At 56.5% G+C, this 57,671-nt stretch carries 53 protein-coding genes, 1 tRNA gene and 2 pseudogenes (1 of these 56 only partly in view); 11 read left to right on the top strand and 45 right to left on the bottom strand.

The annotated features are described in order from the left end of the window. Positions 1-32 precede the first annotated feature (32 nt). From LKE90_RS06095 to LKE90_RS06000, 20 genes are all read right to left on the bottom strand, one after another. The gene (locus tag LKE90_RS06095; protein WP_291492468.1) at positions 33-935 is read right to left on the bottom strand and encodes a dihydrodipicolinate synthase family protein; all 903 of its coding nucleotides are present in this window, start codon (positions 933-935) and stop codon (positions 33-35) included. 359 nt (positions 936-1,294) lie between these two features. Continuing rightward, on the bottom strand, positions 1,295-2,686 hold the full coding sequence (locus tag LKE90_RS06090; protein ID WP_291492466.1) for an NAD-dependent succinate-semialdehyde dehydrogenase: 1,392 nt from the start codon (positions 2,684-2,686) through the stop codon (positions 1,295-1,297). Between the two features lie 66 nt (positions 2,687-2,752). Further along, a complete protein-coding gene (adhP, locus tag LKE90_RS06085) occupies positions 2,753-3,781 on the bottom strand; it encodes an alcohol dehydrogenase AdhP (RefSeq protein WP_291492464.1) in 1,029 nt (342 codons plus the stop codon). Positions 3,782-3,824: 43 nt separating this feature from the next. After that, positions 3,825-5,252, bottom strand: a complete 1,428-nt coding sequence (locus tag LKE90_RS06080; RefSeq protein WP_291492462.1) for an NAD(P)(+) transhydrogenase (Re/Si-specific) subunit beta — start codon at positions 5,250-5,252, stop codon at positions 3,825-3,827. Positions 5,253-5,255: 3 nt separating this feature from the next. Beyond that, positions 5,256-5,585, bottom strand: coding sequence for an NAD(P) transhydrogenase subunit alpha (locus LKE90_RS06075; protein ID WP_291492460.1), 330 nt, complete (start codon positions 5,583-5,585; stop codon positions 5,256-5,258). A 4-nt stretch (positions 5,586-5,589) separates the two neighbouring features. Further along, complete coding sequence (locus tag LKE90_RS06070) at positions 5,590-6,771, bottom strand: NAD(P) transhydrogenase subunit alpha (RefSeq protein WP_291492459.1); 1,182 nt, start codon at positions 6,769-6,771, stop codon at positions 5,590-5,592. A 345-nt stretch (positions 6,772-7,116) separates the two neighbouring features. Next, positions 7,117-8,460, bottom strand: a complete 1,344-nt coding sequence (locus LKE90_RS06065) for a GntT/GntP/DsdX family permease (RefSeq protein WP_291492456.1) — start codon at positions 8,458-8,460, stop codon at positions 7,117-7,119. Positions 8,461-9,038: 578 nt separating this feature from the next. Then, the gene (locus LKE90_RS06060) at positions 9,039-9,533 is read right to left on the bottom strand and encodes a DUF934 domain-containing protein (protein WP_291492455.1); all 495 of its coding nucleotides are present in this window, start codon (positions 9,531-9,533) and stop codon (positions 9,039-9,041) included. Beyond that, positions 9,520-11,232 carry a nitrite/sulfite reductase gene (locus LKE90_RS06055; protein WP_291492453.1) on the bottom strand — a complete coding sequence of 571 codons (1,713 nt, stop codon included), beginning with the start codon at positions 11,230-11,232 and terminating at the stop codon, positions 9,520-9,522. The genes LKE90_RS06060 and LKE90_RS06055 overlap by 14 nt, the downstream gene beginning before the upstream one ends. Positions 11,233-11,242: 10 nt before the next feature. Next, the gene (locus LKE90_RS06050) at positions 11,243-11,560 is read right to left on the bottom strand and encodes a DUF2849 domain-containing protein (protein WP_291492736.1); all 318 of its coding nucleotides are present in this window, start codon (positions 11,558-11,560) and stop codon (positions 11,243-11,245) included. A 118-nt stretch (positions 11,561-11,678) separates the two neighbouring features. Next, complete coding sequence (locus tag LKE90_RS06045) at positions 11,679-12,755, bottom strand: sulfate/molybdate ABC transporter ATP-binding protein (RefSeq protein ID WP_291492452.1); 1,077 nt, start codon at positions 12,753-12,755, stop codon at positions 11,679-11,681. Further along, the gene (locus tag LKE90_RS06040; protein ID WP_291492450.1) at positions 12,752-13,576 is read right to left on the bottom strand and encodes a sulfate ABC transporter permease; all 825 of its coding nucleotides are present in this window, start codon (positions 13,574-13,576) and stop codon (positions 12,752-12,754) included. Before LKE90_RS06040 ends, LKE90_RS06045 begins: the two co-directional genes overlap by 4 nt. Next, positions 13,576-14,433: a sulfate ABC transporter permease subunit CysT gene (gene cysT, locus LKE90_RS06035; RefSeq protein ID WP_291492448.1), complete on the bottom strand. Its 858-nt coding sequence runs from the start codon at positions 14,431-14,433 to the stop codon at positions 13,576-13,578. Before cysT ends, LKE90_RS06040 begins: the two co-directional genes overlap by 1 nt. Beyond that, entirely contained in the window at positions 14,426-15,463 is a 1,038-nt protein-coding gene (locus LKE90_RS06030; protein WP_291492446.1) for a sulfate ABC transporter substrate-binding protein, read from the bottom strand. Before LKE90_RS06030 ends, cysT begins: the two co-directional genes overlap by 8 nt. A 468-nt stretch (positions 15,464-15,931) precedes the next feature. Beyond that, the gene (locus LKE90_RS06025; protein WP_291492445.1) at positions 15,932-16,225 is read right to left on the bottom strand and encodes a hypothetical protein; all 294 of its coding nucleotides are present in this window, start codon (positions 16,223-16,225) and stop codon (positions 15,932-15,934) included. 157 nt (positions 16,226-16,382) lie between these two features. Continuing rightward, positions 16,383-16,535, bottom strand: a complete 153-nt coding sequence (locus LKE90_RS06020; RefSeq protein ID WP_291492443.1) for a hypothetical protein — start codon at positions 16,533-16,535, stop codon at positions 16,383-16,385. Between the two features lie 400 nt (positions 16,536-16,935). Further along, positions 16,936-18,441 carry an alpha/beta hydrolase family protein gene (locus LKE90_RS06015; RefSeq protein ID WP_291492441.1) on the bottom strand — a complete coding sequence of 502 codons (1,506 nt, stop codon included), beginning with the start codon at positions 18,439-18,441 and terminating at the stop codon, positions 16,936-16,938. Positions 18,442-18,554: 113 nt separating this feature from the next. Continuing rightward, a complete protein-coding gene (locus LKE90_RS06010; RefSeq protein WP_291492439.1) occupies positions 18,555-20,138 on the bottom strand; it encodes an efflux transporter outer membrane subunit in 1,584 nt (527 codons plus the stop codon). Continuing rightward, a complete protein-coding gene (locus LKE90_RS06005; RefSeq protein WP_291492437.1) occupies positions 20,135-21,403 on the bottom strand; it encodes an efflux RND transporter periplasmic adaptor subunit in 1,269 nt (422 codons plus the stop codon). The genes LKE90_RS06010 and LKE90_RS06005 overlap by 4 nt, the downstream gene beginning before the upstream one ends. Next, positions 21,400-24,579 (bottom strand): efflux RND transporter permease subunit, encoded by a 3,180-nt coding sequence (locus LKE90_RS06000; RefSeq protein ID WP_291492435.1) that lies wholly within the window; start codon positions 24,577-24,579, stop codon positions 21,400-21,402. The genes LKE90_RS06005 and LKE90_RS06000 overlap by 4 nt, the downstream gene beginning before the upstream one ends. A 798-nt stretch (positions 24,580-25,377) precedes the next feature. Here LKE90_RS06000 and LKE90_RS05995 point away from each other — a divergent pair. The 5 genes from LKE90_RS05995 (at position 25,378) to LKE90_RS05975 (ending at position 32,694) form a co-directional block, all read left to right on the top strand. Beyond that, positions 25,378-25,596, top strand: coding sequence for a hypothetical protein (locus tag LKE90_RS05995; RefSeq protein WP_291492433.1), 219 nt, complete (start codon positions 25,378-25,380; stop codon positions 25,594-25,596). Positions 25,597-25,618: 22 nt separating this feature from the next. After that, entirely contained in the window at positions 25,619-26,476 is an 858-nt protein-coding gene (gene cysE / locus LKE90_RS05990) for a serine O-acetyltransferase (RefSeq protein ID WP_407066077.1), read from the top strand. 71 nt (positions 26,477-26,547) lie between these two features. After that, on the top strand, positions 26,548-28,206 hold the full coding sequence (locus LKE90_RS05985; protein ID WP_291492432.1) for an OprO/OprP family phosphate-selective porin: 1,659 nt from the start codon (positions 26,548-26,550) through the stop codon (positions 28,204-28,206). Positions 28,207-28,229: 23 nt separating this feature from the next. After that, complete coding sequence (locus tag LKE90_RS05980) at positions 28,230-29,261, top strand: sulfate ABC transporter substrate-binding protein (protein ID WP_291492430.1); 1,032 nt, start codon at positions 28,230-28,232, stop codon at positions 29,259-29,261. Between the two features lie 1,033 nt (positions 29,262-30,294). Next, the gene (locus LKE90_RS05975; RefSeq protein ID WP_291492428.1) at positions 30,295-32,694 is read left to right on the top strand and encodes a TonB-dependent receptor; all 2,400 of its coding nucleotides are present in this window, start codon (positions 30,295-30,297) and stop codon (positions 32,692-32,694) included. Positions 32,695-33,083: 389 nt separating this feature from the next. Here LKE90_RS05975 and LKE90_RS05970 read toward each other — a convergent pair whose 3' ends face one another. The 8 genes from LKE90_RS05970 to LKE90_RS05935 all read right to left on the bottom strand — a co-directional run bounded on the left by LKE90_RS05970 (position 33,084) and on the right by LKE90_RS05935 (position 42,531). Then, the gene (locus LKE90_RS05970) at positions 33,084-34,085 is read right to left on the bottom strand and encodes an ABC transporter ATP-binding protein (RefSeq protein ID WP_291492426.1); all 1,002 of its coding nucleotides are present in this window, start codon (positions 34,083-34,085) and stop codon (positions 33,084-33,086) included. Continuing rightward, positions 34,082-35,095 (bottom strand): ABC transporter ATP-binding protein, encoded by a 1,014-nt coding sequence (locus LKE90_RS05965; protein ID WP_291492424.1) that lies wholly within the window; start codon positions 35,093-35,095, stop codon positions 34,082-34,084. The genes LKE90_RS05970 and LKE90_RS05965 overlap by 4 nt, the downstream gene beginning before the upstream one ends. Further along, the gene (locus tag LKE90_RS05960) at positions 35,085-36,059 is read right to left on the bottom strand and encodes an ABC transporter permease (protein WP_291492422.1); all 975 of its coding nucleotides are present in this window, start codon (positions 36,057-36,059) and stop codon (positions 35,085-35,087) included. The genes LKE90_RS05965 and LKE90_RS05960 overlap by 11 nt, the downstream gene beginning before the upstream one ends. Beyond that, a complete protein-coding gene (locus LKE90_RS05955) occupies positions 36,059-37,066 on the bottom strand; it encodes an ABC transporter permease (protein WP_291492420.1) in 1,008 nt (335 codons plus the stop codon). Before LKE90_RS05955 ends, LKE90_RS05960 begins: the two co-directional genes overlap by 1 nt. Further along, the gene (locus tag LKE90_RS05950; RefSeq protein ID WP_291492418.1) at positions 37,063-38,745 is read right to left on the bottom strand and encodes an ABC transporter substrate-binding protein; all 1,683 of its coding nucleotides are present in this window, start codon (positions 38,743-38,745) and stop codon (positions 37,063-37,065) included. The genes LKE90_RS05955 and LKE90_RS05950 overlap by 4 nt, the downstream gene beginning before the upstream one ends. Positions 38,746-38,877: 132 nt before the next feature. Continuing rightward, on the bottom strand, positions 38,878-39,510 hold the full coding sequence (locus tag LKE90_RS05945) for an SCO family protein (RefSeq protein ID WP_291492416.1): 633 nt from the start codon (positions 39,508-39,510) through the stop codon (positions 38,878-38,880). After that, a complete protein-coding gene (gene polA, locus LKE90_RS05940) occupies positions 39,510-42,302 on the bottom strand; it encodes a DNA polymerase I (RefSeq protein WP_291492414.1) in 2,793 nt (930 codons plus the stop codon). The genes LKE90_RS05945 and polA overlap by 1 nt, the downstream gene beginning before the upstream one ends. 13 nt (positions 42,303-42,315) lie before the next feature. Continuing rightward, positions 42,316-42,531 (bottom strand): zinc-finger domain-containing protein, encoded by a 216-nt coding sequence (locus LKE90_RS05935; RefSeq protein ID WP_291492412.1) that lies wholly within the window; start codon positions 42,529-42,531, stop codon positions 42,316-42,318. Positions 42,532-42,686: 155 nt separating this feature from the next. Between LKE90_RS05935 and LKE90_RS05930 the strand changes: the two genes are divergently transcribed. Next, positions 42,687-43,730, top strand: coding sequence for an alpha/beta fold hydrolase (locus tag LKE90_RS05930; RefSeq protein ID WP_291492411.1), 1,044 nt, complete (start codon positions 42,687-42,689; stop codon positions 43,728-43,730). 72 nt (positions 43,731-43,802) lie between these two features. Next, a tRNA-Arg gene (locus tag LKE90_RS05925) sits at positions 43,803-43,879 on the top strand. A gap of 72 nt (positions 43,880-43,951) precedes the next feature. On the opposite strand, the gene LKE90_RS05920 is transcribed toward LKE90_RS05925, so the two are convergent. From LKE90_RS05920 to LKE90_RS05870, 12 genes and pseudogenes are all read right to left on the bottom strand, one after another. After that, a complete protein-coding gene (locus tag LKE90_RS05920; protein WP_291492409.1) occupies positions 43,952-44,542 on the bottom strand; it encodes a tyrosine-type recombinase/integrase in 591 nt (196 codons plus the stop codon). Between the two features lie 130 nt (positions 44,543-44,672). Beyond that, a complete protein-coding gene (locus LKE90_RS05915; RefSeq protein ID WP_291492408.1) occupies positions 44,673-45,092 on the bottom strand; it encodes a Rha family transcriptional regulator in 420 nt (139 codons plus the stop codon). Then, entirely contained in the window at positions 45,092-45,241 is a 150-nt protein-coding gene (locus LKE90_RS05910; RefSeq protein ID WP_291492406.1) for a hypothetical protein, read from the bottom strand. The genes LKE90_RS05915 and LKE90_RS05910 overlap by 1 nt, the downstream gene beginning before the upstream one ends. A gap of 13 nt (positions 45,242-45,254) precedes the next feature. Next, a complete protein-coding gene (locus LKE90_RS16455; protein ID WP_366509553.1) occupies positions 45,255-45,434 on the bottom strand; it encodes an Arc family DNA-binding protein in 180 nt (59 codons plus the stop codon). Beyond that, positions 45,435-46,007: pseudogene (locus tag LKE90_RS05905) on the bottom strand (IS5-like element ISGdi2 family transposase); the annotation flags it as partial. Further along, a complete protein-coding gene (locus tag LKE90_RS05900) occupies positions 45,967-46,380 on the bottom strand; it encodes a hypothetical protein (protein ID WP_291492404.1) in 414 nt (137 codons plus the stop codon). The gene LKE90_RS05900 and the pseudogene LKE90_RS05905, both read right to left, overlap by 41 nt. A gap of 88 nt (positions 46,381-46,468) precedes the next feature. Then, positions 46,469-46,846 carry a helix-turn-helix domain-containing protein gene (locus LKE90_RS05895; protein WP_291492402.1) on the bottom strand — a complete coding sequence of 126 codons (378 nt, stop codon included), beginning with the start codon at positions 46,844-46,846 and terminating at the stop codon, positions 46,469-46,471. Further along, entirely contained in the window at positions 46,846-47,139 is a 294-nt protein-coding gene (locus LKE90_RS05890) for a type II toxin-antitoxin system HigB family toxin (protein ID WP_291501013.1), read from the bottom strand. The genes LKE90_RS05895 and LKE90_RS05890 overlap by 1 nt, the downstream gene beginning before the upstream one ends. Positions 47,140-47,223: 84 nt before the next feature. Further along, on the bottom strand, positions 47,224-47,604 hold the full coding sequence (locus tag LKE90_RS05885; protein WP_291492398.1) for a hypothetical protein: 381 nt from the start codon (positions 47,602-47,604) through the stop codon (positions 47,224-47,226). Positions 47,605-48,257: 653 nt separating this feature from the next. Then, positions 48,258-49,337: an IS5 family transposase gene (locus LKE90_RS05880; RefSeq protein ID WP_011252003.1), complete on the bottom strand. Its 1,080-nt coding sequence runs from the start codon at positions 49,335-49,337 to the stop codon at positions 48,258-48,260. 112 nt (positions 49,338-49,449) lie between these two features. After that, positions 49,450-49,731: a hypothetical protein gene (locus LKE90_RS05875; protein ID WP_291501394.1), complete on the bottom strand. Its 282-nt coding sequence runs from the start codon at positions 49,729-49,731 to the stop codon at positions 49,450-49,452. 52 nt (positions 49,732-49,783) lie between these two features. Continuing rightward, positions 49,784-50,431 (bottom strand): annotated as a pseudogene (locus LKE90_RS05870) (DNA/RNA non-specific endonuclease). Positions 50,432-50,621: 190 nt separating this feature from the next. On the opposite strand from LKE90_RS05870, the gene LKE90_RS05865 reads away from it, so the two are divergent. Together LKE90_RS05865 and LKE90_RS05860 are read left to right on the top strand one after the other, a co-directional pair. Further along, positions 50,622-50,915: a phage baseplate plug family protein gene (locus tag LKE90_RS05865; protein ID WP_291493019.1), complete on the top strand. Its 294-nt coding sequence runs from the start codon at positions 50,622-50,624 to the stop codon at positions 50,913-50,915. Between the two features lie 26 nt (positions 50,916-50,941). Next, positions 50,942-51,466: a hypothetical protein gene (locus LKE90_RS05860; RefSeq protein WP_291493018.1), complete on the top strand. Its 525-nt coding sequence runs from the start codon at positions 50,942-50,944 to the stop codon at positions 51,464-51,466. A gap of 193 nt (positions 51,467-51,659) precedes the next feature. On the opposite strand, the gene LKE90_RS05855 is transcribed toward LKE90_RS05860, so the two are convergent. The 5 genes from LKE90_RS05855 to LKE90_RS05835 all read right to left on the bottom strand — a co-directional run bounded on the left by LKE90_RS05855 (position 51,660) and on the right by LKE90_RS05835 (position 56,386). After that, positions 51,660-52,055, bottom strand: a complete 396-nt coding sequence (locus LKE90_RS05855) for a flagellar biosynthesis regulator FlaF (protein WP_291493017.1) — start codon at positions 52,053-52,055, stop codon at positions 51,660-51,662. A gap of 11 nt (positions 52,056-52,066) precedes the next feature. Further along, complete coding sequence (locus LKE90_RS05850; protein ID WP_291493016.1) at positions 52,067-53,758, bottom strand: glycosyltransferase family 9 protein; 1,692 nt, start codon at positions 53,756-53,758, stop codon at positions 52,067-52,069. Positions 53,759-53,807: 49 nt separating this feature from the next. Further along, positions 53,808-54,827 (bottom strand): flagellin, encoded by a 1,020-nt coding sequence (locus LKE90_RS05845; RefSeq protein WP_291493014.1) that lies wholly within the window; start codon positions 54,825-54,827, stop codon positions 53,808-53,810. A gap of 73 nt (positions 54,828-54,900) precedes the next feature. Next, positions 54,901-55,335 carry a flagellar biosynthesis repressor FlbT gene (locus LKE90_RS05840; protein ID WP_291493012.1) on the bottom strand — a complete coding sequence of 145 codons (435 nt, stop codon included), beginning with the start codon at positions 55,333-55,335 and terminating at the stop codon, positions 54,901-54,903. Positions 55,336-55,468: 133 nt separating this feature from the next. Beyond that, entirely contained in the window at positions 55,469-56,386 is a 918-nt protein-coding gene (locus LKE90_RS05835) for a LysR family transcriptional regulator (RefSeq protein WP_291493010.1), read from the bottom strand. A gap of 309 nt (positions 56,387-56,695) precedes the next feature. On the opposite strand from LKE90_RS05835, the gene rpsD reads away from it, so the two are divergent. Both rpsD and prfC read left to right on the top strand, forming a co-directional pair. Continuing rightward, on the top strand, positions 56,696-57,313 hold the full coding sequence (gene rpsD, locus LKE90_RS05830) for a 30S ribosomal protein S4 (protein ID WP_291493008.1): 618 nt from the start codon (positions 56,696-56,698) through the stop codon (positions 57,311-57,313). Between the two features lie 111 nt (positions 57,314-57,424). After that, positions 57,425-57,671, top strand: partial view of a peptide chain release factor 3 gene (gene prfC, locus LKE90_RS05825; protein WP_291493005.1) — the 5' portion only. Its footprint extends 1,316 nt past the window's final position; 247 of the gene's 1,563 nt are visible here — the first part of the coding sequence; the start codon lies at positions 57,425-57,427; the stop codon falls past the right edge of the window.

The raw sequence follows: 57,671 nt of genomic DNA, 5'->3' as shown, positions 1-57,671 counted from the left end.
AGGGGCTGAAAATCCGCTGAACCCAAGGGGCGCTATTCAGCCATTATTTCACGACATGCCCGGAGCGCCTCGGAAACCCTGTTCTGATCACTCGCGGCCAACGGTAGAAGAGGACGCGGAGGCTGGGCAGCCGACAGCCCTAAAAGGTTCGTTGCCGCATAGGCCACACGGAGACTTCCGAACTCACGGAAAAGAGCCCACATCGGCTCCAGAACCTGTTGATATTGCCTTGCGGTGGAAACGTCGCCTTCCTGTGCCGCCGTCACCATCGCCTTGGCCAGCCTTGGCAGGAAGCCGCCCAGAACGCTGAACCATCCGTCGCATCCGGCCAGAAGCGCTTCGGTTGCAATCCAGTCTCCGCTGTACCCAATGACGAATTTTCCAATCGGACTGTCACGCAACTCCGCCAGTTCCTGCGTGACCATGCCTTCCGCCGGAGCAGGCATTTTCACGGCGACGATGTTGGGAATCTCCGCCAGCCTTTCCAGCAGATTGCGTCCAAAGCTGAAGTGGGTTGTGGTCGGGTTGTTATAGATACAGAGCGGCAGGGAGGTTGCTTCGGCGACAGCGACATAATGCTGAAAGGCTTCTTCCTGTGTCAGGGGCGTGTAGGACACAGGAGCCATCAACAGTCCGTCTGCGCCCTCGGCAGCGGCATCACATGCAAGGTACCGGGCCTCGTCGGTGCGTAGCGTGCCGATCCCCACGATCAGAGGTGTTTTACCGCCGACTGCCTTGATGGCGGCGCTGGTGGCACGGCGTCGTTCGGCGCGGCTCAGATAGGCATAGGTGCCGGTGCTGCCCAGCAGACCGATGGAATCCACGCCGTTGGCCGACAGATGGGCCGTCAGACGCATGACGCCATCCGTATCGACCTCGCCATGTTCGTCGGCAGGGGTAATGGGGAAGGCCGAAAGACCGTGAAAGATCGACATGTCAGACCTCGTTTTCCGATGGAGTCTTCTTCAGATTACGAAGATGTAGCAGGCCCTGAAACCTTCTGCGATCAGGCTGTTTCATCCCGGGATGAGGGGTGTCCACCTGATCACGCGCGGCTCTAAAGGCATCTGCCGCACGATGGCGCGGATGGTTTTGAAGTCGCACGTTCCATGCGGATCGAGCGGTGTTTCCGGCTGGGTGTTCCGCCAGACTGATGGAGTTCCCGGTCGCGCGTCAAGTTCACGCGATGTGGCAGCCAATCAGGAGATACAAAAAATCCGGTTCTCCCGCGAAGGAAAACCGGATCGGATTGTGCGGAGGCGGGGGATGACTCTCCTGCCTCCGGACGCACTGTTCAGAACGGTGCGTCGATATCGACAACGTCAACCAGCTTGTGGTTGACGAATTCCTTGATGCCGAGACCGATCAGTTCACGACCGAAGCCGGAGCGCAGAACGCCGCCGAACGGCAGGTCGGCCTTCACCATCGTCGGATGGTTGATGTAGACCATGCCGGTTTCGATCTGCTCTGCAACACGGACGCCACGGGCTTCGTCTTTCGTAAAGACCGAACCGCCAAGGCCATACGGGCTGTCATTGGCCATGAGGATGGCTTCGGCTTCGTCCTTCACGCGGAAGATCATGGAAACCGGGCCGAAGAACTCCTCACGCATCGCGGGATTGCCGTCCTTCACTTCGCTCAGGATGACCGGACGGAAGAACGCACCGGCATTGGGCATTTCCAGCGGAATCTCTTCCGCTTTCGCGCCGGCGGCGACAGCGCCCTCAACCTGCTTCTTCAGATCGTCGGCAGCTTTCTGGGAAGACAGCGGCGCCAGCGTGGTGGCCGGGTCCATCGGATCGCCCATCTTCAGCTTCGCAACGCCTTCGCGATACTGCTTCATGAATTCGTCATAAACAGCGTCAACGATGATCATGCGCTTGGAAGACACGCAGACCTGACCGGCGTTCCAGTGACGACCGAATACGGCCCATTTCACGGTCTTCTCAAGATCGGCGTCTTCAAGAACGATGAACGCGTCAGCGCCGCCAAGCTCCATCGTACACTTCTTCAGCGCCTTGCCAGCTTCGGCTGCCAGACGGGAGCCTGCACCTTCCGAACCCGTCAGGGCGAGACCGCAGACGCGGTGGTCGGCGAGGATACGGGACACCTGATCATGCGTCGGATACAGGTTCTGGAACGCGCCTTTCGGAAGACCAGCCTCGATCATCAGCTTGTCCATGGCGGCGGCACACTGCGGCACATTGGATGCGTGCTTCAGAACGACCGTGTTACCGGCGGAAAGCTGCGGCGCGATGATGCGGGCGACCTGATAGAACGGGAAGTTCCACGGCTCGACGGCGAGCAGAACGCCCAGCGGCTGGTGGATGATCTTCGCGCGGCCTTCGTCCTTGCTGGCGACCGGCAGTTCCTCGGCAACCAGAAGCTTTTCGGCGTTCTTTGCGTAATATTCGAAGATCGCGGCGGACAGCTCCGTCTCGGCCTTGGCTTCCCCAAAGACCTTACCCATTTCGAGGGTCAGCAGCTTGGAGTATTCGTCGATGTTGGCGCGCAGCAGGTCAGCGGCCTTCTGCATCACTTTCGCGCGTTCCGCAAAAGAAGTCGTGCGCCATGACAGGAACGCAGCGTGAGCGGAATCGAGCGCTGTGTCGATCTCGGCATCCGTCGCGGTCGGGAACACCTTGATTTCTTCGTTGGTGAATGGGTTTACCGTTGCGTAGGCCATTGCCCAGTTCCTTTCTTCTCGCCGTGCAGTGAAGACGCCGCGTCCCTGAAAGAGACGCGGTCGGGCTCAGTTCCGGAAGTCCAGAACGGCGCGTCCATCGATACGGCCGTTCTCCAGATCGTCAAAGATACGGTTGATGTTCTCCAGTTTCTCCGGCTTCACAACCGTATGTACCTTCCCGTCTGCAAAGAAGGACAGCGCCTCGATCATGTCGAGCCGCGTGCCCACAATTGAACCTCGGATTGTCGTTCCGTTCATGACCATATCGAAGATCGATACCGGGAAATCGCCCGGAGGGAGGCCATTGAGAACGATTGTTCCACCTCGACGTGCATAACCCATCGCCTGCGAAAAGGCGATACGGGAAACAGCCGTGACCAGAGCGCCATGGGCTCCGCCCACTTCCTTCTGCACGAAGGCGGCGGGATCAGTGTCCTTTGCGTTAACGGCCAGAGCCGCTCCCAGTTCCTTCGCTGTGGCCAGCTTGTTGTCGTCAATATCAACGGCGATCATGTTCAGACCCATGGCGACGCCGTACTGGATGGCCATCTGACCAAGCCCGCCGACACCCGAAATGGCGACCCAGTCACCGGGCTTCGTGTCGGTCATTTTCAGGCCCTTGTAGACCGTCAGCCCGGCGCACAGAACCGGCGCGATCTGGAGCGGGTCAGCTCCTTTTGGGATATGGGCGACATAGTTCGGATCGGCCACCACATACTCGGCAAAACAGCCGTTCACTGAATAACCGGTATCCTGCTGCTTCTCGCACAGCGTCTCCCACGCTCCAAGACAGTGTTCGCAGTGACCGCATGCGGAGTAGAGCCAGGGGACACCGACATAGTCGCCTTCCCTGATCCAGCTTACATTGCTGCCGACCTGAACGACATGGCCGACGCCCTCGTGACCCGGAATGAAGGACAGGGTCGGTTTGCTCGGCCAGTCGCCCCGCACGGCATGGAGGTCCGTATGACAGACGCCGCATGCGTCCATCTTCACCAGAATCTGGTTGGAGTTGATCTCCGGAATATCCAGTTCCTCAATGGTGAGCGGTTGGCCAAAAGCATGGGCTACAGCCGCTTTCATCTTGCCTGCCATCACACTGTTTCTTTCCTGTAGCGACTGCCGTGGCAGCCCGTTGTCAGTTGGTGCCGAGCGCCTTGAGCGCTTCGACCATCTTGCCCAGAACCGCCTGCGCGTCGCCGAAGACCATCGTCGTGTTGTCGAGGAAGAACAGCGGATTCTGAACGCCCGAATAGCCGGTGCCCTGACCGCGTTTGATGACAAACACCTGCTTCGCCTGATCCGCATTGAGAATGGGCATGCCGTAAATCGGCGAGGACTTGTCGGTGCGAGCGGAGGGATTGACCACGTCGTTCGCGCCGATGATCAGCGCGACATCGGTCGTCCTGAAGCTGTCGTTGATGTCGTCCATGTCGTAGATCATGTCGTAGGGCACACCGGCTTCGGCGAGCAGCACGTTCATGTGTCCCGGCATACGACCGGCGACCGGATGGATCGCGAACTTCACGTCCACGCCAGCGGCCTGAAGCATCTTCACCATCTCGTACAGCTTCTGCTGCGCCTGAGCCACGGCCAGACCGTAGCCCGGAATGATGATCACGCTGGACGCGTAGCGCATCGTGGCGGCGGCGTCGGATGGCTCCGTGGACTTCATCTTGCCTTGCGGACCACCGGCGGCCTCGCCGGAAGACGAGCCGAAATTGCTGAACAGCACGTTGGCGATCGAACGGTTCATCGCCTTGGCCATGAGCAGTGTCAGCAGCGTGCCGGCGGAACCGACCACCATACCGGCGATCATCAGGGCCGGATCGGCCATGACATAGCCTTCAAGACCGACGGCCAGACCCGTGAAAGCATTGTAGAGCGAGATCACCACCGGCATGTCCGCGCCCCCGATCGGCACGGTCATGCAGATGCCGAAGAACAGTGCGGCAACAAAGAAGAGAAGCGAGAAGAAGCGGGGGTCAGGCGCGTCCTGTCCCTGAGTGGTCACTGTCAGCAGAGCCAGACCGAGGATCGTGACGAATACCAGAAGATTGAAAATCTGCTGTCCGGGGAAGCGGATAGGGTTCTTCATGCGCCCGTCCAGCTTGGCCCACGCGACCAGTGAGCCGGTCAGCGAGATACAGCCGATCAGTCCGCCGAGAGCCGTCACGCCGAGATGCAGGCAATCCGTCTCGTCATGACGCATGAGCGCGAGCGCCGAAATGGCGGCAGCGGAACCACCGCCCATTCCGTTGAACAGGGCCACCATCTGCGGCATGGCCGTCATGGCGACGGTTTTGCCTTTCCAGCCTGCCCATGCTCCGCCAAGCAGCAGCGCGAGCACCGCAAGTCCGAGATTGACGGGCAGGTGCGGCAGCACTTCGTCAGGGACGTTGAACGCCTGAAGAAAGGCGATGGCGACGACAAAAGCCATGCCCCAGCCTGCGATGACGATGCCGCGCACCGCCGTCACAGGAGAGGACATGCCCTTGAGGCCATAGATAAACAGTCCGGAAGCGACAAGACCGCTCAGGCCGATGATATAATCAATAGCGCTCATGGCTCAGGCCTTTCCGTCCTGTGCTTTCTGCTCAGGCTTCTGTGTGCTTGGCTTGAACATGGCCAGCATCCGGTCCGTGACGACATAACCACCCATCACGTTGCCTGCCCCGAACATCACGCCGATGAAACCGATGGCCTGTTCGGGGATATTCGTGGCGGACAGCAGCACGCTGAGAGCGCCGACGACGACAATGCCGTGGATGAAGTTGGAGCCTGACATCAGCGGCGTGTGCAGGATCGAAGGCACGCGGCTGATGACGACATATCCGGTGAAGGCCGCCAGCATGAAAATATAAAGCGCTATGATGAAAGTCATGGATGTCACTGGCATTGGATTACCCTTTCGATCCCGTGGTCGGCGTCGTGCCGGGAGCCGGTGTCGAAGCGGGGACAGGCCCCTCGACCGCTTCACGCACACCGTCGTTGGTGATCTGTCCGTCGTGTGTGACGAGTGTCTTGGCGATCACCTCGTCCGTCATGTCGAGAGACAGTTTTCCGTCCTTGATGATCTGCTGAAGCAGATTCAGAATGTTTTTTGAATAGAGCTCGCTGGCCTGCTCGGAGAGGCAGGAGGGCAGATTCACCGGACCGACAAGAAGAGCGGGACCGACCTGAACCGTCTGACCGGCGATAGTCCCTTCACAGTTGCCGCCGCCTTCCGCACCCATGTCGATGATGACGGAGCCGGGTTTCATTTTCGAAATCTGCTCGGCGTCGATCAGGCGTGGCGCTTTCCGGCCCGGCACGGCGGCCGTGGTGACGATCAGATCGGCGTGCGCGATATGATCGGACAGGACGCTTCTGACCTTCGCCTTCTCGTCTTCCGTCAACTCGCGGGCGTAACCCCCCTGACCGGTGGCATCCACCCCCGTCTCGACGAACTTCGCACCAAGCGAGTGCGCTTCTTCTTTCGTCTCGGGCCGGACGTCATAGCCTTCGGTCACAGCACCCAGACGGCCTGCTGTGGCCAGAGCCTGCAAGCCCGCGACGCCGAGCCCCATCACCAGCACCTGAGCGGCTCGCAGGGAGCCGACGGCGGTGGTCATCATGGGAAGAATCTTCGGCATGTGAACGGTGCCGAGCAGGACGGCGTAATACCCGGCCAGCGTGGCCTGACTGGAGAGCGCGTCCATGGCCTGCGCCCGGCTGATACGGGGAATCTGCTCCATGGCGAAGCAGGTGATCTTCTGCGCCAGCAACGCCTTGACCACATCCGGATGATTGCGCCCGTAGATGAAGGATATCAGGATCGAGCCGGGTCGCATCTGGGCGATCATGTCCGGGGCGGGTGGATTGACGGCAAGGACGATGTCGGCGTTGGCGAGCAGGGCGCCGACATCGCTCTGTATCGTCGTGTCCGTGTAGGTTGCATCAGGATAGAAGGAAGAAGCACCGGCCCCGGCTTCGAGTGCTGTAGTGCAGCCCAGATGCTGAAGACGCTGGGCCACCAGAGGAATGAGCGCAACACGTCGCTCACCCTGCTCTCTCTCCCTGATCGCAGCGATGTTAAGGCTCATTGATCAATATCCATTTTCTGGAATTGGCGTTCCGGATTCACAGACCTCCCTCAGGAGGGAGGGGCTCGCGTAGCGCCCACTCGGTATTGATGATTATTTCATGATGAAAAAAACGATGTCCTTGACGTGCATCAATTGTATTGAAATGGTCATTTCCGGTTGGAGAATTTTCTGAAAAAGACCCGGATATGTGAAAATTTCCTGATCCTGCTTGTGGAGCATTGCAGGATTGCGCTTCTGGACCGGGAACCGGAGGCGGGAGGCGTCGTGTTGTCGCCCAGTGGAGACCGAAGTCTTTTTACGGCGTCAGCTCCGGCGTGAGGGGGAAGTCAGCCCGGCAACTTTTCAGGGCAGAAACAGCGAGACGATCAGACAGAAAACCAGTCCGCACACAGCAATCAGCGTCTCCAGAACCGACCATGTCTTGAGCGTCTGCGGCACCGTCAGACCCAGATATTCCTTGATCTGCCAGAAACCGGCGTCATTCATCGGGCCAAGCGCCACGGAACCGGCGCCCGTCACCAGAACCATCAGTTCGGGAGACATGGATGGCGCGTGGCTGAGAATAGGCGCGACCACGCCAGAAGCCGTGGCCATGGCGACGGTCGCGGAGCCGCAGGCCACACGGACGATCACCGCCAATAGCCACGCCAGAACCAGCAGCGGCATGTGAGCCCCCAGAGCCGCGTGAGTGATCGCGTCCGATATGCCGCTATCGATGAGAACCTTTCCAAAACCGCCACCTGCTCCGACAAGAATCATGATCAGGGCTGTCGGTCCAAGACATTCCGTTGAGAAACGAAGAATGGTCTCTCGTGAAAAACCGCGAGCCAGACCAAGAACGTAAAAGGAGAGGATGGTCGCCAGAGTCAGGGCGATGACCGTATTGCCGAGAAAATGCAGGCTGACATTCAGGGGGGTACGCGGAGCCGCGATGAAATCCGCACAGGAGCCCAGAAGCATCAGAATGACCGGTGAAAGAATGGTCAGCAGCGTTACGCCGAAGCCCGGCATGTTGTCAGGAGGCTCGGTGCTGACAAACTGCGCGGCCAGCGGATTTTCTTCGAGCAGAGGCACACGGCTGGCTGCGAAGCGTCCGAAAAGCGGCCCGGCAATGATGGCGGTGGGAATACCGACAAGCAGCCCGTAGAAAATGGTTTTGCCGATATTGGCGTGATAGGCGCTGACGGCGAGCAGGGCCGCCGGATGAGGCGGAATCAGGGCGTGTGTTACGGAAAGGGCAGCCCCCATCGGCAGCGCGATCCGCAGAAGCGGGGTGTTGGTCCGTGCCGCCAGCACAAAGGCGATCGGGATCAGCAGCACGAAGCCGATTTCAAAGAAGACAGGCAGCCCGACCAGCAGGCCGATGACCATCATCGCCCAGTCCGCATGCCTGCGACCCGCTCGTCGGGAGATCGTCAGGGCAATCTGATCCGCACCGCCTGACTCGGTCAGCATTTTCCCCAGCATGGTGCCAAGGGCGATGACGGTTCCCACATGCCCGAGCACGTGACCTGCTCCATTTTCGAATGATCCGACCACCTTGTCGGCCGGCATCCCCGCGATCAGCGCAATGACAATCGAAGTGACGAACAGCACGATGAAGGGGTTTAGGCGGAAGCGGGCAATCAGCAGGACAATACTGAAAATCGCTCCGGTGGTCAGGGAAACAGCGAAGAGTGGACTCATTGTTCTTGTTATTTCCGATTATGAGACTTTTGGTCTTCACGGGTTCATCTTTTGGATACCATTCCTGTTCTGTGTTGCAAAACGGCGGGAGAAAGAGACGGCAAAAAGGTTTTCCAGAAAGACGGTGTTTCCCGGCTGTCTGCGTCAGGCCTTCAGCACCTTCGCCACGTGCTGCGGAGAGGCGTTTGCGCGATCATTCAGTGAATCGCTGATTTTCCACAAAAGCCGTGTTCGTCTCGGTTTTAAGGCTCTCTACAGTCGCTTTGGTGGCTGCACGGGGCGCACAGTCCGGTGGTATGATGGTGGTTCATTTTCTGCTGATGCAGACCCAGTCGTTTACAAGGGTGATTGATCTGCCAGAATAACGACGGTCTGTTCGCAAGGTTTAACAGTGTCAGCAGACGCTGATGATATGCTCGCAATCCTGAGTGTGTTTTTCGGATGGCTTTTGGAAAAATGCAGCATTCCAGAGCGTATATCATCCTGACACAAAAAAGCTCCAGTCCGATCGAATGATCAGTCTGGAGCCTTGATGGTGTTCAGAAGACCGCTTCCCCAGAAGGAAAACAGTCAGCCTCTCAGGGCGTCGCCAGAAAGCGGCGCAGGCCAAAGCCTGTCGGCTTTTCGTCGAGAACCGGCGAGGGTTGGGTGGCAATCGTGAAATGGTGCAGCGCCCGCTCCCACGCAGCCATATCGGTGTTTCCCGACACTTCCACGGTATTCACGCCGCAGCGGATCAGGAATTCATACTGATCCGGAAGAATGTGCCCCGATGCACGGACTTCACCCGTAAAATGCAGATGTTCCCGAAGAGCGCGGGCCTGACTGAACGCCCGGCCATCCCGGAAAATCGGGAAGGTGACGACAATGACAGCCAGTTTCGGCAGCGCTTCTTTAAGGACAGAAACGGACTCGCTGTTTGGCAGTATCACACCAAGCCGCCCTTCTGCGCGGCCAAGCCCCTCGCTCAGCCTGTCGAAAGGCACGATGACGTCCCCTGCGCCAAGCGCCTCGCCTTCGACAGCGTAGCGCCATGTGTCCTCGACCGGATGGCCATTCTCAAGCAGGGGCATAAACAACATCCTTGAAGGCAGCGGTGCCGACGCGGCGATAGGTATCAAGAAACCGCTCGCCGTTTTCGCGGCGCACGAGATAGAGATCAATCAGCCTTGCAACGGCATCTACCGTTTCATCCTCAGCCATGGCCGGGCCGAGAATCTGGCCGATGGACGCATCTTCCTCGCCCGATCCACCGAGCGTGATCTGGAACGCTTCCTGTCCGCGCTTGTCCACGCCAAGGATACCCAGATGCGCGGCATGGTGATGACCGCAGGCGTTGATGCAGCCCGAGATATTGATCCGCAGATCGCCAATCTCGCGCTGAAGTTCCAGATCGGCGAAGCGGGAGCTGAGCTTCTGCGCGATGGGGATCGAGCGTGCATTGGCCAGAGCGCAATAATCGAGACCGGGGCAGGCGACGATATCGGTGATGAAATTCACGTTCGCCGTGCCAAGACCCGCCTGCGACAGACGCTGCCAGACCGTGTGCAGCTGGTCCTGCCGGACATGGCCCAGAACCACGTTCTGGAGATGGGTTACACGCAGTTCGCCAAAGCTGAATTCGTCAGCAAGGTCGGCCAGCAGGTCAAGCTGCTCCGCCGTCGCATCGCCCGGAATGCCGCCCGCCGGTTTCAGTGAGACGACAAGCGAGATATAGCCCGGAGCCTTGTGCTCGTGCGTGTTCGTGCGGACCCATGCGTCGAACCTCACATCCCGACGACGGTCCTCTGCCAGCACGGCGGCGGCGTTGCCTTCCGGAGCGAAGTCCGGGGCGCCGAAACGGGCCTTGATCGCTTCCACAAGCGCAGGCTCGATCCGGTAACGCGCCCGGTCCATGGCTGCGAATTCTTCCTCGACCTGCCGACGGAATTCATCTGTGCCAAGGGCCTGCACGAGGATCTTGATCCGCGCCTTGTAGATATTGTCCCGACGTCCGTGGGCGTTATAGACGCGCAGGATTGCTTCCATATAGGCGAGCAGATCTTCTTCCGGCAGGTCGTCACGCAGGCTGACACCGACCAGCGGCGTGCGGCCCAGTCCACCACCGACGAACACCTCGAAAACAGGACGTCCATGCGGGCCGGGACGGGCGATCAGACCGATATCGTGGAAGCGTGCGACAACGCGGTCATGCGGACTGCCGGAAATGGCGAATTTGAACTTGCGCGGCAGGAAGGTGAATTCCGGGTGCAGTGTGGACCACTGACGCAGGATTTCCGCATGGACGCGAGGGTCGAGCAGTTCGTCCTTCGCAGCGCCAGCAAACTCGTCCGATGTGATGTTGCGGATGCAGTTGCCACTGGTCTGGATGGCGTGCATGTCGGCTTCCGCCAGCACTTCCAGCGCAGCCACAGTGTCTTCCAGCTTGATCCAGTTGAACTGGATATTCTGGCGCGTGGTGAAATGGCCGTAGCCCTTGTCGAACTCGCGGGCGATGCGGGCGAGGGCGCGGACCTGCTTGCTGCCCAGCGTGCCATAGGGCACGGCCACGCGCAGCATGTAGGCGTGAAGCTGCAGATACAGCCCGTTCATCAGACGCAGCGGCTTGAATTCTTCTTCGGTCAGATCACCGGCGATGCGGCGATTGACCTGATCGCGGAACTGCTCGATCCGCTCACGCAGGAAGGTGCGATCGACCTGATCGTAACCGTAACGGCCGACCGGCAGCACGGCGGGAGCAGCTTCAGCGCGTGTCATGGTTTCTGTTGACATGGCGCACCTCTCAGAGTGGGGAGAATTCGGGGTGAACGGAAGGGCCGAAAGCGCGGATACGCTCACGGGACGTCACGGGAACGATCCTGCCGTCAGGAGAGTCCTGAACCTGAACACCGTAGATGCCGACCAGACCCAGCTCCTGAGCCTTGCCCTGCAATGAAGAGAGAAGGCCTTCTACTTCCGTGTTGGAAACCGGTGTGGATTCAGTGATGCGTTCTTTCCACGAGCCATCCGCAGCCCGCCAGACAGTAATGCCGTCCAGCAACCGGTTGGCGGTGATGACGCTCTGCCCGTCTGCATCGCGTCTGTTGCTTCTGATATCCACCACGTCGAAATAATTCCCCTGAACAGGCGTTCCGGCTGGTGCCGGGGCCAATCAACTACGCTTTTGCGTCCCTCGTGACAACAGAAAAGCTGTAATCACGCTTTTAATCTGTTGAATTTCACGCGGCGGCGGCGTGTCGATCACTTTTCACACTCAGCAGCGCCCCGTCCCGGAACAGACGGGCCGCTTCAATATGCAGTTTGACGCCGGAAGGGACAACCGGTTCGCTACCTGAGCCGAGAACCTCCACAATCCGTCCGTTCAGATCAACGGCCAAACGGGATAATCCATAGCGCGAGCCGATACGACGGACCGGTGCGCCGCTGGCGTCTGCGGTCAGTCGGACTTCATGCGGTCTGATCAGCGCGACAGCGGGGCCGTCTTCCTCGATCGTGACCGGGAAAGGCACGACGTGCGTCGTCTCGGGCAGGAACAGGCCACCGGAGACGGTTCCGCGGAAGGTGAGCGTCTCTCCCAGAAACTCCATGACGAACGGGGTGGCAGGGTGGGCCTCAAGCTCTCCCGCATCCGCATCCTGCACGATCCTGCCATCCTGCATCACGACCAGCCTGTCAGCGACATCCAGCGCTTCCTCCTGATCGTGGGTGACAAGAATGGTTGTGAGACCCAGCCGGTCATGCAGCGAGCGAAGCCACTCACGCACCGCCCGACGAACAACCGGATCAAGCGCGCCGAAGGGTTCATCCAGCAACAGATGCTTAGGGTTTGTCGCCAGAGCGCGGGCGAGGGCCACGCGCTGCCGCTGCCCGCCGGACAGGCGTTGCGGATAGGCGTTGCCGAGGTTGGGAAGCTGGATCAGTTCCAGCAATTCTTTCACCCGGCCTTCGATCTCGGCTTTGCTCGGACGGTCCCGTCCCGGCAGAACGTCGAGGCCGAAGGAGATGTTCTTCGCCACGGTCATGTGCTGGAACAGGGCGTAGTTCTGGAACACAAACCCGACATTGCGCTCACGGGGCGTCAGTTCGGCGGAGTCCCGTCCGTCGATCGTCAGCAGTCCCGATGAATGCGGGTCCAGCCCGGCGATGGAGCGCAGCAGGGTGGTTTTGCCCGCGCCGGATGGTCCGACCAGCGCCACGAACGAACCATCCGGAATATCGACGGAGACGCGGTCAAGCAGGATACGGTCCGGGTTGCCCGGTGCGCGGCGGATGAGTTTTTCGATGTGTACGCTCATGATCCGGCATCTCCAGCCAGCGCGGCACGTCGTGCCCGGTTTTCAAAAAAAGCCCTGAAACCCACCGTCGTCATGGCCATGATGGCCAGAAGCGCCGCCATGGAGAACGCTGCGACCGACTGGTAGCCATTATAGAGCGTTTCGATGTGCAGCGGCATTGTTTCCGTCATGCCCGGAATATGACCGGACACGACGGACACCGCACCGAATTCGCCCATGGCGCGGGCTGTGGTGAGGAGCACCCCAGACAGCAATGCCCACCGCGCATCGGGTAGGGTGACGCGCCAGAGGATCTGCCAGAAGGATGCGCCCAGCAGCGTGGCCGCGTCTTCCGCGTCCCGACCCTGCTGTTCCATCAGAGGCAGGATCGTGCGCGTGACGTAAGGGAAGGTCACGAACAGCGTGGCGAGCAGGATGCCCGCCGGAGCAAACGCGATGTGGATGTTGTAACGCTCCAGTGCGGCGCCCCACCAGCCTTGCGAGCCGAACAGCAGCAGCCACACCAGACCGGCAACCACAGGAGACACGCTGATCGGGATTTCGATCAGGGCCACCAGTGCTCCCCGCAATGGAAAACGGTATTTCGAGATCAGCCACGCCGCCAGAACGCCGAACACGGAGTTGATGACGACGGACAGGACCGTCATCTCGACCGTCAGTCTGATGGCGGAAATGGCGTCCGGGTCGGCCAGAGATTGCAGGGCTGTGGGAAGTCCATCGCGCAGGGCTTCGGAGAGAACCAGAAGCGGCGGCAGGATGAGAACGACGGCGACAATGAGCCATGTGGCGACAACCAGCGACCAGCGGGTGAGAGCGCTCATCAGTTCACTCCCGAGATCAGGCCGCGCGCCACGCGCCGACGCAGCATGGCGACACTGGCAAGGCAGAGCATGGAGGCGACAAGCAGGATGAAGGCGATGGAGGTCGCGCCCGCGTAGTCGAACTCCTGAAGGCGGACGACCACCAGCAGGGGAGCGATTTCGGTTCTGAAAGGCTGGTTCCCGGCGATGAAAATGACCGAACCATATTCACCGATGCCGCGTGCGAAGGCCAGACCGAAGCCGCTGACCGTGGCCGGAAGCAGCGAGGGCAGCACCACGCGCCACACGGTCTGCCACGAGCTTGCACCCAGCAGTCCTGCGGCCTCTTCCTGTTCCGGTGGCAGGCCGCGCAGGACCGGCTCAACACTGCGAACGATAAACGGCAGGCCGACAAACATCAGCGCCACGACAATCCCGGCGGTCGAGTAGGCGATGCTGATCCCGAGATGCGCCAGCGGCTTGCCGAGCCAGCCCTGCGGCCCATACAGCGTCGCCAGTGTGATGCCCGTCACGGCGGTCGGAATGGCGAACGGCAGATCAATCAGCGCATCCACGATCCGCCGTCCGGGCAGACGCACCCGCACGAGTGTCCAGGTCAGCAGCAGGCCAACCGGCACATTGATCAGGGCGGCGAGAAAGGCGGTCAGAAAGCTGACGCGCAACGCTGCGAACATGCGACCGTCATGAAGAGCCGTCGTCATGGCGCTGAGCCCCTCCTGCCACGGACGCAGGACAAGAGCGGCAAGGGGCAGCGCTACGATCAGTCCGATCCAGAGCAGTGTGGAGAACAGCGCCAGCCGGAAGCCGGGCAGAGGGTCGCGGGTGCGGTTGCGCAAGGAAAGGGTTGCCTCAGCCATGCTGCGTGTAAATCTGGTCGAAGATTCCTCCCGCAGCGAAGTGCTTTTTCTGAACGGCGGCCCAGCCGCCGAGGCTGGCGATATCGAAGGTTTTCACTTTCGGGAACTGTCCCGCGTGGAGGCGCGCCACCGCGCTGTCAGTAGGGCGGAAATAGTGTGTTGCCGCAATATCCTGCGCTCTGGAGGAGTAGAGAAACTCCAGATAGTGCTGGGCGATGGCGGTCGTGCCGTGTGTCCGGGCATTATGGTCGACGAGTGCGACCGGAGGTTCGGCCAGAACCGAGAGGGACGGCACAACAATATCGAACCGGTCAGGTCCGAGTTCATGCGCGGCCAGCAGGGCCTCGTTTTCCCATGCGATCAGAACGTCGCCGAGATCGCGCTGCACGAAACTGTTGGTCGCTCCACGTGCGCCTGCGTCAAGCACAGGCACATGCTGGAATAGCGCCTGAATATAGGCGCGGGCCGCAGCCTCCGTCCCACCAGTCTGGTGCAGCGCCCAGCCCCATGCCGCGAGATAATTCCACCGTGCCCCGCCGGAGGTTTTCGGGTTGGGTGTGACGACCTTAACGTTGTCTTTCACCAGATCCGCCCAGTCGTGAATGGCCTTGGGATTTCCCTTTCGCACCAGAAAGACGATTGTGCTGGTGAATGGCGTGGAATTATGCGGCAGACGTTTCTGCCAGTCCGTCGCCACGAGACCTTTCTGGGCCAGCATGTCGATATCGCGCGCCAGACCGAGTGAGACGATATCGGCGGGAGCGCCTTCCAGCACGGCTCGGGCCTGAGCCCCCGATCCTCCATTGGATGTGCGGACCGTTACGGATGACCCGCTGCTGTTCTTCTCATTTTCAGAAAACGCCGCGTTGATCCCATGATAAAGCTCCCGCGTCGGATCGTAGGAAACGTTGAGCAGTGTCGTGGCCGCAAGGGCAGTGGTGCCCCGCAGAAATGCGGCTGAGCCTGCGCAGGCCAGTCCCCCGAGAAGAAGGGCGCGCCGGGGAAGGGCGGAAAGGACGTCTGACGGCATGACAGGCACTCGGTCGTTCTATATTACGGCACTTGATCGTTGTAATATGGGTTCACACATAAGAGGTTGCTGGCATTTAAGCAAGTTGATGAGGTAATGAAATTATACACTATATAAAAATGTTATTTATTGATCGGCGCAAGGGGCACTGGCGAAGCCTGCTGAGTGTCCCGAAATGGTGTCTGTAAGTGTCTGGCTGAAAGTGAGGCGAGTAGATTGCAGCATGTTATGATTCATGGGTTTTGCGAGAACCTGATGAGATCAAGGCAATCTGGCGTATGTGGTAAGCGATCTACGCGATGGGGAATGCGCGCTGTTGCCCGTGAGAGACGATTGGAAGCCGCGAGCCATGTTCCCGTCATCCCACGCGTTGCTGATGATCGTTCGTATCAGCAGAGTTCTACGTGAAATCAATCAGACTGACCTCGGATTCAGGCTCTAAAATAGATATTTATTATTAATAAAACTCTATTTATCTATATAAAGGTCGTCGTATTGCTTTATTTTTTCTATCATTTTCTTGTTGTTTTTGTATTTTATCTTTATTTTATTTGAATTTATTTTTACGTAATGGCAATATGTTCTGGAATCTTTTTCCATTTGTTTGCGTGTGTCTGCTGGAAGTGAGGAATCATATTCTTCACTGATAAACTGACATTCTTTTGCAGCATTGAGAAATTGATCAACATCTGATGGAGATGCTGTAGCGTAACCACTTAACAACCACCAAATGCATAAAACCGAGGAGCATGTTTTTTTCATTTTTACCACCCACCAACCGACCAGTGTGGTTTATCTTTTGTGCCGCCGTGGAACTTAATAACACCATAAGAACGACCTATTTCATGGAGATCACTGTTCATTCCTGTTTTTGGATTTGACGTTATTGTAATTTTCTCACCAGATTGATTTTTTATTATCAGATTTCCGTTCTGGTCATATGCCTTCCGGTTGCTTTAAGAGCAGGAGCAACGTTCAATTCTGTGATGCCAAAGGCATGAGCCATAATAGTCGCTCTGGCAATATCCTCTTTTTCGTTGCCGGTATTCCAGATAATATCTACGCCTTCCATAGGAGGGACTTCTGAGGGAGTGCATTGTTGTTTAAATATTTTCCATGACCAGTGCATCATATAAGCCCGTTCAGGTGGGCGATAAGTGTTGGTGACAGTTACTTTTGCTCCAGCTTCTTCTAATGATGATATAAAAGAAGCAACATATTCACGAAAAGGAGAGGATATATCATTAACAGATTTGCTGGCTTGGAATTTTGTAGTCCATACAGCGCCGATAATTTCGGGAATTTATTTTCCTTACTTTAAGATATTTCTGTATAAGTGACTTCATATTATATATGAATTATATTGGTTTTATCTCTTTCAATCCATCGTGGGTTCTTAATTATCTGGCGATAACCAATGCATATTAAGGCGTATGGGGATTTGCAAGAAGCTTGAGATATGATTCAGACTTTCAGTTTATCGTGAACAGATAGGTCAGAGTAACTGGCAGGTCAGAAGGGTCGGTGCTGACCTGCTTTGTGATGGTCACGCTATCGGTCCCATGGAAATCAGGATTGGAGCGATATTGCAGGACAGAGCCCCTGACGGGGATGGTGTTGCATTTCGTCAGGGGGCCAACAGCATGGTGGGCCACGCCGGTTGCGGACGTGCTCATTCTTAATGCGCCATGAACCGGACCTTTGACCAGTCTGATCGCGGGGACATAGCGTGCCGAGCAGTCCATATTGAGGGCCGAGTAAAATACCGAGACGATTTTACCCGCCTGCACGCTGATTGTCTGCTGGCTGGCCTGCGATGCCGCATGGCCCTGCCAGACGACACGATTATCATACGCATAGAGATGGCAGTTTCCTGAGGCTTTGCCGCAGGCTGACAGAGCGGAGGCGATGGGGTCGGCTGAGTGTGCTCCCACACTTTCCGCGTCGTCGCCCACAACAAACGCTCTCGGCGTCTCCTGCGCCAGAAAGGCCTGATAAGCCTTGCGCATCATGTCGTTTCGGGCGGGCAATCTGCTGAAATCGTTCAGTTCCGCATAGCCGGAAGCTGGAGGGGGAAGGGCTGGAAGATAATCGGCTATGACAACCCTGTAGGGGAGCCCTGCCTGTTCGAGCATCGCATCCGCCTGAGCCATCCACGGCCTGAGGCCGTCAGGATCATTCAGAAGGGAGTGGGAATCATTGAGAAAGGGAGGAACATCGACCAGTTCCGCCCGGGGATTCTTCTCCTTGTAGGCGGCGTATCTTGCTTTCCACGCTTCTGTGGTCGCCAGAGAATCATTCTCGCCCTGTACCCATAAGGTCGGCAAACGGGTTTCGGCCCCAAACTCACTCGCACCGGCCAGCAGCCTGTCACCGTCATTGTGGCAGCTCGAAATCTGCATCAGGGGAAAGAACAGGAACTGCGCCCTTGTCCCGGGAAGCGGCATTGTCCCCATGGCCATCTGCACCCAGCCGCCAAAACTGACGCCAGCGGTGACAATCCGCGAGGCGTCAATGTCCGGAAGCTGGAGAATGGAGGCTGACACATAACGGATATCGTCGGCATTACGGCGGGCGGTCGTGGTGACCTCACATCCATCAGAGATCAGGTGGCCTTCCGAACCTGCAAATCCTCGTGGCATGGGGCGCAGGACCGCATAACCGCGCGCAAGAAAATATCCGCTGAGATAGCTGTAGCGATCGCGTGGTCCGTGATTGGAAGACGAAATATGGGAAGCGCCGCCACTGACAATGGCAAGAGGAAACGGGGCGGTTGTGTGAGGCAGAAGCAGGGTGGCTTCAAGAATGGTGCCGTCTCTGGCTGGCAGACGAAAGAACTGTTCCGAAAAAGCCTTATGGTGCTCTGACAGTGTTGTCTCTGTCTCGGATAGCGGTGCAATGGGGGCCGCGTGCAGGGCGGACACCGTGAAAGACATCGCTGCGGTGATGGCAAGGGATGAAACGACATAACGATGCATCAGGAGACGTCCTTGTTGAACCTGCCCGGATTACACCAGTTGAAATGACTGGCAAGGCACAACAAGACAGACCTGATCACCGGCGGTAAGGAACGCCCGTCTCCGGAAGTTCCTTACCGTGCCGCATCCTGCGAAACTGGAGTCTGAGCCGGGCCGGTCAGGTCGCTGTCCGTGCTGCGTGTCGTCACCGGGACATCGCCGACCGGTTTTGGGGTATGCAGACCGTCATACTGCAAGGGTTTGAAGGGGCGTATCTGCCTGAGGGCAGGGAGATCCTGCTTCGACCAGCCGCCGCCAAGAGCGCCGATCAGGGCCACGACCGACTGGCGCTGCCGTGTCTTGACCCCGACAAGGCCGACGCGGGCGACAAGTGCGGCCTGCTGCGCCACGACGACATCAAGATAGTTTGTCAGGCCGCCGGTATAAAGCTGCATGGTCATCGTCTGGGTGCGGAGGGCCGCATCCACGGCTCTGGCCTGCTGATCCGTCTCTGTCCGCAGGCGGTTCGTGTTGGTCAGGCCGTCCTCGACCTCCTGAAAGGCGGAGAGGACCTTCGATCGATAGGTCTCCTCGGACTGACGGTATTGCGACCATGAACGCTGCAACTCGGCGCGACGCACACCGCCCTGAAACAGGGGGAGGATGGCCTGTGCTCCGAACTGGTACATCGAGTTCGACAGCGACGCGAGATCGAAGCCGTTATCCATAAAACCCGTCATCGCGTTGAACGTGACATGCGGATAAAAGGCCGCACGGGACACTCCTATGGCGCGATTGGCCTGCGCCATGGCCCGTTCCGATGCGGCAATGTCCGGGCGGCGTTCAAGTAGGGTGGAAGGCAGTCCTACCGCAGGACGAATATCGGCAAGAGCGATCCTGTCCCGTGGCGTGATATGAAAGGAGGCTGGCGCCATGTTCACCAGAACGGCAATGGCATGTTCCATCACGTCCCGCCGCGCCCGGATGTCGGTCTCTTCAGCCTGTGTGGAGGCAAGCTGGGCCTCCGCGCGTGACACATCCAGACCGGCGGCGATGGCGCCCGCCAGACGCATATGGGTGATCTGCACCGCCAGTTCGTAATATCTGATTGAGTCTCGATACACGGCGTCCTGCGCGTCAAGCCCCCGGAGCGCGATGTAATCGGAAGCAAGCTCCGTCGTCAGGCTGAGGCGCGCGACAGCATAGTCAGCCGCGCTTTCCTGAGCCGACTGCTTGGCGATCAGCGTCCGGTTTCTGATGGCGTTCCAGAAATCCGGCTCCCATGTGGCTGCCGCCTGATATTGCTCGGACGACATGTAAATCGGGCCTGTGGCTGTGCCGCCCCGCCACAGTCGGTGCCGGGAGCTTTTATCCTTTTCACCGCTCGCTCCGCCGATGACTTGCGGATACAGGTGGGAGGCAACCTGCGCGGCCACGTCACGCGACTGGGTAAAGCTTTCGGCGGCGGCCTGAAGGTCCGGATTGGCGGCCAGCATCCGCTCTTCCAGTTGATCCAGTTCCGGGTCGCCGAAATCGCGCCACCAGTCTGATCGCGGGGCGCCATCATCCGGTCGCCCGTAACGCATCACGCCCTGACCTTCCCACTGAGCCGGATACAGCAGCTTTGCGGGAGCGTAGCGTGGCGCCAGATCACAGCCGGTGAGGGTTGAGGTGGCTAAAAACAGAAAGGCGACATGACGGGAAAAAGAGGGCCTCATTCGCGGGCCCCTGCTTCTGCCGACGGCCTGTTGTCTTCGGGCATCGCCCTGACATCATCGCCCTGAGACGAAGCGGCAGGCTTCTTCGGCTGGGTGGAGGGTATGTTGTATCCGCGTGTGCCCGGCACGATGCGGACCTTGTCACCGTCGAGCAGCCCCGCGGACGGGTTGTTGATGATCCGGTCGGAACGGCTGATGCCGGCCAGCACCTGCACGGTGGTTCCGAGCACGGTGCCGACCTTGATTGGCACCAGATGCACATGGTCGGTCGGGTCAACCACGGCCACCTGCATGCCCTCGGCCCGGAAAATCAGGGCGCCCTGCGGCAGGATCAGCATGTTGGCGTCGCCCGGCGCTTCGAAGTGCGCTGTGGCGAATGAGTCGGGCCACAGTTCCCCAAGGGGGTTATCAACCATCAGTTCCGTGGTCACGGTACGGGTATTGGGATTAAAGGCGGCGGCTGTCGCGACATAGCGCGCCTTGAAAGTCCGGCCGGGAAACTGGGGGATGCTCAATGTCGCGGTCAGGGCGGGGCTGATGATGTAGGCGTAATCCTGTGGCACCGAAACGAAGATGCGCATGGCGTGGACATCGGCCACACTGAACAGTTCCGTGGCGTTCCCGCGAGAACCGACATCGCCCCGTCCGGCATTCACGTAGTCGCCGACATCCGCCATACGGGCCGTCACGACACCATCGAAGGGCGCTACGATTTTCTTGAACCCTTCGAGAGCCTGATAGCGCTCCATTTCATGACGGGCAGCTTCAACCTGCGCCTTTTCGGCTTCGGCGTTGGCGGCCTGCACATCGACTTCCTGCTGGGACACAGCCTGCGTGCCTTCCAGAGCCTTCCAGCGTCTGGAGGTGATCTGCGCCAGCTTGTAGCGGGCGACCGCCACGTCCAGATTGGCCTTGGCTGCCGCATACTGGGCATCGAGACCCGGCGTGTCGATTTCCGCCAGAACCTCACCCGCCTTCACGTGTGCGCCGATGTCCTTGTACCACATCTTCACGTAGCCGGAGACCTGCGCGTAGATCGGCGCCAGATACCAGGCCGAGATGTTGGCTGGCAGGTCAAGGCTGAGGTGATCCGGTCCCGGCTGGGCAGTGATGATCTGAACCTGCGGGAGAGCGTTTTCCGTCGTCTCGCGGGCGAGGTGGTCATAGTGCATGTTGCGCTGGAAGATACCCCATCCAGCCAGAACAATGGCGAGAATGACGACAAGGATCAGCACGAGGCGTCCGCGTGAAGTCTGGGCGCTCATGCGATTTCTCCTTCCGGATGTGACATCTGTTTTCCATGGCGGCGTGAATGGATGGCGGCGAAAACGCACGGCACGAAGATCAGCGTTGAAATCGTCGCGACGATCAGACCTCCCATGACAGCCCGTCCGAGCGGAGCATTCTGCGAGTTGCTCATGGCCATGGGCAGCATGCCGACGATCATGGCGGAGGCCGTCATCAACACAGGACGGATACGCTCGAATCCGGCGTCGACCGCCGCCTTTACGGCGTCGCCATGACGCAGCAGTTCGTCACGGGCGAAGGACACCACCAGAATGGAGTTCGCGGTCGCCGTGCCCATGCACATGATCGCACCCGTCAGCGCAGGAACGGACAGGGCGGTTTGGGTCAGGAACAGCGACCAGGCGATACCGGCCAGCGCGCCGGGAAGGGCGGTGATGATGATGAACGGATCAAGCCACGACTGGAAATTGACGACGATCACCAGATAGACCAGCAGGATCGACATGGCGAGACCGCCGATCAACTGGATATAGGCCGCGTTCATCGTCACGCCCTGACCGTTCACTGACATGGATGAGCCGTGTGGAAGACGCGCCTGCTCCTGCTCGACAATGCGGTCCACCTGTTTCGCCACCCGTCCGAGATCCAGCCCTTCATTGGAAGCGTAGATGTCAAACACCGGCATGATGTTGTAGTGCGCGATCTCTCCGGGTGTGCCGGTCTGCTCAATCTCGCTCAGACCGCCAAGAATCTGCGGCGGCACGCCCGTCGGATTGCCGTCTCCCTTGTCGATCGGGGTCAGTTCCAGATCATTCAGGGTCTGGAGGAAGTGCGCCGGGGTCTGGATATCGATCAGATGCGAGACGCCGGTCTTTGGATCGAGCCAGTAGACCTGTCCGACCTGCGAGCTGCCCGACAGGGAGACCAGCATGTTGTTGGTGACGTTCGCTTCCGTGATGCCGGTTCCCAGCGCGAAGCTGCGTCGTGCATTGACCAGCAATGTCGGGGTGGTCATGGGCTGCTGAACGGAAATGTCCGTCAGGCCCGGTACATGCCGGAGACGGGCGGCAAGATGGTTTGCGAAGGCGAAATTCTCTTTCAGGTTTCGTCCGACAATCTGCACGTCGAGTGGGGCAGGCGCGCCGAAATTCAGGATTTTCGCCGTCAGGTCAGCGGGCTGGAATGTGATCTGTGTGCCGGGGAAAGCGCGCCCCAGTCCTTTACGCAGAATCTGCCGATATTCCGCGACAGGGGATTCTTCGTCCTTGAGCGTAATCGTCAGATCGCAGTCCTGTGTGCCAACCGTAGGCGTGGGGATGAAGGCCTGATTGAGGGCGCTGAAAGGCAGTCCGCAGTTATCGACGATCGTTTCGACCTGTCCGGGGAGCAGGCGGCTGATCTCATCGTTGATGAGCTGGGAAATCTTGCCTGCCTCTTCGATGCGGGTACCGAGGGGAGCCCGCATATGCATGGCGAGCGAGTTCGATTTGATCTCGGGGAAGAAATCCTGCCCTACGAAAAACAGCAGACCAAGCGACGAGAGCGAGGCGACAAGAAAGCCGCCGATAAAGGAGCCGCGCATGGTCTGGAGGCTGGCCAGCATGTCACGATAGGCGTGGCGGAACTGCTCGAACTTCGCCTCGAACCCGCGCTGGAATCGCCCGAAGAACGATTTCGGCTCCCCGGCGCCATGCCCGTGTCCGGCGGCGACCTGTGCCGCCAGCATGTATTTGGCCATGGTCGGAACGAGCGTTCTGGACAGGATAAAGGAGGCGATCATCGCGAAGATAATGGCTTCGGCCATCGGCATGAACAGCCATCCAGCCACGCCGCTAAGCTGGAAGAGCGGCATCCAGACGATACAGATGCAGAGTGTGGAGACAAAGGTGGCGATGACGATCTGGTTGGCCGCGTCGATGATGGCCGTTTCGAGATCCTTGTCCATGGCCAGATGCGCGTCAATATTCTCGATCATGACCGTCGCGTCATCGACGAGGATGCCGACAGCCAGCGCCAGACCGCCCAGCGTCATGACGTTGATGGTCTGACCGGCCCAGCGCAGGGCGATGATCGAACACAGCATCGCCAGCGGAATGGACGTCGCGATGATGACGGTGGAACGCCAGGAGCCAAGGAACAGCAGCACGACCAGCCCGGTCAGGCAGGCCGCCGTCAGCATTTCCTGCACCACGTCCCGGACGGATTCCTTGACGAAGGTGGATGCGTCATTGATGACGCGGATATCCACGCCTGAGGGGAGTGTTTTCTGAATCCCCGGCAGGAGTTTCTTGACTCCCGCGACAACGTCGAGTGTCGAGGCGTCGCCACTTTTCATGATGACGATCAGCACGCCCTGCTGCCCCTTGACCAGCACGAGATTGGTCTGCGGGGGGCCGCCCTGATGCACCCATGCGACGTCGCGCATATAGACGACGGAATTGCCGACCTGCTTGATCGGCAGCTCATTCAGTGAGTCGATCTCTCGCGGCGAGGCGTTGGTTTGCACCATCCAGTCGAACGTGCCGATTTTCTGGTCACCGGCGGGGAGAACGATGTTCTGTTTTCCAAGGGCCGTGGACACGTCCACGGGCGACAGCCCGTGTGCGAGCAGCTTGGTCGGATCGAGATCCACCATGACATTGCCCGGCTGACCGCCATATGGATTGGGGATGGCCGCACCTGCGACAGACACCAGCGCCGGTCTGATCAGGTTCGACGACATGTCGTAGATTTCGGAGGCTGTCAGATGCGTCGAAGACACCTGAAGCGTCAGAACCGGAACGGAAGACGCGTTGTAGGTGAGGACCAGCGGAGGCGTGGACCCTGTCGGCATCTGTTTCAGAACGGTCTGGGAGACGGCGGTGATCTGGGTCTGTGCGGCGGAAGGGTCCGTGCCGGGCTGAAAGAACACCTTGACGATGCCGCGCCCGTAATAGGACTGGCTCTCGATATGTTCGATATTATTGACCGTCGCGGTCAGGGCGCGTTCATAGTAATAAATGACACGCCCGGACATATCTTCCGGCATGAGGCCGGTATAGGTCCAGACGACGGCCACCACAGGAATGCGAATGCTCGGAAAGACGTCTGTCGGCGTCGATACAATAGCGCGAAGGCCAAAAACCAGAATCAGGATCGACAGGACGACGAACGTATAGGGACGCTTCAGCGCGACCAGAACGATCTCATTCATGCCGACCTGTTTCCGGCCTGCTCTGAACTGGATGGAATGTTCATATCGCCCTCTGTGACAGCAGGCACGGCGGGGTGCCAGTAAATTACTTTTTAGGATGCGTTCTGTGTTCGACGTATCCGCGCCCAACATGAAAGCAGGGTGAACCTCTGAGAAAGTCTCCTGCGTCCGATGTCGTGCATGCTTTCCTGATCATGGCTTACTGATGGTTTTCTCAGAGGGCAAACGCTTCCTGTGAAGATGCTTTCGGAAAAGCGGCGTTTCTGGGTCTCGTGGCAAATTGTATCTGATGAGATTTTTTCTTTTATTTTTGGCAGAGGGGCCTGTCTTTTAAGGATGCTGCGAAAAATATTTGTGACAATGACGCTCTTATAACAAAATTCAATAGTGATATATTATATACGATTTTATCAAGCGGTTTCGATTCTGTCGGATAAGAGAGATTATGGATGTGAAATTTTTTTATGAAAGTGTGGTATGAGCAATTTTTATCATAATTATCTGATATAATTGAATTATAATTAAACTATATAAAATAGTTATATGATTTTTTGTTGTTATTATATCATCTTACGCTGTCGTTGTTTATTGACCCTGCGGTGTGAGTGTGCCTCTAATGCACCGTCAGCACGCAGGATGCTGTGAGAAAGATGAGAGGCATGCACGCGATGTCAGATCGAATGTGTCGCACGGCCCGATGTCGGGCCGACTGCGTCGGCACCATGATGGGTGTCACTTACCCCCGATAGCCGGCAGCGATCTGCCGGCCAGCCATTTTGGTCATGAAGGCAGATTGCCATGTATGAATCTCATACAGTTGAAATCGATGGTGTTTTTCTGGGCACCATCATTCTGGACACCAACCGGACGTCCCATCGTTTCTACGCGACGCATGACAGCGTCCGCGCCCTGCATAATCAGATTCTGAACGAGCGAAGAGAACTGGTGCGTCGCGCAGTCTCCCAGTTCCGTGGTTCCGCGCGAAACGGAGGCTCCCGTGTTCATCGCCCGGTCTGAGCGTCTCGCGGTCGGGGCGTTGATGCAGGGAGATCGTGAGCCTGTGGCTGTGTCCCACAAAGGCCACAGCCTGCCTCTTCACGCACAGGAAGAAAGCTCGGCCGAACTCTGGCAGACAATGCGCAAGGAAGCGCGTCTCAATGCCGATATGGTTCTGGTGGGGCTGATCCGAAGCTGCATTCTGGATCAGCCCGATCTGGCGGGAGGGCTGGCGCGTCTCCTCTCCTCCAAATTTGCGGGAGAGATGGTGCCCGCTCAAGTTCTGGAAGTCCTGATCCGAGACTTCTTTCTGACATGGCCGGGCGCTGTTGAAACGGTGGCGGCGGATCTGCGTTCAATCCGGGAAAGAGATCCCGCGGCTGTCGATCACATTACACCGTTTCTCTTTTTCAAGGGATTTCAGGCTGTGCAGGCGCATCGTGTCGCTCACTGGCTATGGCAGGAAAACCGGAAATTTCTGGCGCGTTATATTCAGGGTAGGGCGTCGGAACTCTTTGCTGTGGATATTCATCCAGCCGCGAAACTCGGGAAAAGAATCATGTTCGACCATGGTACCGGGATTGTGGTGGGTGAAAGCGCTGTGGTGGAAGATGATGTCGCCCTTCTCCAGAACGTCACGCTGGGCGGGACAGGCAAGGAAGGGGGAGACCGACATCCCAAGGTGCGCCGTGGCGCGCTGATTGGAACCGGCGCAAAAGTGCTGGGCAATATCGAGATTGGCGAAGGCGCCAGAATAGGCGCGGGAGCGATCGTTTTGAAGTCTGTTGAGCCTTATACGACCGTTGTTGGTAATCCAGCACGGCCTGTGGGGAAAAAACACACGGGATTACCTTCCCTGACAATGGATCAGTCTCTTCCTGCCGTGGATTATGTAATCTGAACCGACGCATGATCCGCTTTTTCTGACATAAACCAAAACAACTGCTGTTTTCTCAAGTGACCGGGCTTTCCATGAACACGACACTCCGCCGAACATTGTTTCTGGCTTCACCGTTTCTTGCTTCCACTCTTCCGCACCATGCGGAAGCGCGTTCCACCGACCCTGAAGTGCTGGAGTTGCGCCGTGAACTCGCGGCCATGCGGCAGGAAATGGCGGAAATGCGTCATGATTTTCGGGCGCAGGTCAGTGGTGATCATGGCCGTGGCAGCCCGCTTCATGAAAACGCGGCGCGGTTCCGGCACCATGACTCCCATCTGGCCAGTGCTGGCTCCGATGAAGTGAAGCCGGTTTTCTCGCAGGTTGCCGCCCGTCCGAGTGGACCGCGGTCTCCGTCTGAAAGCCGGATTGCCCTTCCGGAAGGGCCTGTGCAGTCATGGGCTGATTTCAAGGCAGCCAATGCCAAGAACGAAACCCTACAGATTGGTGGCATGCAGATTGGTTTCCCGAAGGGAAGGCCGACCATTGCTTCTGAGGACGGTTCTTACGCCTTTTCAGTCGGTCTGCTTGCGCAGGAAGATTTCGGAGGCTTTCTCGGAGCGGGCCCGCGTGGTAGTGAAGCCAAGGGAAATTTCAACAATTTTACCCAGAATGCGCGTCGTCTGCGTTTATATTTTTCCTGGCGCTACAAGGACTGGGTCGTCAACGTGACGCCTGATTTCGGGTCCAGTTCCGTCGATGGCACTGTTGGTCTGTTTGAAGCGAACCTGAACTATACCGGTCTCAGGAACACCATGCTGACAGTGGGCTACTTCCAGCCGCGTATGGAAGAAGAAAGTGCTGAACGCTCGGGTGCGTTTGAATTCCTTGAGCGTCCTACCATCGTTGATCTGGTCCGTAACATTGCAGGCGGCGTTGCGCGCTTCAGCGTGGGCGGCGAGCATTGGGAAAAACGCTGGCTGGCAGCGGCCTATTTCACGGGCCAGAAATTTGGCGACCGTAACAAGGATACGACCATCACCGACAGCCAGACGGGTGGTGTGGCCCGTATCGCCGGTCGTCCTTATGTGAGCAAGGACATTGATGTCCATGTTGGCGCTGGAGCGACAGCCGCTTTCAAGCTTAATGAAAACTCTTCTGGTCGTAACTATACCTTCAGTGACAACATGGAGGTTCCGCTGGGAGAGACTTCCCTGCTGACATCCGGTGCGCTCAAGAATGTGTCGCAGATATGGGCGGCAGGACCGCAGCTTGCCTTCCGCTGGAAAAATCTTCTGCTGAAAAGCGAATATTACCATATCGGCGTTTCCCGCGGGAATCAGCCTGCGGGCAGCAACCTGCCTTCGCTGGGCTTTGACGGCTGGTATGTGGCCGCCAACTATACGATTTTCGGTCATCCGCGTGCCTACAATCCGAAGATCGCCGCGTTTACAAGCCCGGGTGTCGAATATGACTTCGATCCGGCTCATAATCACTGGGGCGCGCTGGAAGTCAGCGGTCGCTGGAGCGTGACTGACCTTGGTGACGTCGCCAGTCAGGGAGGAACCGGCGTCAACGGTAATCAGCAGACCGTGTGGCAGGCAGGCTTCAACTGGTATCCCAACCAGCACATCAAATTCATGCTCGATTACGCCCGCTACATCGTGTCCCGCTCGAAAGGTGTCAGCGGTGGCGTGAATGTTCTCGGCCGTGATGGAAACGCCATTGTTGCCAGAGCGCAGGCGGCATTCTGAGCGAAAAGACAGGAAGACATGTCATGAAGAATACTTTTGCTTTCAGCCGTCGTGCGCTTCTCAAGGGCGGAGTGGCTGCCGGTGTGGCCGGTTTTGTGGGGGGCGTGCATGCAGCGCATGCCGCAAGCTGGTCGCTCCTGAATGTTTCATATGACCCAACGCGTGAGCTTTACGCTGATATCAACAAAGCTTTTTCCGCCTTCTGGTCAAAGGATCATCCTGATGACCGGGTGCTGGTGAAAACCTCTCACGGCGGTTCCGGCGCTCAGTCACGCTCTGTTCTGGAAGGCGCGCCGGCTGATATCGTCACGTTGGGGCTGGCCTACGATATCGACATTCTGGCCCAGCACGGTCTGCTTGCAGCCGACTGGCAGAAGCGTCTGCCACATAATTCCACTCCGTTCACCAGTACGATCGTGTTTCTGGTGCGCAAGGGAAATCCGAAGAATATTCACGACTGGCCTGACCTGATCCGTGACGATGTTTCGGTCATCACGCCCAACCCCAAAACATCCGGCGGCGCACGCTGGAACTATCTTGCCGCGTGGGGCTGGGCGCTTCGCACACACGGTCAGTCGGAAGATGCTGCAAAAGACTATCTGAAAGCTCTCTTCAAGCATGTTCCTGTTCTCGACACAGGAGCGCGAGGGGCGACCAACTCTTTCGTGCAACGCCATCTGGGTGACGTGCTGATTGCGTGGGAAAACGAAGCATTGCTCGCCGCCCGCGATGTCGGGCCGGATCAGTTCGATATCGTTGTGCCGTCTGTCAGCGTTCTTGCGGAACCGCCTGTCGCCGTCGTTGACAAGAACGTCAAGGCGCATGGCACCGAGGCCGTCACGACCGCTTATGCAGAGTTCCTCTTCACGCCGGAAGCACAGAAACTCGGGGCAAAGCATTATTACCGTCCAGTTGACCCTACGATTCTCGCTGAAACCAAAGGTGTTTTTCAGAAGATCGAGACGTTTGATATCGCCAGCCTTGGTGGTTGGCAGGCTGTGCAGAAAAAGCATTTCAGTGAAAATGGCGTATTTGATCAGTTGTACAGCAAATAATATGCGCGCAGTTTCTGATGGCTGGTATGGCAGCCAGCCATCAGCTCTGGATTACTGAGACAATACGGGACATTGCTCCAGGTTTGGCTGCCTGGAGCAATGTTCGATCAGACGGAAACATCTGATCGAATAAGTTTCATTAATAAACCATAAGTTATGTTTGTATCTGTAATCCGGTCTGAATGGACGGAGCCAGAGGGAACGCGATCAAGCGTGGCGTTCTGACAAGACATGGCGACCGACAGCATCGTCCGTCGCGCTGCGCCAAACTGTCATTGATCAGAAGGTGGATCGGGCAGAGTGGCCCTTCTGTCTGGAGAAACGATGCTGATGGTCCTGCGTCGGTACTGTCTGGCCTGCCCGGAGTGATCGCCTTTATGCGTTGCTGCCGTTGTTGTGCCTCTGATACGCTGAACGTGTCCCAGTATCTCAAGCGGCAAACGCTCCAGACGTTACCCGCAGGCTTTTTTCCTCTTGATATTGTTGAAGGCCAAGCGGTCGAAGGAACCCTTTTCTTTTCGTTGTTACGGCCGACAGGCGGGTTTACGCTGATGCAGTCGGTGACCAACACCAACAGAGCAACGGCCTGTCGGAACATATGCTTCAACCTGCCGCTGGTTCCGTATCGGGAGACAGGCCTAACCCTGATGTTCCGGATGAAGCCTCAGACTGTTCATCGGTCTAACATTCTCTGAAAATACATCTTCAAAATCTGGTTTTCAGAGCCAGAAGGATTTATTGCCAATCAGCAGGTCAAACCACGGAAATAAAAATCTGATTTAAAATAAACCTTGTAATTACAAATACTTGATATGTTCTGCTTTGAAAGCCCAGCTTGAGGTGATGGTCTGGAAAAGAAACGGCTTTGTCGCAATATGCCTGAAAACCGTCGGTTTTTTTATTCCGATATCGAAACAGAAAAGCTATCGAATACGCATCCTAACGAGCTTGCGAGCTTCATGAGAGGAGCGTCATGTCTGTGATGAGATTGTTCACGATACAAAGAAAAACGGTCTTTTTATCTGCACTCTGTATGACAACGATTTTGTCCTCCTATCCCTCGTTCCACAATGGCGCTCTTGCCGCCAGCACGCATCGTCATCAGGCGTCCGGATCTCCCAACGCTGCGTCCAAACCGGCGGTGGTGGCCCGGAAACACAAGGCTCCCACTTCCATGGAGGCCTCTGGCGAAGGGGAAGCGATCAAGGTTTCCATCCGTCGTCGTGCGGCCGCTGGACATGTTCTGGTCACGAGAGCCGCCATCGAGCGTCTGTCTCCGGGCATGAACCCGATGGCGGCCCTGAATCAGTCGCCGGGGATCAATTTCCAGTCTGCCGATGCACTGGGAGCGTCCACATGGGGAACGCAGATCTACATGCACGGCTTTGCCCAAAAGGATGTCGGCGTCACGCTGGATGACATGCCTCTCGGGGAAATGACTTATCGCAACTATAACGGTGTTAATCCAACTCTCGCGGTGGCGCCGGAGAATGTCGCTGGGATCGATGTGTCGCAGTCGGCTGGCGCGGAAGAGGTCGCGGCCAGTAATAATCTCGGTGGTTCACTGGCCTATCGGTCCATCGATCCTGCCCACAAGCTCGGAGCTTCCATTCAGCAGGGGTTCGGCAGCTATTCGATGTACCATACCTATACGCGGATAGACAGCGGCGATCTGAACGCGACAGGAACAAGGTTCTATGTTTCCTATCTGCGTAATGACCAGCAGAAATGGAAAGGCGCTGGTCAGCAGTTTTCGCAGCAGGCTACCGCCAAGCTGATCCAGCCGATCGCGCAGAAAAGCGCCTTGTCAGCGTATTTCAATTATTATGACATGCATTCTTACGAATATCAGGACCTGTCACCGGAAGTTATCCAGAAACTGGGATACAAGGTGGACAATTACTATAATGGGAAAGCAAGCGGATATCTGGCGGCCGTCAACGCCAGCAAAGGGATTTATCCCAAAGGGTTTGAGAAACTGTCCGACCCGCTGGACGCCTCCTATTATGACGGACCGACCAACGAACACGGTTTCATGGGATACCTGAAATCGGACCTGACCCTGACAGACCAGTTGAAATGGGTGACTACCGCCTACGGTCATGCTGATATGCAGAAAACCGGCTGGAATTCTCCCTATTTCGCCTCGCCCAATGGTTCGCCGCTCAGTGAAATTGTCAAACAGCCCTCTTTCCGGCGGTTCGGTATTCTGTCCAAGATGTCCTACGACATTGCGCGGAACCATATCGGCCTTGGTGTCTGGTATGAAAACAATTCCTACCAGTCTTCAATGTGGGCGTATGAACAGCCCAATGTTGTCAATGGCCAGATCGTGGGAGGGCTCCCGAACAATCTCGGGCGGTTACGCAATCCTTTTGCCGAAATATTCAATCAGAACTACAATTCCAACACCTTTACAGCATTTGTAAACGATACATACCGTCCCATCCAGAATCTGGCCCTGCATTTCGGCTTCAAATCCATTCTCTCGACACAGAGGGTCGGTGACGGATATCTGAGCACCGCCTACTATGGCACCTCTGGTGGAGGCATCACCTCTGGTGAAAGCCTGACTACGGCAAAGGCCTTTCTCCCGCATATCGGCGTCGATTACAGATTCCTGAAAAACCATGAAATATTTATAGATATTTCTGAAAATGCCCGAACCTACATGGAATCGGGCTTCAAACTGTCAGCCTCGCCTTTCGCAGTCACACAAGCGGCCTATAATCTGAGCCGCAATTCAATCCGACCGGAGAAGGACTGGACATACGCCATCGGTTACCGTTACTCGGATCGCCTGATGGATGCTTCGGTGTATGCCTACCGGACCAACTATTTCAATCGCCTTCAGCAGATCACCTCCGGGTCGCTGCTCAATCCAGTGTCAGCGGTCGCGAATGTTGGCAGCATAACCATGAACGGCGTGGATGCGCAGTTTGTCATCCGTCCGATCCATAACCTCTCGATCTCAAACAGTGTAAGCTATAACCACGCAGTTTACGATCAGAATATTACACAGCAGGGTGTGGCTTATCACACGAAAAATCAGCAGGTCGTGAACTATCCGCGCTTCATGTACAAGGCAAATCTCGCCTATGACTGGCGCAGCCTGAGCTTTTATATCGAAGGAAACTATATCGGTCACAGAAATTACGATTATTCCGGGCAGATTCACGCTCCCAGTTACTGGCTCGCCAATCTTGGCCTGCAATGGCATGTCAAAAAGCCATCGGATGATGGGTCGCGTCTGGGAGGTTTCGTGAAAGGTCTGACCGTGGCGTTCAACCTCAACAACATCACCAATCAATATTATATAGCCACGATGGGCGAAAACGGAAACCCGTTGGATTCAGCGAGTGGTTACAGCTTCCAGTCCATGATCCTTGGCATGCCGAGGACTGCTTTCGGTTCTATCAAGGCCGATTTCTGAGAAGACCACGTCGATCTGTGGATCGGAAAGACGTAATGTTTCGGCTCGGGGCCAGATCCCTGAGCCGGAACTCTAAGAGTGTGGCGACGTGGATTGCAGACATGCAGACGTGACCGCCGTGATTGTAGAAGGCTGCTCTCGCAGTCAACCATTCAGTCTTGTAAAGACGTCTGAATAAAATGGAGTTTTCTACAACTCTGTTAAAGAAGAATCCTGTTTTCGACTTCCCTTCAACGGCATGTGGACAGTGCTGTTTCGTTCTGTAAGAGGCTGACAGACCTGTTTATGCAGAATTGCCTTCAAAGCAGGAGTGTTGGGTAGTCTAGCGAAGCCGGTGGTGGCCTTTGCCATTCACACCGGATACCAGAGAAAACTGGTTCTGTTTCCAGTCACATATCCACTCCAGACCAGCTATTGCCTGCCTCCCTTATATCAGGGAAATGACAGGCGACTTCCCGTTTGTCGCCTACCGGCTGGAGCGCAGGCGCTTCCTGTGAACAGCGGTTTTCCGCTTTCGGGCAGCGGGTATGAAAGCGGCAGCCGGAAGGGGGCGAGATCGGCGACGGTACATCGCCATGCAGCAGGATGCGTCTGTCTTCGGCTCCGATGATCGGCTCCGGGACAGCGGAAATCAGGGCCGCCGTATAGGGATGCGCAGGATACTGCATGACTGTGTCGGTATCGCCGAGTTCCACGATCGCGCCGAGATACATCACCGCCACACGCGTCGAGATCTGTCTGACCACGGCGAGGTCATGCGCGATAAAGATATAGGTCAGACCAAGCTCTTCCTTGAGATCGGTAAAGAGATTGACGATCTGGGCCTGCACCGACACATCCAGCGCGGAAACTGGTTCATCCGCGATGATCAGTCGTGGCGAGAGCGCCAACGCACGGGCGATGTTGATCCGCTGGCGCTGCCCCCCGGAAAATTCATGCGGATAACGGGCCAGAGCGGAGCGAGGCAGGCTCACGAGGTCCATCAGTTCATCAAGCCGCGCCTCGATCGTGTGACGATTGCGTCTCTGACCGTTCTCATCAGGGTGGACGCGCAACGGTTCGGCCAGAAGATCACCGATCCGTCGCTTCGGGTTGAGTGCAGCGTAGGAATCCTGAAAAACCATCTGCATCTGACGGCGGACAGGTCGGAGCGCACGATCATTCACGCGCGAAATATCCTGCTCTTCGAACAGGATCGTGCCGGATGTCAAATCGGTCAGGCGCAGCAGGCAACGCCCCAGCGTGGATTTGCCGCAGCCGGATTCCCCGACAAGGCCGAGCACTTCTCCAGAACGAACCGTCAGGGAAACAGTGTCGAGAGCCCGCAGTGTCTTTCCATGAGGAAGACGATATTCCTTGCAAAGGTCGATGGCTTTCAGAATCTCGCTCATTGAACGGTTCCTGCAGTCAGACGCGGTGCAAGCGGGCGGTCTTCCGTCGGGAGAACACAGGCGACATCCTGTTCGGCCCATTGCACAAGCGACGGCAGAACCTCGCAGGCATCATGCACATAATGGCAACGTGGCGCAAAGGCACAGCCGGGGGGGCGTTCCAGCGGAGCAGGGGTAGCGCCTGCGATGGACGGCAGGCGAACTGGCCGTGGTCCGGTCAGTGGCGGAATCGAGTCCAGCAGCGCCGCCGTATAGGGATGAGCGGGCTGGGCAAAGATCGCCGACGCAGGTCCACGCTCGGCTACACGTCCGGAATACAGCACCATCACATGGTCACAGGTCTCGGCCACAACACCCATATCATGTGTGATCAGCATGACGGCTGAACCGTAATCCGTGCGGAGATTGCGGAGAAGATCGAGAATCTGCGCCTGTACCGTCACGTCCAGCGCCGTGGTCGGTTCATCGGCGATCAGCAGGGCCGGATTGCAGGACAGCGCCATGGCGATCATCGCACGCTGGCGCAGGCCGCCGGACAACTGGTGCGGATAGCGGTTGGCGGTGCGCTCCGGGTCCGGCACGCCCATGTCGCCAAGTAGCCGCACCGTGCGTGTGCGGGCCTCGGACTTCGAGACGCGCTCATGAACGCGGATCGCCTCGTCGATCTGCCAGCCGATCGTGTAAACCGGCGTGAAGGCCGTCATAGGGTCCTGAAAAATCATCGCGATTTCGCGGCCACGTATGGGCCGGAACGCTTTCTGCGGCAGAGTGGTCAACTCCTGCCCACGGAACCGGACTGAACCACGCAGACTGACGCCCGGATCGTCGATCAGACGCATGATGGTCATAGCCGTCACGCTCTTGCCTGAGCCTGATTCCCCAACGATGCCAAGGATTTCCTGCTCACTCACGGTAAACGAGACGTTTTCGATGATCGGCACATCCCGTCCGCCCGAACGGAAGCTCACGCAGAGGTCGCGCACGTCGAGAAGGGGAGCATCACCGGCCATCACGGACTCTCGGGTCGAGAAAGATGTAGATCACATCGACCAGCGCGTTCGCCAGCACGACGAACACGGCGGAATACATCACGCTGGCCATGATGAGCGGCAGATCGAGCGCAGAGAGCGCCTGATAGGTCAGCCGCCCGACACCCTGAAGACCGAACACCACTTCCGTCAGCAGTGCGCCGCCGCCGATCAACTGCGCGAAATCCATACCGAACAGGGAGACGAAGGTGATCATGGAGGTCCGCAGACCATGCACCAGCAGCACGCGGCTCGGGGACAGCCCTTTGGCGCGGGCCGTTCGCATGAAATCCTCGCCGGACACGGTCACAAGATCAGAGCGCAGCACGCGGGCATAGACGCCGATGAAAAGCACCGCGAGCGTGCACCACGGAATGATCAGCGCCTTGAACCAGCCGACCGGGCTTTCCGCGAATGGCACATAGCCAAGCGCAGGCACCCAGGAGAACAGCCATGTGTCGTGATAGCGCGCCTGCGTGATGAGGTTGCCGACCTGACCGAGCCAGAACACCGGAATGGAGATGCCGACCAGCCCGATGGCCATCAGTGTCCGGTCGATCCATGTGCCGCGAAACGCCGCCGCGACCGTGCCCATGAGGATGGACGCCACCACCCAGATCACAGCGCCACCGGTCGCCAGCGACAAGGTGACGGGCGCGGCCTTGATCAGTTCAGGCACGACCTTCTCGCCACGATTGGCGTAGGAGGTCAGATCCTGCGTGATGAAGAGCTTCTTCATCATGGTCGCATACTGGACAGGCAGAGGACGGTCGAACCCGTATTCCTGCCGCACCTTGGCGATGGTTTCGGGCGAAGCGTTCTTGCCGGCGATGCGTGAGGTCGGGTCCGCTCCGGGTGTTGCGAAGAACACCAGAAACACCAGAACGGAAATCCCGAACAGCACGAAGACAGTCTGACCGAACCTCTGGAGTAGGGCTTTCAGCATTACGCGCCCCTCTTGCTGGTCTCGCGCTCGTCCAGCGCATCCCGCAATCCATCGCCCAGCACGTTCAGCGCCACCACGACAATGACGATGGCCAGACCCGGCGCGATGGCGACCATCGGGCGGGAGTAGATCAGCCCTTCGCCGTCCTGAATGATCGTCCCCCACGAGGCAGTCGGAGCCTGCACACCGATGGAGAGGAAGGACAGCGCGGACTCAGTCAGCAGCGCAAAGGCGGCCAGCAAGGGAGCCAGCACGACGATGGAACTGGCGACGTTCGGCAGGATGTCCACCAACAGGATACGCCAACGTGGCACGCCGAGGCTGCGCGCCGCCATGACGAAATCGGCATTTCGCAACGCCATGACCCGTCCCCGGATCGGGCGTGCGGCGTAAGGCATATACACCAGCGCGATAATGGCGATGGGGATGATCAGGTTATCCGCTTCCAGTCTGATCGGACCGATATGCAGCCCGTCACTGATGGTCACGATCGAGAGCGAGATGGCGAACAGATAGACCGGCACGGCCCACATGATGTCCATGATGCGTGACAGCACCATATCCACGATGCCGCTGAAGAATCCCGCAAGAATGCCGACCACGCTGGCAATGAGGATACACAGCGCCGCCGCCGCGAAGGAAATCAGCAGGGAAATCCGTCCGCCATACAGCAGCCGAGCCGCCACATCCCGACCCTGACTGTCCGAGCCGAGCATGTAGGCGGACGGGTTCCATGTCGGACCCGCGGGCGTCAGCCCCAGATGCAGCGGATTGTCATTCGGTTGCATGATGTCGATGGTTTTGCCGTCCAGCGTGAACGACCCGGCGACATTGGCGCGGAAGGGATTGGTATGGGCGATATCATGCGCGTAAAACGGTGCGAGTAGACACAGCAGCACCATAAGACCCAGCACGCCCAGCGCCGTCATTGCCGCACGATTACGCGCCAGCGCCCGGAACGCGCTCCGCCATGGTCCCGGAGGCGTTGCGTCCTGCACACCGCTCACCGCGCTTCTCCTTGGGCATCTCCCGCCCGGCGCAGCTTCATCTGCGAAAAAATGGCCTCATAAATCGGAGTGTCGAACGCGCCATGGACGCGGGTGGACATCAGCGCCACGCGGCGGGTCTGATCGAGCGGCAGGGCAGGGGCCTGCGCCATCAGGGCGCGAGACGCTTCGGCCCACAACGCATCGCCCGCTTTCTGATCCGTCAGAGAAACTTCCTCGGCCCTGTCCATCAGCGCGTCCAGTTTCGGGTCGCAGAACTGGGAGGCATTGATGGAATTGCTCGAATGCGGAACGAACGTCTCGCAGGAAAACAGTGTGCGCAGAAAGGAGGATGCGGAAGGGTAATCCGCGCTCCAGCCCGTCAGCCCGATCTGAACTTTATTATCGCTGTTCTGGATATAACTGAACTCGATCACCGGCGTAATGGGACGCACGGAGGCGACATAGCCCAGATCGACCAACGTGGAGCGAATCTCGTTGGCGATGGCGCCCGAGCCACCCGAACCCGGCGTGACAATAACCACTTTCTGGCCTTTGGTGCCGCTTTCTTCAACCAGTTTACGGGCTTTTTCGAGATCGGGTTCTTTCCAGTCCGGAGCGGGATGATCCGGGGATGCGCCCTTTGTGTAGGCGCAGCCCGGCTCATATCCAGGAGCGCCCGTAGGCAGCATCTGGCAGGCTGCGGTGGAGACTGCCGGACCGCCATTATAGATCACCACCGCTTTGCGGTTCAGTGCGTAGTTCAGTGCCTGCCGGACGCGAAGATCGTTGAAAGGCGGCAGGTTCACGTTCAGCGCGGCGTAATAGATGGCGAGCTGATCTATCAGTTTCACGCGGTCTGAAAAGCGGGCTCCGACTTCCGCCTGCCGGTCCAGCGGCACGCTTTCTAGCATCCAGTCATACTGGTTGTTCTCGATGGCTGTGACGGCGGCTTCCGGGTCCAGCCCGAAGGAGTAGCGGATTTCGTCGGGATAGCCTGCCGGCTGCGCCACAACATCCCACTGTCTGAAGTAGGGGTTGCGCTCCATTTTCAGGCCGGAATTGGGCTCATAGGAGACAATCCTGTAGGGGCCGGTCCCGAGGGGGGCGTCATTGCCGGTATCATGCGCCGGAGTGTCGGCAGGCATGATGGAGGCGTGCTGAAACGCCAGCCGGTCAAAAAATTCGGCGTCCGGATGTGTCAGATGAAAGGTGACGGTCCATGCCTTGTCATCAGCGCTCACGCCTCCGGCAAGCGTGCAGTGACCGGAATCTTTCAGGCAGGCATCACCGCCGACGATATGACTGTAATACGGGCCTGCGGTCGGGCTGTTCACCTTGAAAATCCGCTGCATGGAAGCGACCACGTCATCCGGTGTCACTTCCTTGCCGCTTGAAAAACGAATGCCGTGCCGCAGATGAAATACATAGGTTCTGCCATCGTCCTGCGGTTCCGGCAGAGCTTCCGCGAGGTCAGGGACGGCGTGACTGCCGAGCTGGCTTGGCGTCTTGGCGAAGGTGGTCAGCCCGTCATAGACGATGGCTTCCATCTGATAGGTGATGTGAACGTAGCTGATCTGCGGATCGAGCGTTCCGCCCGAGTTCTCGGCGGTTATGCGGAGGATACCGCCAGCCTCGGCGCTGTCCGGCGCGCCGGGCGTGACGGTTGCCGCATGCAGAGTCGCCGGGAGTAAGGCCATGTTCAGGAAAAGAGATGAAACAATCTTCTTTTTTCTGATTTTATACAGGAATGCGGGAAATAACGGCGCAGAACCGTCATCAACAGAGTTGAGAGCCGCTGGAAAAGAAGATCGGAAACCACGATGCATCCGTCAGTGCTGCTCCAGAAGAGTACGGAGACGTTTTTCCATGTCTTCGGCGCTGGCCGCAGTTTCGATCGTTCCCGTGTAGCGTCCCTCGGGGTTCATGATCACGATGCGCGGAGAGATTTCGTATGTATATTCCCATTCCGGATCAGGATGTCTCACGATTGGAGCCTGATATTCTCTGGCGACCGCTTCAAGAGTGGCCGGCGCAGCCGTGCCGGTGATGATCTTGGCGTTGAACTTCAGGGCATACTGCCGAAGATTCATTGCAAGATCACGGTTTGGATCGAGGCTGATGAAGAGCGGTGCGAATTTCTTCCGCGCCGGATCGACGGCCTGAAGAGCTGTGCTCAGGCGGGTCAGGGCGGGTGTGCAGGCGTCGTTCGTGCAGTGGATCGCCCCGAACATGACAAGCATCCATCGCCCGCGGAAATGTGTGTCGGTCATGGTGCCGTCCGATGAATCCATCAGACGGAAGCTGCCGCCAACTTCATTGCCATTTGACGAGGCAACCGGCCCCATGGCGTCCGAAGCCCTGTAGGCGCCATACCCGGCAATACAGGCGACTGCCGCGATCGCCAGTGTGAGAAGCAGCCCTGTTCTTTTCTTCAGACCGGACGGAGGAGGGAAAGTGTTCATCAGTGCGCCTCGGCCCAGTTGGCCCCAATGCCGGTCTCGACAACCAGCGGCACGGGCAGGTCTGCCGCGCCTTCCATGATTTTCTTCACCAGCGCGGCAGTTGTCTCCGCTGCGCGTTTTTCGACTTCAAACAGAAGTTCGTCATGCACCTGTAACAGCATCGTGGCAGGCAGACCGGCTTCCGCCAGAGCATGCGGCAGCCGTACCATGGCCCGCTTGATGATGTCCGCAGCCCCTCCCTGCAATGGCGCGTTGATCGCCTGACGCTCGGCATAGGAGCGTTGTGCGCCGTTTTTCGCCGTAATGCCGGGAACATAACAGCGGCGTCCGAGCGGCGTTACGACATAGCCATGTGCCTTCGCTTCGATCTTGCGTTCGTCCATGTAATCCCGGATGCCGGGATAGCGGGCGAAATAGGCGTCGATATAGGCGCGAGCCTCACCCATGGAAATACCGAGTTGCTTGCTCAGTCCAAAGGCCGAAATGCCGTAAATGATGCCGAAATTGATGGCCTTGGCGCGTCGGCGGGTCAGCGGGTCCATGCCTTCAAGCGGTACACCGAACACTTCGGAGGCGGTGCGGGCGTGAATGTCCTGCCCCAGAGCGAATGCTTCCCGCAATGTCGGCACATCCGCGACGCTGGCCAGCAGACGGAGTTCGATCTGGGAATAGTCGGCGGACAGCAGAACCTTGCCTTCAGGGGCGATAAAGCTCTTGCGGATCTGCGCGCCTTCCTCCGTGCGGACAGGAATGTTCTGGAGGTTCGGGTCGTTGGAGGACAGGCGGCCTGTTGTGGTGATGGCCATCTGAAATGTGGTGTGAACCCGGTTTGTGGCTGGGTCCATCTGCTTGAGCAGTGCGTCCGTGTAGGTGCTCTTCAGTTTGGAAAGCTGACGCCACGCAAGGATTTTTTCGGGAAGCTCCTGTCCCTGATCCGCCAGTTCCTGCAGCACAGAGGAATCCGTGCTCCACGCGCCGGTCTTGCCACGCTTGCCGCCGGGCAGTCCCATTTCATCAAACAGGATTTCACCAAGCTGCTTGGGCGAGCCGACATTGAAGATGCGTCCGGCAACCGTGTGAATCTCTTTCTCGATGACGCCCATGCGACCTTCGAAATTCTCCGAAAGGCGGCGCAGTTCATGGGCATCGACCTTGATGCCGGTCTGCTCCATGTCACTGAGCACAGTGATCAGCGGACGCTCATACCCTTCATACAGAGCCAGCGCCTTGCTGGTGCGCAACTGGGGACGCAGCTTCAGCCATAAACGCAATGTCACATCGGCATCTTCGGCGGCGTAGGCTGTCGCCTTGTCCAGTGGCACCTGCTGGAAAAGGATACGGTTGCGGCCCGTTCCCGTGACCTGATCATAAGTGATCGGCACATGGCCAAGATGCAGCTTCGAGAGTTCGTCCATGCCCTGACCATGCAGACCGGCCGACTGGGCGTAGGAGATCAGCATCGTGTCGTCGACCGGCACGATGGGAGCCGCGCCCGCACCACGGAAGACCAGTATGTCGAACTTGGCGTTCTGAAAAACCTTGAGCACGGATGAGTCCGTAAACAGCGGCTCAAGCGCAGTCACCGCCTCCGCCACGGAAATCTGGTGCCCGACAGGGGCTTCCAGCGTGCCTTCATGCAGCAGCGGCACATAACAGGCTCGGCCCGGAGCAGTCGCCAGCGAGAGACCGACCATGCGGGCCTTCAGCGGATCGAGGCCGTCCGTTTCCGTGTCCACGGCGCAGACACCGGCGGCGCGGGCCTCTGCTACCCATTTTTCAAGCGTGACAAGATCCGTGACGGTTTCATAACCGTTATAGGGAGCCTGTTCGGGAGAAGGCGTTGCGACCGGTGTGGTGCCGCCGTTGGCGAAGCGCATCGCCGCTGCGGACGCGGCCTGCGCCAGAGGCTTGCCGTCTCCGAGACCGAACCGATGACGGATCGAACGGAAACCCATCCGGTCGAGCCAGTCACCCAGCGCTTCTTCATTCGGCTCCTGCACGGCCATGTCAGTCACGGGGACGGGCAGGGGGATATCGTTTTTCAGCGTGACCAGCTTGAGTGAAATGCGGGCTGCTTCTGCGTGCTCAATCAACGAATCGCGACGTTTGGATTTTTTCATGTCCGGCGCGGCGGCCAGAACGGCCTCCAGATCGCCAAACTCGCTGACCAGTGCGGAGGCTGTTTTCGGGCCGATCCCGGGGATGCCCGGCACGTTGTCGGTCGGGTCGCCCATCAGAGCCTGCACGTCGATGACCCTATCCGGCCCGACGCCGAACTTGGCTTCGACTTCCTCGGCCCTGATCGGTTTCTGTTTGATCGGGTCCATCATCTCGACCTGAGGGCCGATAAGCTGCATCAAATCCTTGTCGGAAGAGACAATGGTGCAGTGGCCGCCGGTCTGTTCGATGAAGCGGGCGTAGCTGGCGATTAGGTCGTCGGCTTCGAAACCTTCGAGTTCAATTCCGGGCATACCGAAGGCTGCGGTCGCTTCGCGGATCAGCCCGAACTGCGGAATCAGATCCTCCGGTAGGTCCGGACGGTGAGCTTTGTACTGCGGATAGATCTCGTTGCGGAATGTGACCCGTCCGGCATCGAAAATGACCGCTAGATGCGTGCCGACATGCTCCCGCATCAGGCGCGTCAGCATATTGCAGAAGCCATAAACGGCGTTGACCGGTACGCCTTCCGGATTGCTCATGGGAGGGAGGGCATGAAAAGCCCGGAAGATGAAACCACTGCCATCCACCAGAATCAGGTGAGGCATGCCAGCGTTGTTCCCCGTTTGGGTCATGGAGTGAGAAACCTCAGTGCGCGCTATCCGGTGTGGCGTTCGGGTCCAGCACGAAAAGGCGGGAGCAGTAGGGGCAGACTGTCTGATCACCGCCAATTTTCAGCCAGACCTTGGGGTGTCCGAGCGCTCCGAGGCCACCATCGCAGGAAATCTTGCGGTTCTGCACGATCACTGTCTCGACATGGCCGAGCCGGGGCCGTGGGGTCGGGTTGGTAGGCTGAATAAGCATGAACATGATCCTGTGAGATGGTCCTGCGACCGGCTTCAGGGAGACACACCGGTTGGCCTGTCGGGTGCGCGATGATACGCATGAACGCCGTGAGTTCAAACCACCTGCACGCTCTTTTGTCTGGCTTTCATCATATCATGCGATTTTCCGGGCGATTGGCCGCTTTAACCCTGACTGCACTGACGCTGACAGGCTGTGCCCGTGAACCGGTTCTCAGGGTGCCTCTCCGTTACGCGACATATGCCCGGCTTGTGCCACCCGATCGTATGCTGACGCTGTCTGACCGCGCCCGTATTCCTCTCCGTATCTGGCCAGCACAAGGCGCTGAAAAAGGCGTGATTCTGGCGTTGCATGGTTTCAACGACAGTCGCGACGCCTGGGAGACATCAGCACCTCTGTTCGCGCAGGCGGGGTTCAGCGTCTGGGCTCCGGACCTGCGAGGGTTCGGAGCGGCGCCTGCCCGTGGCGGCTGGGTTGGTTCTGGTCGTCTTGCCGAGGATGCGCGGGAGGAACTGAAGCAACTTGCCGCCGAGCATCCGGGGAAGCCCTTATGGCTGATGGGCGAGAGTATGGGCGGCGCCATTGCGATGGTTGTGGCCAGTCACCCGAGCGGTCTTTCTCTTTCCGGTGTGGTTCTTCTGGCTCCTGCGGTCTGGGATACTGGACTAGTCGGCAGAACTTCTGCCCATCTTCTGGCTGCTATTGCGCCCAATGGAGGCGTTTCTGGGCGGGAGTTGCCGGTTCATGTGGTGGCGAGTGACAACATCGAGGCATTACGGCGACTCTATTTTGATCCTCTGACGCTGCACGTTACGAAACTTGCGGCACTGAGTGGTCTTGTCGACCTGATGACACAGGCGGCTCACGCCGCCAAATGGCAGACGCTTCCCACACTGGTTGTGTATGGAAACCGCGATCAACTTGTTCCTGCTCAGGCTATGGCAGAGGCGTGGGAGCGCTTTCCTTCTTCAGTAAGGCGAGACCTGATTCCTGGAGGGCATCATCTGCTGTTGCGGGAAAAGGCAGGGAGGCGTGTTTTGGTGGATGTCCTCTCCTGGCTCAGTCAGCCTGATGTTTTGTTGCCTTCTGGAGGTGATATTTCCGCTGGAATATGGGCTGCTGAACAGCAAGGCGGACAAGATGAGGAGACGCCTTTCGGGTTGCTGCCTTCTCGGACGGACAGACTTTCTCTCCCATGATGAAGGTGGTTTTTGCGTAGGCGTTTATCCTCTTGGCAAACACAGCCTGTCTGCTGTAGTAAGACGCGCAGTGGACCCGTAGCTCAGCTGGATAGAGCGTTGCCCTCCGAAGGCAAAGGTCGAAGGTTCGAATCCTTTCGGGTCCGCCAAGGGTCTACAAAATCCGCATAAATCAGCCGATTTCCGCTAGACTTAGACAATCAAAAAACACCCTTAGACAATCAGCGCAATTTATCGACGCCAGATTTTGCCATTGTCGGTTGTGATGCAGCGCGAGTGTATCGTCCCACTTCGGCGAGTGTTTTGTGCCCTGTGATGGCCGCGATCTCGTGTGTCGAGCACCCTGCTTCAGCCAGTCTCCGAGCAACCGCTTTTCGAAGCCCGTGAGGTGAGCAGCGTTCCGGTAAACCCGCCTCACGGCACCAGTCCTTGAAGACGTTGTAGAAGCCGTTCTCTGACAGTGGTCTGCCACGCGTACCAAGAAGATAGACCTGTGCCTCACCGCGCCACAGGTCTATTTCTCTCTGAAGGGCTGGATGAATGGGGATGATCAGTTCCGCCTTCGTCTTCTTCTGTTTGATGTGCAGATTGCCATTACGAACGTCAGCAGGCCCCATCCGGACCACGTCTGATCGGCGCTGGCCGGTGTAGAGCAGGAGAGTGAATGCTAATCGCTGATAGGTTCCTGATGGCCAACGATTCTCATATTGCTCAATCTCTCCATCGGTCCATGAGTGTATTCCCTCTGTCTTCTCTCGTCGCGGCGGCTTTACGCCAGCGGTTGGGTCTCCTTTGAGAACAGAGATGGCCATGCTTATTGAAAGCCCAAACTCAATCCAGTGAGGGCCAACGGTAGCGCCTTTAGCATCCACCCTTCTTGAAGACTTTACGAGACGATCAATCGTCTGTCTCCGGCATGCAGGGCTTTGCGTATGCCGTTTCTCAAATGGGCGGCAATGCGCAGTCAGCGGCGCAATCTCTCCAGAATATGGGGAATTTCCTGCGGTCATCTCCGGGGGCGCGTCTTTCCTTTCGCGTCTCGGTATTCAGGCGCAGGATGCTCACGGCAATGGCGGGCATCGCTGGCGCTGCTTCGAGTTCCATCCAGCGGTCGATGATCTTCAGACGAACGTCGGCCCGGTAGCCTGCGATGAGGTTGAGGGTCAGGTTCTTGGGGAGATTGTAGCATTTCCGCTCCTCCCCCTTCACGTCAACATAGACGCCCCCAAATTTGGGGTGGTCGATTTTCACATCATCCAGCATCTTTTCGATATCACGGATAACGTGGTCGTGCCTCTTTCCCGTCAGTTCCGCAATCTCGCGGGAGGACATGGTGGCGATGGGTGTGGTGAGAGTGTTCATCACGCAGCCTCCAACTCACGGACGCGATCCTGAACGACCGGCTTCATGTCCTTGTTGTGGGTTGGCGCTTTCGGCTTGAGTATGGCGCGGATGGATGCTTCATCAAAAGAGGTAGCACCTATGTTCGCTTTTATGCTAAATTTCGGCATAACAGTGTTTTCCTTATTCACTGTGAGAGACGCTGGGGATGAGTTTGGCGACCGCCCCTGCGTCTCGATTGCTTGCTTTTTCCAGCCAAAACAAAACTTCTGCGTTTTGACTTCTTTTGTTTTGCTCTGCTGATTTTTGCACCCATTCCTTAAGATGCTTTGATAGCCTGAGTCTTAGAGCCTGTTTGGAAATTCATGGATGAGCGTTTCGTCGGGTGAGATTGGCGCCCATGGCGACGAAGATCATGGCCTGTGAGACATCGATGCGGCGCTCGTAGTCGCGCACGAGGCGTCGCCATCGGGTCATCCATCCGAAGGTTCGCTCCACGACCCAGCGCCGGGGGAGGACCTCAAAGCCTTTCGCTCCGTCCCTGCGACGAATCACCTCGACGACGAAGTCCAGGTAGGCAGCCTTGTCCATCAACTGAAGCCGGTCATAGGCACCGTCCGCGAATAGATGCTTGACCCACGGCCAGCGCTTGCGGATCGCGTCCAGGATCATCTGCGCTCCGGCGCTGTCGGAGATGTCTGCCGGCGTCAGGTTAACCATCAGCAGGCGTCCGTCCGTATCCACGGCGATATGCCGCTTGCGCCCGACAATCTTCTTTCCAGCGTCGTAACCTCTTGTTTTCGCGTGCGGCGCCTTGATGCTCTGGCTGTCGATCACTCCGGCCGAAGGGCTGGCTTCACGACCCGATCGCTCCCGGTCAAGCATCAGTTCCACATCATGAATGGTCTGGAACAGGAACCGCCGGGCCAATTCCCTGAGCATCTCCGGAGAGTCGCCTTCTGTATTTCTCTGTGATTTTATCAATGTCCGAGATGTAGCATTCCGGGTCGGCTGAAGGGATTGAGTGATCGCCGACTGGGATATCTGGCCGCAGGCAATGCTGAAAATCCATATCAGCATTTATTTCAGCTTTAAGCTGCTTCCATCCAGATCGGCCCACTTTTTGGCGCAAAGCATAGTAAGCTTGATCCATAATAAGCTCAGCCTTCGCAGCGTCGCTATTCTGGCAGAGCATGACCGCAATACTGTCGTCTTGATTGACCTTTGAGCAGTCAAAATCAGGCTTATATGTCTGTGCCTGAGCAGAAACCCCCACAACCAACCCAAGCACGACAACAATCTTCCGCATCACAACCTCTGCCATCGAATGTAGCGAAAGGTTAATGCGTGGTAATGGGGATGGGAAGCCGCCAGTTCACTCGGCCTGCCGTGAGACCTCAAGCCGCGACAGGATATTCCTGCACCAATAAATCCGCAGGTAGCCCCAGAATGCGAGAAAAGGCCCTCACCATACCCATGCTCAAGCCACGCTTGCGGTTAAGCGCATCGCTCAGCCTGCTTTCGGCAACACCGGCTTCTGCGCAAAGCTGGCGGCGTGACATGCCCTTGTCCTCAAGGCGGCAGAGAATGGCGTCGATAGGGTCAGGTAGGCCGACAGGGTAGCGTCGGTCCTCATAGGCCGACACAAGGTCCGTCATGATTTCCAGCCGGTCGCCGTCTTGGCTGCCGTGCTTGGGGTTGAGTTCCATTAGACGACCAATCTCGGCGATGGCAGCATCGAGATCGTCATCATTTCTGATAGGTTTGATATCCATCACACTGTCTCCGGGTTGATCTTGTCGTATTCCTTGTGTGTTCCAACGAATTTAATCAGCACTACCTTGAACTGGTAGTTGATGTGAGCAACCAGACGATAGTTGTTGCCGCCAATGTTGAAGATCACACGATTGTCACCAACGAAATCCGCAGAATTGTAGGTAGCGCGAACATCGGCAGGGCCAGCCCAAACAGCCTTCTTCACAGTGACGTGCCACGTTTCCAGCGAAGATTGCGCGCGTGGGTGAACGGTCCAGAAGGCAGTGAGGGTTTTCTTGGCGACGATCTGCATAGGCATCGTATAACCTAAACTTACCAAATTGGGAAGCTTATTGAGGGGTATCTATGTGTGTGGGGGGGGTAGGTATTAAAGGGGCTATATTGGGAATTTATCCTCTACCCTTGTAATACGGTAATATACTGGTGCACCCTCAATGGATTGGCCGTGAACATCAACAACGTAGATCATCTTGAATAGGGCTCCTCCCAGCATATCTTCTTTGACGGCATCATTTGAGAAGCCGATATTAACTGGCTTGTCAGAAATACTTTCAATGATGCCTTTATCGCCGCCCCGTCGGCCTGACTCTTCTCGAGCCTGAAACCAGCGGAAAACAACACCTTGTCGTGTGAATGTAGCGGGAAGGCGCTGTAGTCCAGCCCAATTTAACGCGCTAGACCGAGCTTCTCGTGCTTCATGAGGTCCGAAATTTATTGTGACATTGTTTGTGCCACCATCTGTGGCGATTATGTTCATTCCTCCACCCCCACTATGCGTTGTGGGATAAAGTACATCAGCGAAAGCTGTGCCCAATGTGAAGAGGAAGGCGCTGGCGGGGGTGTGAGGTTATGGGGCGGTCGTAGTGGCCACCCTTCATTCTCTTTTGCTGGAATGTTAAGTAGATATGATGCTTGATTAGTATTAATTTATTATTAATGCAGGAATTTATTAAAAAATTCAAAAAATGAAAGGATATGACATTTTTTGAGAACTATCTCATGTTGATAGTCTAATTATGCATTATTTGTGATATGGATTAATTAACTTTCTGCTGGGTGTGTATTTTTAGGGTTATCAGAAACTTTGTGGATAGAATTAATAATTGAAATAGTTTTGAGTGTATCCATCTTCTGTATATTCGGTAATATTATTGCAGAATTGATCAGGGTTGGTGTAGGTATAATACTATATTTAAATAGAGCATCTTTTGAATTCTCATTCATGTTGCGCAAATCGATACCCATAGTATAACCCGCAGCGTGCTCCATGTTGTAATTGGAGGGTTCGAAAAACCTTTGATTGACTTCTCTTGTGCCTGATTTCAGGTTTTTAGCGTGTTGACTGCTGCTTCCCTGGTCTAACTTTTACTCTGGGTTTTGAGCAGAGCGATGGTTTCCTGCTCTGGATTGCTACGCGGCGGCGTTAATCCGCTCCAAGAGGAGAAAGCGGCGCATATTATAGACGATATTGGCCAGCCCGACCCTCATGGTGGCCCGCGTTATGCCTACGGTTCGGACGAACAGCCCCGTCTGTGATTTCTGATCGGCAAAGACATGCTCGACACGCGACCGGATAACGGACTTTCCTGCGTTGGATCTCTGGATATGGCGTGGCATAGGCTTGAGATGCGGCTTTTTCCTGTGAACCTTCGAGACAAAGCCCTGCTTTTCCATGAAGTCCTCATTGGCTTTTGAGCGGTAGGCTGTGTCTGCCCAGACCGTTGAAGCTGTATTGCTTTTATCAAGCAGGCCCTCCCTCAATCGCGCGCCATCACTGGCGGCGGCATCTGTCGTCTTCCATTTGCGGATCAGCCGAAATTTCCGGTCGATGGAGATGTGCGATTTATAGCCAAAGAACGGGATGGCCAGATCTGTTGCAGGGATACTCCCGTCCTCCTGTCGCTTCGCTTTCGTGAACTTCAGGGTCCAGCGCGCATGCCTGTCCTTGTGGGACAGCTTTGACGGCTTGTCCTGCCAGTCCTGAGGGATCCGTCCTTCACGCAGATCCGCCTTCTCCGCATTGGTATTGCGCTGCTTCGGAGCCGCTACCAGCGTGGCATCCAGGATCTGGCCTGACATCGGCAGATAACCAGCGTTACGCAGGGTTGCGTCAAAGCGATTGAACAGACCACCAATCGCACCAGCCTGGGTCAGACGCTCTCGAAACAGCCATACCGTTCTGGCATCAGGTACACGGTCCGACAGCCCCAGACCTAAAAAGCGCATGAAGGAGAGACGGTCGTTGATCAGGTATTCCGTCCGTTCATCGGACAGATTGTTGAGTGTCTGGATCACCAGGATCTTGAACATCAGCACCGGATCAAACGGTGGACGCCCGCCTTTGCTCCCGTCTGAATAGGCCAGTGCCTTGTCCAGTTCCGGGCGGAACACCTCAAAATCCACAGTCCGGGAAAACGCTTCAAGCTGGTCGCCAAGACCGCTTAACCGAGCAAGCCGCTCTTCAACGTCAAAAAATCCCGCCTGTTTCATAGCGCCATTCCTCCAACCAGAACCAGAAAAATGGAATCACAGCGTAGGCCTCAATACCAAGAGGTTTTTAGAACCCTCCAATTCTTAGCTAAGGAAGATTCTATAATAGATGCTAAATGTTTTTCAAAATATATTGAATATTTCTCCCTTGGAACTTCTGAGAGACTATTTCCATGTCACTTCGCAAATCAGCAGAGTAATCCCGACTGAAATTATCATTTGGAGAAGGATCGTTTGGCGATTTGTTTTCTGCTGAAACTTCTGGATTTTTCTCAGGAGAAGTACCTAGAAGGGTATTGGAAGAAGCTATTCGATAATTGTAAATTATCCACGACACGGACGCGACTATGACCAAAACTGGCGCAATTATATTTGCTACGGTTAAAAGGCTCATTCTTCCAGCCTCCATAAAGTGGATCTAGCTGCGAAGTGAGTAACGACCGAAGCTACGACCCACAATGATACGGCGCCTCGTTCTCACACATGACAACCGCGACGGCGTGCAGAGTCGGCACATAGACCGCCTTCCATAGCGCCGACGGCACAGCGACCTGATCCGGTCCTATCGTCCCCAGATCGTCCACGAACGCCGGGCCGGTGACGATGTAGATTTCACCCTCACGCTCGGCCAGAGCGCGCAGATTGCCCTCGATCCTGTTTCAAGCGCCTGAGTTCAGGCTTGCAGCCTGTGGAACGATGTTGGACAGGGCAAACGTCTCGGCTCGCGTTTCTCGCGTAGGGGTGTCACCAGACGGTGACAGATGACCGCGCGACCAGCCTGAACGCTTGTAGTCGTAAAGCTCCGCTCGGTCAGACACTGGTATGCGTGTGTCCTCGTAAAAACCCGACCTTCCTTGCAGCGTACGGGCCTGCTCCACGGCCTCTTCCGTCAGATGCTCTGCGCTCCAGAGTGATTCTTTCATTTGCCCGGAATAGCCGATGGCGAATGCGGCCGAGCAGAGCCGAGCAGAGCAGAGCAGGGAGGTGGGGTGGGGAGTAGTTGGCGCTGCGCCGTTGGCAAAAAGATCAACGCACTCAGCCTGCGCCGCCGTTGGCAGCGCGAGCAAGGTGGCGAGCAAACAAACGAGTTTCATTGGAACGTGTGTGCCGGGAAATGCTCCTAGGCTCAATACTGCAACAGGCCATCCTTCAGGATGGTCTTTCTCAACACTGCAAACCTCTTGCGCTGTGTCACAAAAACTGGCATATTCGTTTAACTTCACCAGAGTTGCGTTGCGAGGCCATTCTCAGTGTTGGTCTTCCTTAAAAATCCCCGGAAAACAGATGACAACGACGTTCTACGAGGTGCCTGTTTCGGCTGCGCCTCAGTCGTTCTCCGTCAGTATTTCCGGCGTCCAATACTCCATCCGCCAGACCTACTGCGATGCGTCCGACAGCGCGGGTTGGCTGATAGATATCAGTGATTCATCAGGGTCAAACATTCTGACCGGTATCCCGCTCGTTACCGGGGCTAACCTCCTCGGCCAGTTTGGATATCTTGGTCTTGGCTTTAGCTTGGTGGTGACGACGAGTGGTAACGCTGACGCTGTCCCGACATACGATAATCTTGGTGTTTGATCCTATCTCTACGCGGTAATCATTTCGTGACCCAGCAATTCATCCGTGCCTTTTCGCTGGTGGTTGGGGACGCTTCGGGTTCCGGACTCGACCTCGCAACTCTCCGCGTCACCTTCAATATCACGCACGGAACGACAGAGACGCCGCGTATTTTGTCAGCTGCTACCCACGTTGGAGGCGCTGATCGGCGCTGTTTCTATATCACGCGTGACTGCCACGCTCACGCAGGCTCACGCAGACCATCATCGCCGCTGGTCTGTGATTTTCACCATCCTCGCATTCCTCGTCGGCTTCTGGGCTGGCGGGGTCTGCGTGGCGCTTGTTTTCTCCTGTTATCCGTGGACCTGCTGATGCCGTGCTTTGCTGACCCTGATTCGATCTATTCCGTTGCCATCGAAAAGTTCCAACGTGAAATCCGTGAGGATGAAACAGAGATTGGCCGCCTGAAACGGGATCGGGACTGGTGGCGCGAATATGCGTCCGCTCTCCAGAAGCGCATCCGTGAGATGCAGCGCAATCCGCCCGTGTTCGTGGTGGAGGATGCGCGATGACCCGCAAACTCGGTAGTGGAGAAGACAATACTACAGGCGCACATCTATGTTGCGGTTCGGAATAACACTCATAGGGACGGCGCTGTGCGAGTTGACGTGAAGGTAGCGTGATCAAGGTATAGTCTGATTATTTATATGATCACGCTGAATTTAAAATTATAAACTAATTATTGAATGGATTTTTTTTGTATTCTTAGGCATCTGAAAGTTTAAATTCACCATATTCTATTGGCATATTTTGATGGTTTGTATTTGGTTTCAAGCCATCAAGAATATCTTGATTGATCTCTATGAGAGGTTTCAGTGGGATATCATGTAGCATCGCGCGAATGCTATATCGTGTTGACCAAATCGCCAAATTGAGAAGGTCTTTTCTCAATATATCAGAAATTCCGTTGTCTTCAATGCTCGTTTCCAAGAGAATTGAAGACCACAATTTCTGATTCATGGTGAGAGCATGGATACGCTCTTTTTGATTTTTTACGTTTTTTAAAAGAAGAATGGTTTGTCCGAAAGCCATCACTTCAATCTGCCGCGAAGTCATTTGTAATGCCGAATTCTGATTGTAACGTTTAATGCCGTAGCTCATGAGACATACCTTTAAGTAAGGAGTTCTGTTGCCATGTAGTCATGAAGAGATGCTGCTACGAGTTCGATTGCATGATGAAGACTGCCCGGCTGAGACCGAAAGATTTTCATTGTTGGATACCAGGGGCTATCTTCCCGATTTTCTAACCACCGCCAGCAGCAATCACTTCTTGTGATCATCCAGACAGGTTTGCCGAGAGCGCCTGCTAAATGGGCAACAGAAGTGTCGACGCTAATGATTAAATCTAGATTAAAAATTAGTGCTGCTGTGTCTTCCATATCTGAAACATTGACCATTGGGTCAAATATTTCTTTTCCTCTCCAGTCTGCTAACTCTTCCTGAGGTTTTCCTAACTGAAGATTTATGAAATCTATGTTTTCTATGTTAATAATTTTTGAAAACATATTCAAAGAGGATGAGCGATTCCGATAATTCAAACCATGCCGAGGACGGTTTTCTCCCGACCAGACCAAGCCAACGCGCAGCTTTGTCTTCTCTTTAAGCATTGCTGCAAATTTGTCGATGTCAGCCTGCTCTGGATAAAGATAAGGAACGGAAGACGGTATTTCATAGCCAAGCTGAGGAGCCAGATAGAGCGGAAGAGACAGGAGAGAACAGCTGAAATCATAATTTGTATTGGAAAAATCATTCCCTATGACATGAATGTTATTAAAAGACGATTGCGAAATCCTTTGGAGGTTTTTAGGCACGGACAAAATAATTTCTGCGCCTTGATCCTTAAGGTAGGGGATATATCGCATGAACTGGAGCATATCGCCCAGACCTTGCTCACCGTAAAGTAGAAGCGTTTTTCCATTTATAGAAAAATCGCCTTTCCACGGATTTCTGGCGCCTTCTTGTTTAAATTCAGGTGGTGCAAATTCAGCCAGCTTCCAGCCTTCTTCGTATTGACCGTCTTTTAGAAGAGCATGGCTCAAATTATATTGCACGGCCCTGACTTCTGGTCTCAAGCTCAGATACTTCCGAAACGCCGTCTGTGCTTCAGATGACCGATTCAGGCCAAGAAGAGATATTCCATACTCGTTTAGCATGGATAAAGCGGTATCTGGAGAATGAGCCTGAATTGATTCGATAACATCTGCGCAAGCCTGAAAAGCGCCGATACGAATTAAAGCCTGAGCAAGAGAGGGAGCGTATAGGATTGCTTCAGGAGAAGATCTGAAGATCTGAAAATAAACTTCGCATCCCTCTGAGATGAGGCCGGATTCAAGTAATTGCTGGCCGAGTATTGACGAGAGAATGTCGCCATTTTTATAGTTTTGCGAGCGCCATTTAATGGCGGCAATAAGAATCTTTGGAGATTTGGCTGCGGCCATAACGGTCGCTATTTTTACGCAGATAGCTTCATTTTCAGCATTATGTATAAAGAGTGTGAGTAACTCATTCAGAGCAGAATCGATATCTCTTCCTATTTCAAGCTTGCAGAAGAGTTGATATATTTTCCATTCTATATTTTTTGGATTTAATGAAACTGCCTGCGAGTATGCTAAGTAGCTTTCTTCGTAATCAGTGATGCTTCGGTAGATATCACCAAGCAATGCATAACCGTCAGCCCACTTTGATTTTGCACGAAGGATATTCTTTATTTCTTCGATTGTTTTTGTGTAATCGTTTTTTTTTGCGGATTTTTTTAGACTGTCGCTGATTTTTTTAATTTCGTTGCTGGTGAATGTATTTGTCATAATATGTATCCAAAATAAAAATGGGGGGCAAAGCCCCCCATTCCCGATCTTAGCGGAAGAGGCTAAGAATGTTCTGAGACGAAGATTTCGCAACGCTCAGAGAAGAAATTGCCAACTGCTGCTTTGTCTGCAGAGACGTCAGCTTCGCGCTTTCCGCTGCCATGTCGGCATCGGTCAGTGCGCCGACACCCGAGGTCAGGGAGTCGGAAAGGTTGGAAGAGTAAGACGCCATACCGTCAACAACCTTGGCATTTGTTGCCAGCGTTGAAGCCGCGTCTGTCATGGCTGTGATAGCGTTCTGAACCAGAGTGATCAGCGCTGGCAGGCTTGTGCCCGTCAGAGAGGTCAGTGTCGTGCCCGTTCCTGCTGTCACAAAGGCGTTGATGCCCGAACCGCTGCCACCAACAAATTTGTCACCAGCAGCCATCTTGCTTGAAAGGCCAAGAACGTCAGTCAGCGTATTGGTGTCGACCTGAGCAGCCGTTCCAACGGTTGCGGCGATGACTTTGCCCATACCAGCCGTGCCGGTGGTGACGTTTGTGATCTGGTTGGTCGAGCCCTGAAGGCTGGTGACGTAGATCAGGTTGTCAGCCGTGACAGGCCCTGCGGAACCGGAGGCAACGCCGTTGGCAACGTTGGAATCGTTCTTCGAAGTCAGCAGATTGACGCCGTTAACCGTGGCGTTTCGTGCGAACGTGTTGATCTGGTCCAGATAACCGTTGATTTCGTCCGATGTCTGGGCGAGAGCTGTCGGGCTACCCTGAATGTCACCCAGGCTGGTTACGGCATTCTGCAGAAGGTGCAGGGTGCTGATGATGTTGCCGACGGCCGTAGACGTGGTGCTCAGGGTGCTGGCTGCGAAGGACAGACCATCGTTGACAGCGGAGAGACCGGAAATGTTTCCGTTCATCTGCTGAGCAATAGCGTAAGAAGCCGGACCATCTTTGGCGCTGGAAATTTTCTGACCCGTCGAAACGGTGTTCTCTGTGTTGTTCAGAGATGTCGTCGTTGCATTGAGGCTCTCAAGAGCAACCATTGCAGCGTTATTGGTGTTGATCGAAAGTGACATTTGGAGTTTCTCCGATTGGTTTACTGCATTTTTTGCAGTGAACCTATAAAATGATAAAAATCCTAATTTTGAGTTAATCGATTTCTGATTCGGTGGAAGTGCCCGGTGAGACGCTTGCCTGACCGATCACGGCGTCTTCATGCCGGATGATTCTGCGGGCAATTTTCAAGGCCTGATAAAAATTACCTTCAGATGCGGCTTTCATGGCTTCACTGAGAATCAGTCGGGCCGATACAGACGTCGTTTCCTGCATGAAGGTGGTGATGTGGTAGGTTGCCTCGGCAAGGGCCGCCATTTTTTCTTCAGGGGTGCCGACATAAGCGGTTTGCAGCGCATAATAGATGAGGCGCGCCGGGCTGGTGGCTTCCTCCGGAGGCATGAGCTGCCGTCCGAAGAGAAAATTGGCCCGGTTTGTCAGTCTGATCTGTGCGGCGGTGAGGAAGTGGATGCCTGCTCCGTTGAGGATCATCCGGTCGCCGGCTTCAAGCCTGATGCCTAACCCTGCCATTTTAAGCCCTTCTCATTGCGTGTTTCGCGATGAGGGGAGGCTGACATCAAAATATGTATAAATAGTTATCTGTGGCTTGGGGGTATTGTTCAATAAGGTTTTGAGAAAGCATTGCCGAGACAATTTGCGACTGTTATCCGATTTTCTGGCTGCGCTCCACCCATTCGCCACACGCATCTTTCAGCGCGGCGATAAATCGGCCGACAAGCGGAGCCGGACGTCCTTTCAGAACAGCAATGGCCAGAGCGGCGCTTGGAGCAGGTTCTTCAATGCGGTGAAACGTAACGCCGCCTGCGTGAATCTGGGAGAGGGACTGGGGGACGACCGAGACGCCCAGCCCAGCGGCGACCAAGGGGACCGTGGCTGCAATCTGGGGAGCCTGCTGGCCCATCCGCGGTGTAAAACCGGCATGCTGGCAGGCTGACAGAATGGCGTCATGAAATCCCGGCCCCAGTTCTCTGGGGAAAATGATCAGTGGTTCGTTTGCGAGCATTTCAAGGCGGATAGCGCCGCTACCTTCATAGATATGGCCGCTCGGGAGCGCTGCCACGGTCGGTTCATCAAGCAAGGGATAGACAGCCAGTTCCCGGTCGTCGGTGACCGGAGGACGGACGATCGCCACATCAACGCGACGGTCATGCAGCGCCTCGGAGAGGGCCGGGGTGTTGCTTTCCTCAAACGAGACGACAACTTCGGGCCACGTTTCCCGGAAGTGTCGGATTGTCTGCGGAATAATCGGAAGAAGCGAGACCGCTCCGGCCAGGCCAACCCGAAGATGGCCCCGCTCGCCTCGGGCGAGACCATGCGCCAGACCGAGAAAATCCTCTTCCATCGCAAGGATCGCCTGTGCCTGCCCGATCAGGGCTGTTCCAATATCGGTCAGTTCAACGCCGCGCGTGAGACGATGGAATAATGTTACGCCAAGAGCGCGTTCAAACTGCTTGATCTGCTGACTTAAGGGAGGCTGCTCCATGCCAATGGCCATGGCGGCTTTGGTGAAGCTGCCATGTTCGGCAACGGCCACGAAATATCGTAGCTGCCTCAACTCCATGATGCGTCTCCCTGACAGTCAGGCAGGATCAGTAGCATAAATTGCTCCAAAGCAAGGTCTTGACGGTAAAGCCTGCGAAGATCGCAGGGGGGCTGTAATCTGATTGACAATGGAGCTGTTTTCACATAGGTCGCACCCCATTGCCGGGAAAGTGGACGGACCGGCTGGCCGATGGGGTGTATGCTCCCCCGGGCCAGTAATACGGGACGCGCCCGCTTCAGTCTGTTCCGGACTGGGGACTATCGGCGTCACAAGCCATGTCAGGTCGAAAGACTGGGTGTGGCTGTTTTATGAAAGTAGAGCGCGCCCATGAGCAAGCGCCTTGAGAGCAAATACAAGATCAATCGCCGCCTTGGCGTAAACCTGTGGGGCCGCGCCAAGTCGCCGGTCAACAAGCGGGAATACGGTCCGGGCCAGCATGGCCAGCGTCGTAAAGGCAAGCCTTCCGACTTCTCCGTCCAGCTGATGGCGAAGCAGAAACTGAAGGGTTACTACGGTAACATCAGCGAGAAGCAGTTCCGTAAATACTACGAAGAGGCAGTCCGTCGTAAGGGTGACACCTCCGAGAACCTGATCAGCCTGCTGGAGCGTCGTCTGGACGCCGTTGTTTACCGTCTGAAGTTCGCAGTGACTCCGTTCGCTGCCCGTCAGTTCGTGAACCACGGTCATGTGCTGGTCAACGGCAAGAAAGTGAACATCCCGTCCTACCTCGTCCGCGAAGGCGACGTGATCGAAGTTCGCGAGAAGTCCAAGCAGCTTGCTGCCGTTCTGGACGCCTCGCAGAGCGGCGAACGCGATGTTCCGGAATACATGGAAGTGGACCACCGCCAGATGAAGGGCTCGTTCCTGCGCGCTCCGAAGCTGTCCGATGTGCCGTATCCGGTGCAGATGGAGCCGAACCTGGTGGTCGAGTTCTACTCTCGCTGATTTCAGGACGCTCTGGCTCTTGCGGGCCAGGTGCTTTTTCAGACGCCGGGCGGAGACACTCTCTGTCCGGCGTTCCTGTTTTTTCTCCCCCATTTCAGAGCCTCTTTCGCCATGACAGACATCAATGACGGCCCCGCAATCCAGTCTTCTCTTGCAGGAGCCATCAGTCGGCGACGGACTTTTGCCATCATTTCCCACCCTGACGCCGGTAAGACGACGCTGACAGAGCGCATCCTGCGGGCGGGTGGCGCGATTCAGTTGGCGGGGAACGTCAGGGCAAAAGGGGAGAGGCGTCGGACCCGTTCGGACTGGATGGGTATCGAGCGAGACCGCGGCATTTCTGTCGTTACGTCCGTGA

Origin of the sequence: Acetobacter sp., assembly GCF_022483985.1 — a bacterium.
Lineage (GTDB): Bacteria > Pseudomonadota > Alphaproteobacteria > Acetobacterales > Acetobacteraceae > Acetobacter.
The sequence above is the reverse complement of the archived record's forward strand: the minus strand, read 5'-3'. Positions and strand labels throughout refer to the sequence as shown.

Excerpts from the sequence above, each read along its gene's own strand:
- LKE90_RS05880 (WP_011252003.1), bottom strand. The coding sequence starts at position 49,337 with ATGAAACAGGCGGGATTTTTTGACGTTGAAGAGCGGCTTGCTCGGTTA.
- LKE90_RS05960 (WP_291492422.1), bottom strand. The coding sequence starts at position 36,059 with ATGCTGAAAGCCCTACTCCAGAGGTTCGGTCAGACTGTCTTCGTGCTG.
- LKE90_RS05875 (WP_291501394.1), bottom strand. The coding sequence starts at position 49,731 with ATGAGCCTTTTAACCGTAGCAAATATAATTGCGCCAGTTTTGGTCATA.
- LKE90_RS06060 (WP_291492455.1), bottom strand. The coding sequence starts at position 9,533 with ATGCCCCTGCTTGAGAATGGCCATCCGGTCGAGGACACATGGCGCTAC.
- LKE90_RS05970 (WP_291492426.1), bottom strand. The coding sequence starts at position 34,085 with ATGAGCGAGATTCTGAAAGCCATCGACCTTTGCAAGGAATATCGTCTT.
- LKE90_RS05915 (WP_291492408.1), bottom strand. The coding sequence starts at position 45,092 with ATGAACACTCTCACCACACCCATCGCCACCATGTCCTCCCGCGAGATT.
- LKE90_RS06095 (WP_291492468.1), bottom strand. The coding sequence starts at position 935 with ATGTCGATCTTTCACGGTCTTTCGGCCTTCCCCATTACCCCTGCCGAC.
- LKE90_RS05985 (WP_291492432.1), top strand. The coding sequence starts at position 26,548 with ATGAACACGACACTCCGCCGAACATTGTTTCTGGCTTCACCGTTTCTT.
- LKE90_RS05945 (WP_291492416.1), bottom strand. The coding sequence starts at position 39,510 with ATGAACACTTTCCCTCCTCCGTCCGGTCTGAAGAAAAGAACAGGGCTG.
- LKE90_RS06055 (WP_291492453.1), bottom strand. The coding sequence starts at position 11,232 with ATGTCAACAGAAACCATGACACGCGCTGAAGCTGCTCCCGCCGTGCTG.
- LKE90_RS06070 (WP_291492459.1), bottom strand. The coding sequence starts at position 6,771 with ATGAGCCTTAACATCGCTGCGATCAGGGAGAGAGAGCAGGGTGAGCGA.
- LKE90_RS06020 (WP_291492443.1), bottom strand. The coding sequence starts at position 16,535 with ATGGAAGGCGTAGATATTATCTGGAATACCGGCAACGAAAAAGAGGAT.
- cysE (WP_407066077.1), top strand. The coding sequence starts at position 25,619 with ATGCAGGGAGATCGTGAGCCTGTGGCTGTGTCCCACAAAGGCCACAGC.
- LKE90_RS06090 (WP_291492466.1), bottom strand. The coding sequence starts at position 2,686 with ATGGCCTACGCAACGGTAAACCCATTCACCAACGAAGAAATCAAGGTG.
- LKE90_RS05995 (WP_291492433.1), top strand. The coding sequence starts at position 25,378 with ATGTATGAATCTCATACAGTTGAAATCGATGGTGTTTTTCTGGGCACC.
- LKE90_RS05845 (WP_291493014.1), bottom strand. The coding sequence starts at position 54,827 with ATGTCACTTTCGATCAACACCAATAACGCTGCAATGGTTGCTCTTGAG.
- LKE90_RS06010 (WP_291492439.1), bottom strand. The coding sequence starts at position 20,138 with ATGAGGCCCTCTTTTTCCCGTCATGTCGCCTTTCTGTTTTTAGCCACC.
- LKE90_RS05950 (WP_291492418.1), bottom strand. The coding sequence starts at position 38,745 with ATGGCCTTACTCCCGGCGACTCTGCATGCGGCAACCGTCACGCCCGGC.
- LKE90_RS05865 (WP_291493019.1), top strand. The coding sequence starts at position 50,622 with ATGACAACGACGTTCTACGAGGTGCCTGTTTCGGCTGCGCCTCAGTCG.
- polA (WP_291492414.1), bottom strand. The coding sequence starts at position 42,302 with ATGACCCAAACGGGGAACAACGCTGGCATGCCTCACCTGATTCTGGTG.
- LKE90_RS05900 (WP_291492404.1), bottom strand. The coding sequence starts at position 46,380 with ATGCGGAAGATTGTTGTCGTGCTTGGGTTGGTTGTGGGGGTTTCTGCT.
- LKE90_RS05910 (WP_291492406.1), bottom strand. The coding sequence starts at position 45,241 with ATGCCGAAATTTAGCATAAAAGCGAACATAGGTGCTACCTCTTTTGAT.
- LKE90_RS06015 (WP_291492441.1), bottom strand. The coding sequence starts at position 18,441 with ATGCATCGTTATGTCGTTTCATCCCTTGCCATCACCGCAGCGATGTCT.
- rpsD (WP_291493008.1), top strand. The coding sequence starts at position 56,696 with ATGAGCAAGCGCCTTGAGAGCAAATACAAGATCAATCGCCGCCTTGGC.
- LKE90_RS05920 (WP_291492409.1), bottom strand. The coding sequence starts at position 44,542 with ATGGCCATCTCTGTTCTCAAAGGAGACCCAACCGCTGGCGTAAAGCCG.
- LKE90_RS06005 (WP_291492437.1), bottom strand. The coding sequence starts at position 21,403 with ATGAGCGCCCAGACTTCACGCGGACGCCTCGTGCTGATCCTTGTCGTC.
- cysT (WP_291492448.1), bottom strand. The coding sequence starts at position 14,433 with ATGGCTGAGGCAACCCTTTCCTTGCGCAACCGCACCCGCGACCCTCTG.
- LKE90_RS05835 (WP_291493010.1), bottom strand. The coding sequence starts at position 56,386 with ATGGAGTTGAGGCAGCTACGATATTTCGTGGCCGTTGCCGAACATGGC.
- LKE90_RS05840 (WP_291493012.1), bottom strand. The coding sequence starts at position 55,335 with ATGGCAGGGTTAGGCATCAGGCTTGAAGCCGGCGACCGGATGATCCTC.
- LKE90_RS06040 (WP_291492450.1), bottom strand. The coding sequence starts at position 13,576 with ATGAGCGCTCTCACCCGCTGGTCGCTGGTTGTCGCCACATGGCTCATT.
- LKE90_RS05890 (WP_291501013.1), bottom strand. The coding sequence starts at position 47,139 with ATGCAGATCGTCGCCAAGAAAACCCTCACTGCCTTCTGGACCGTTCAC.
- LKE90_RS05885 (WP_291492398.1), bottom strand. The coding sequence starts at position 47,604 with ATGAACATAATCGCCACAGATGGTGGCACAAACAATGTCACAATAAAT.
- LKE90_RS06045 (WP_291492452.1), bottom strand. The coding sequence starts at position 12,755 with ATGAGCGTACACATCGAAAAACTCATCCGCCGCGCACCGGGCAACCCG.
- LKE90_RS06025 (WP_291492445.1), bottom strand. The coding sequence starts at position 16,225 with ATGAAAAAAACATGCTCCTCGGTTTTATGCATTTGGTGGTTGTTAAGT.
- LKE90_RS05935 (WP_291492412.1), bottom strand. The coding sequence starts at position 42,531 with ATGCTTATTCAGCCTACCAACCCGACCCCACGGCCCCGGCTCGGCCAT.
- LKE90_RS06080 (WP_291492462.1), bottom strand. The coding sequence starts at position 5,252 with ATGAGCGCTATTGATTATATCATCGGCCTGAGCGGTCTTGTCGCTTCC.
- LKE90_RS05855 (WP_291493017.1), bottom strand. The coding sequence starts at position 52,055 with ATGAGCTACGGCATTAAACGTTACAATCAGAATTCGGCATTACAAATG.
- LKE90_RS06065 (WP_291492456.1), bottom strand. The coding sequence starts at position 8,460 with ATGAGTCCACTCTTCGCTGTTTCCCTGACCACCGGAGCGATTTTCAGT.
- LKE90_RS05975 (WP_291492428.1), top strand. The coding sequence starts at position 30,295 with ATGACAACGATTTTGTCCTCCTATCCCTCGTTCCACAATGGCGCTCTT.
- LKE90_RS05965 (WP_291492424.1), bottom strand. The coding sequence starts at position 35,095 with ATGGCCGGTGATGCTCCCCTTCTCGACGTGCGCGACCTCTGCGTGAGC.
- LKE90_RS06000 (WP_291492435.1), bottom strand. The coding sequence starts at position 24,579 with ATGAATGAGATCGTTCTGGTCGCGCTGAAGCGTCCCTATACGTTCGTC.
- LKE90_RS05850 (WP_291493016.1), bottom strand. The coding sequence starts at position 53,758 with ATGACAAATACATTCACCAGCAACGAAATTAAAAAAATCAGCGACAGT.
- LKE90_RS05895 (WP_291492402.1), bottom strand. The coding sequence starts at position 46,846 with ATGGATATCAAACCTATCAGAAATGATGACGATCTCGATGCTGCCATC.
- LKE90_RS06030 (WP_291492446.1), bottom strand. The coding sequence starts at position 15,463 with ATGCCGTCAGACGTCCTTTCCGCCCTTCCCCGGCGCGCCCTTCTTCTC.
- adhP (WP_291492464.1), bottom strand. The coding sequence starts at position 3,781 with ATGGCAGGCAAGATGAAAGCGGCTGTAGCCCATGCTTTTGGCCAACCG.
- LKE90_RS06075 (WP_291492460.1), bottom strand. The coding sequence starts at position 5,585 with ATGCCAGTGACATCCATGACTTTCATCATAGCGCTTTATATTTTCATG.
- LKE90_RS05980 (WP_291492430.1), top strand. The coding sequence starts at position 28,230 with ATGAAGAATACTTTTGCTTTCAGCCGTCGTGCGCTTCTCAAGGGCGGA.